Origin of the sequence: Arthrobacter sp. UYEF3 (assembly GCF_040546245.1) — a bacterium.
In the GTDB taxonomy this organism is placed as follows: domain Bacteria; phylum Actinomycetota; class Actinomycetes; order Actinomycetales; family Micrococcaceae; genus Arthrobacter.
Genome location: NZ_JBEPNK010000013.1, coordinates 56,803 through 105,097, shown reverse-complemented (window position 1 = coordinate 105,097; position 48,295 = coordinate 56,803). Strand labels below are relative to the sequence as shown.

General features: G+C 68.6%; 37 protein-coding genes and 1 pseudogene (1 of these 38 cut by a window edge). 21 read left to right on the top strand and 17 right to left on the bottom strand.

What is annotated here, in order from left to right; all coding sequences use genetic code 11:
- Nucleotides 1–254, bottom strand: a pseudogene (locus ABIB14_RS11220) (lipoyl synthase); the annotation flags it as partial.
- A complete protein-coding gene (lipB, locus tag ABIB14_RS11215) occupies nt 251–919 on the bottom strand; it encodes a lipoyl(octanoyl) transferase LipB (RefSeq protein ID WP_354235951.1) in 669 nt (222 codons plus the stop codon). The pseudogene ABIB14_RS11220 and the gene lipB, both read right to left, overlap by 4 nt.
- Before the next feature lie 107 nt (nt 920–1,026).
- On the opposite strand from lipB, the gene ABIB14_RS11210 reads away from it, so the two are divergent.
- Nucleotides 1,027–2,772 (top strand): serine/threonine-protein kinase, encoded by a 1,746-nt coding sequence (locus ABIB14_RS11210; protein ID WP_354235950.1) that lies wholly within the window; start codon nt 1,027–1,029, stop codon nt 2,770–2,772.
- Here the strand turns inward: ABIB14_RS11210 and ABIB14_RS11205 are convergent.
- Nucleotides 2,769–3,662 (bottom strand): TIGR01777 family oxidoreductase, encoded by an 894-nt coding sequence (locus ABIB14_RS11205; protein WP_354235949.1) that lies wholly within the window; start codon nt 3,660–3,662, stop codon nt 2,769–2,771. The two genes, ABIB14_RS11210 and ABIB14_RS11205, sit on opposite strands and share 4 nt — an antisense overlap.
- Before the next feature lie 74 nt (nt 3,663–3,736).
- Between ABIB14_RS11205 and ABIB14_RS11200 the strand changes: the two genes are divergently transcribed.
- Nucleotides 3,737–7,366 (top strand): S41 family peptidase, encoded by a 3,630-nt coding sequence (locus tag ABIB14_RS11200; RefSeq protein ID WP_354235948.1) that lies wholly within the window; start codon nt 3,737–3,739, stop codon nt 7,364–7,366.
- A gap of 73 nt (nt 7,367–7,439) precedes the next feature.
- On the opposite strand, the gene ABIB14_RS11195 is transcribed toward ABIB14_RS11200, so the two are convergent.
- The 5 genes from ABIB14_RS11195 to ABIB14_RS11175 all read right to left on the bottom strand — a co-directional run bounded on the left by ABIB14_RS11195 (nt 7,440) and on the right by ABIB14_RS11175 (nt 13,509).
- Nucleotides 7,440–7,868 (bottom strand): OsmC family protein, encoded by a 429-nt coding sequence (locus ABIB14_RS11195; RefSeq protein WP_354235947.1) that lies wholly within the window; start codon nt 7,866–7,868, stop codon nt 7,440–7,442.
- Nucleotides 7,869–7,998: 130 nt separating this feature from the next.
- Complete coding sequence (locus ABIB14_RS11190) at nt 7,999–8,352, bottom strand: hypothetical protein (RefSeq protein WP_354235946.1); 354 nt, start codon at nt 8,350–8,352, stop codon at nt 7,999–8,001.
- 89 nt (nt 8,353–8,441) lie between these two features.
- On the bottom strand, nt 8,442–10,199 hold the full coding sequence (gene sucB / locus ABIB14_RS11185; protein ID WP_354235945.1) for a 2-oxoglutarate dehydrogenase, E2 component, dihydrolipoamide succinyltransferase: 1,758 nt from the start codon (nt 10,197–10,199) through the stop codon (nt 8,442–8,444).
- Between the two features lie 126 nt (nt 10,200–10,325).
- On the bottom strand, nt 10,326–11,711 hold the full coding sequence (gene lpdA, locus ABIB14_RS11180; RefSeq protein WP_354235944.1) for a dihydrolipoyl dehydrogenase: 1,386 nt from the start codon (nt 11,709–11,711) through the stop codon (nt 10,326–10,328).
- A gap of 271 nt (nt 11,712–11,982) precedes the next feature.
- A complete protein-coding gene (locus ABIB14_RS11175; protein ID WP_354235943.1) occupies nt 11,983–13,509 on the bottom strand; it encodes a leucyl aminopeptidase in 1,527 nt (508 codons plus the stop codon).
- A gap of 331 nt (nt 13,510–13,840) precedes the next feature.
- Between ABIB14_RS11175 and ABIB14_RS11170 the strand changes: the two genes are divergently transcribed.
- From ABIB14_RS11170 to ABIB14_RS11155, 4 genes are all read left to right on the top strand, one after another.
- Nucleotides 13,841–14,779 carry a proteasome assembly chaperone family protein gene (locus ABIB14_RS11170; protein WP_354235942.1) on the top strand — a complete coding sequence of 313 codons (939 nt, stop codon included), beginning with the start codon at nt 13,841–13,843 and terminating at the stop codon, nt 14,777–14,779.
- 34 nt (nt 14,780–14,813) lie between these two features.
- A complete protein-coding gene (locus ABIB14_RS11165; protein WP_354235941.1) occupies nt 14,814–16,145 on the top strand; it encodes an MFS transporter in 1,332 nt (443 codons plus the stop codon).
- A 118-nt stretch (nt 16,146–16,263) separates the two neighbouring features.
- The gene (locus ABIB14_RS11160; RefSeq protein ID WP_354235940.1) at nt 16,264–17,643 is read left to right on the top strand and encodes a DUF4192 family protein; all 1,380 of its coding nucleotides are present in this window, start codon (nt 16,264–16,266) and stop codon (nt 17,641–17,643) included.
- Nucleotides 17,644–17,897: 254 nt separating this feature from the next.
- Nucleotides 17,898–19,226, top strand: a complete 1,329-nt coding sequence (locus tag ABIB14_RS11155; RefSeq protein WP_354235939.1) for an RNA polymerase sigma factor — start codon at nt 17,898–17,900, stop codon at nt 19,224–19,226.
- Between the two features lie 165 nt (nt 19,227–19,391).
- Here ABIB14_RS11155 and ABIB14_RS11150 read toward each other — a convergent pair whose 3' ends face one another.
- Nucleotides 19,392–19,613 (bottom strand): DUF7455 domain-containing protein, encoded by a 222-nt coding sequence (locus ABIB14_RS11150; protein WP_354235938.1) that lies wholly within the window; start codon nt 19,611–19,613, stop codon nt 19,392–19,394.
- Between the two features lie 227 nt (nt 19,614–19,840).
- Here ABIB14_RS11150 and ABIB14_RS11145 point away from each other — a divergent pair, with 227 nt between their 5' ends.
- Nucleotides 19,841–21,949, top strand: a complete 2,109-nt coding sequence (locus tag ABIB14_RS11145; protein ID WP_354235937.1) for a DNA gyrase/topoisomerase IV subunit B — start codon at nt 19,841–19,843, stop codon at nt 21,947–21,949.
- 61 nt (nt 21,950–22,010) lie between these two features.
- Here ABIB14_RS11145 and ABIB14_RS11140 read toward each other — a convergent pair whose 3' ends face one another.
- Both ABIB14_RS11140 and ABIB14_RS11135 read right to left on the bottom strand, forming a co-directional pair.
- Nucleotides 22,011–23,000 (bottom strand): M56 family metallopeptidase, encoded by a 990-nt coding sequence (locus ABIB14_RS11140; protein ID WP_354235936.1) that lies wholly within the window; start codon nt 22,998–23,000, stop codon nt 22,011–22,013.
- Between the two features lie 6 nt (nt 23,001–23,006).
- Nucleotides 23,007–23,393, bottom strand: coding sequence for a BlaI/MecI/CopY family transcriptional regulator (locus tag ABIB14_RS11135; protein WP_354235935.1), 387 nt, complete (start codon nt 23,391–23,393; stop codon nt 23,007–23,009).
- Between the two features lie 265 nt (nt 23,394–23,658).
- Between ABIB14_RS11135 and ABIB14_RS11130 the strand changes: the two genes are divergently transcribed.
- The 4 genes from ABIB14_RS11130 to ABIB14_RS11115 are packed head-to-tail and all read left to right on the top strand — an operon-like array spanning nt 23,659 to nt 30,841.
- A complete protein-coding gene (locus ABIB14_RS11130) occupies nt 23,659–25,257 on the top strand; it encodes a cytochrome ubiquinol oxidase subunit I (RefSeq protein WP_354235934.1) in 1,599 nt (532 codons plus the stop codon).
- 31 nt (nt 25,258–25,288) lie between these two features.
- Nucleotides 25,289–26,338 carry a cytochrome d ubiquinol oxidase subunit II gene (gene cydB / locus ABIB14_RS11125; protein ID WP_354235933.1) on the top strand — a complete coding sequence of 350 codons (1,050 nt, stop codon included), beginning with the start codon at nt 25,289–25,291 and terminating at the stop codon, nt 26,336–26,338.
- A 6-nt stretch (nt 26,339–26,344) separates the two neighbouring features.
- Nucleotides 26,345–29,821: a thiol reductant ABC exporter subunit CydD gene (gene cydD / locus ABIB14_RS11120; protein ID WP_354235932.1), complete on the top strand. Its 3,477-nt coding sequence runs from the start codon at nt 26,345–26,347 to the stop codon at nt 29,819–29,821.
- 21 nt (nt 29,822–29,842) lie between these two features.
- Nucleotides 29,843–30,841: a GNAT family N-acetyltransferase gene (locus tag ABIB14_RS11115; protein WP_354235931.1), complete on the top strand. Its 999-nt coding sequence runs from the start codon at nt 29,843–29,845 to the stop codon at nt 30,839–30,841.
- A gap of 47 nt (nt 30,842–30,888) precedes the next feature.
- Here the strand turns inward: ABIB14_RS11115 and ABIB14_RS11110 are convergent, their stop codons facing one another.
- On the bottom strand, nt 30,889–31,407 hold the full coding sequence (locus tag ABIB14_RS11110) for a DinB family protein (protein WP_354235930.1): 519 nt from the start codon (nt 31,405–31,407) through the stop codon (nt 30,889–30,891).
- A gap of 64 nt (nt 31,408–31,471) precedes the next feature.
- Between ABIB14_RS11110 and ABIB14_RS11105 the strand changes: the two genes are divergently transcribed.
- The gene (locus ABIB14_RS11105; protein WP_354235929.1) at nt 31,472–31,855 is read left to right on the top strand and encodes a VOC family protein; all 384 of its coding nucleotides are present in this window, start codon (nt 31,472–31,474) and stop codon (nt 31,853–31,855) included.
- A gap of 191 nt (nt 31,856–32,046) precedes the next feature.
- On the opposite strand, the gene ABIB14_RS11100 is transcribed toward ABIB14_RS11105, so the two are convergent.
- Nucleotides 32,047–34,581: a DNA gyrase/topoisomerase IV subunit A gene (locus ABIB14_RS11100; RefSeq protein WP_354235928.1), complete on the bottom strand. Its 2,535-nt coding sequence runs from the start codon at nt 34,579–34,581 to the stop codon at nt 32,047–32,049.
- Between the two features lie 67 nt (nt 34,582–34,648).
- Here ABIB14_RS11100 and ABIB14_RS11095 point away from each other — a divergent pair, with 67 nt between their 5' ends.
- The 3 genes from ABIB14_RS11095 (at nt 34,649) to ABIB14_RS11085 (ending at nt 39,472) form a co-directional block, all read left to right on the top strand.
- A complete protein-coding gene (locus ABIB14_RS11095) occupies nt 34,649–37,357 on the top strand; it encodes a bifunctional acetate--CoA ligase family protein/GNAT family N-acetyltransferase (RefSeq protein ID WP_354235927.1) in 2,709 nt (902 codons plus the stop codon).
- Between the two features lie 92 nt (nt 37,358–37,449).
- Nucleotides 37,450–38,190, top strand: coding sequence for a DUF5998 family protein (locus ABIB14_RS11090; RefSeq protein WP_354235926.1), 741 nt, complete (start codon nt 37,450–37,452; stop codon nt 38,188–38,190).
- A 1-nt stretch (nt 38,191) separates the two neighbouring features.
- Nucleotides 38,192–39,472: an alkaline phosphatase family protein gene (locus ABIB14_RS11085; protein WP_354235925.1), complete on the top strand. Its 1,281-nt coding sequence runs from the start codon at nt 38,192–38,194 to the stop codon at nt 39,470–39,472.
- Nucleotides 39,473–39,586: 114 nt separating this feature from the next.
- Here ABIB14_RS11085 and sepH read toward each other — a convergent pair whose 3' ends face one another.
- Nucleotides 39,587–41,053 carry a septation protein SepH gene (gene sepH, locus ABIB14_RS11080; protein WP_354235924.1) on the bottom strand — a complete coding sequence of 489 codons (1,467 nt, stop codon included), beginning with the start codon at nt 41,051–41,053 and terminating at the stop codon, nt 39,587–39,589.
- Nucleotides 41,054–41,379: 326 nt separating this feature from the next.
- On the opposite strand from sepH, the gene ABIB14_RS11075 reads away from it, so the two are divergent.
- A complete protein-coding gene (locus ABIB14_RS11075; RefSeq protein ID WP_354235923.1) occupies nt 41,380–41,679 on the top strand; it encodes a DUF4193 domain-containing protein in 300 nt (99 codons plus the stop codon).
- A gap of 12 nt (nt 41,680–41,691) precedes the next feature.
- Here the strand turns inward: ABIB14_RS11075 and ABIB14_RS11070 are convergent, their stop codons facing one another.
- A complete protein-coding gene (locus ABIB14_RS11070; protein WP_354235922.1) occupies nt 41,692–42,177 on the bottom strand; it encodes a DUF3093 domain-containing protein in 486 nt (161 codons plus the stop codon).
- 119 nt (nt 42,178–42,296) lie between these two features.
- Here ABIB14_RS11070 and dut point away from each other — a divergent pair, with 119 nt between their 5' ends.
- From dut to ABIB14_RS11050, 4 genes are all read left to right on the top strand, one after another.
- Nucleotides 42,297–42,827: a dUTP diphosphatase gene (gene dut / locus ABIB14_RS11065; RefSeq protein ID WP_354235921.1), complete on the top strand. Its 531-nt coding sequence runs from the start codon at nt 42,297–42,299 to the stop codon at nt 42,825–42,827.
- A gap of 75 nt (nt 42,828–42,902) precedes the next feature.
- Nucleotides 42,903–43,652, top strand: a complete 750-nt coding sequence (locus tag ABIB14_RS11060; RefSeq protein WP_354235920.1) for a DUF3710 domain-containing protein — start codon at nt 42,903–42,905, stop codon at nt 43,650–43,652.
- An 88-nt stretch (nt 43,653–43,740) separates the two neighbouring features.
- The gene (locus ABIB14_RS11055; RefSeq protein WP_354235919.1) at nt 43,741–44,040 is read left to right on the top strand and encodes a single stranded DNA-binding domain-containing protein; all 300 of its coding nucleotides are present in this window, start codon (nt 43,741–43,743) and stop codon (nt 44,038–44,040) included.
- Nucleotides 44,037–44,822 carry a DUF3159 domain-containing protein gene (locus tag ABIB14_RS11050; protein WP_354235918.1) on the top strand — a complete coding sequence of 262 codons (786 nt, stop codon included), beginning with the start codon at nt 44,037–44,039 and terminating at the stop codon, nt 44,820–44,822. The genes ABIB14_RS11055 and ABIB14_RS11050 overlap by 4 nt, the downstream gene beginning before the upstream one ends.
- A gap of 75 nt (nt 44,823–44,897) precedes the next feature.
- Here the strand turns inward: ABIB14_RS11050 and ABIB14_RS11045 are convergent, their stop codons facing one another.
- A complete protein-coding gene (locus ABIB14_RS11045; RefSeq protein WP_354235917.1) occupies nt 44,898–45,611 on the bottom strand; it encodes a potassium channel family protein in 714 nt (237 codons plus the stop codon).
- Nucleotides 45,611–46,282 (bottom strand): potassium channel family protein, encoded by a 672-nt coding sequence (locus tag ABIB14_RS11040; RefSeq protein ID WP_354235916.1) that lies wholly within the window; start codon nt 46,280–46,282, stop codon nt 45,611–45,613. Before ABIB14_RS11040 ends, ABIB14_RS11045 begins: the two co-directional genes overlap by 1 nt.
- Nucleotides 46,283–46,453: 171 nt before the next feature.
- Here ABIB14_RS11040 and ABIB14_RS11035 point away from each other — a divergent pair, with 171 nt between their 5' ends.
- Nucleotides 46,454–48,295: the 5' portion of an APC family permease gene (locus ABIB14_RS11035; protein WP_354235915.1), read on the top strand. The gene runs 135 nt beyond the window's last position; the window shows 1,842 of its 1,977 coding nt (coding positions 1–1,842); its start codon is at nt 46,454–46,456; its stop codon lies beyond the right edge, outside the window.

Genomic DNA, 48,295 nt, shown 5'->3' with positions numbered 1-48,295 from the left:
CAGCGCCGGGTGCATTCGGAGCCGCCGATCAGGAAGGTCGCTTCCTTGTCTTCCCAGCATTCGAAGATGTTGGGGCAGCCGGCCTCTTCACAGACAGTGTGGAGGCCTTCCTTTTTGACCAGGTTCTTGAGCTGGACGAACTCCGGGCCCATCTGGACCTTGGCCTTGATCCACTCGGGCTTCCGTTCCACCGGGGTGGCCGCATTGCGCTGCTCAATCCGCAGCATCTTCCGGCCTTCTGGTGCCAGTGTCACAGTGGGGCTCCTTCATGGGTTGCAACTAGGGCTTCTTCATTGTTGCGCAGTTCCTCGATGATCCGCGAAACGAGGTCGGCCGGGGTGACGTCGCGGCCGATCTCCTGCGCGATCGTGGTGACGCCGGCGTCGCTGATGCCGCACGCGATGATCTGGCCGTAAGGGGCGAGGTCGTTGTTGCAGTTGATGGCGAAGCCGTGCATGGTCACGCCGTCGTGGACCCGGATGCCGATGGCCGCAATCTTGCGTGCGGGGCCCTTCTCGTCCTGTTCGAGCCAAACGCCGGCGCGGCCCTTCATCCGGACGGCTGCGATGCCGTACTCGGCGAGGACGGCGATGATGACGGCCTCGAGGCTTTCGACGTAGTCCCGGATGCCCGCCGGGTTCTTTAGCTTGATGATGGGATAGCCCACCAGCTGGCCCGGGCCGTGCCAAGTGAGCTTGCCGCCGCGGTCCACCGCCACCACGGGTGTTCCGTCGAAGGGGCGTTCGTGGTCCTCGGTGCGTTTACCGGCGGTGTACACCGAGGAATGTTCGAGCAGCAGAACGGTGCTGGGTGCGGTCCCGGCGACGACTTTCTCATGAAGTTCGCGCTGGATGTCCCAGCCGCGGGTGTAGTCGACGAATTCGGGAGCAAGACCCAGCTGGGAGAACTGAAGAGTCATGGCATTCAGCTTAGCCCCCGGTTGTCTTCCCTACTGATTCTGTGGTGAACCTCTCATGCCTGTGGATAACTTCTGCGGGGATCGCACGGATCGGCTATTCCTGAGCTATGGATGAATACGAGGTGTCCTCTCCACCGGATTCCGGGCCGGCCCCGGAGGTCCCCGGTTACGACGTCGGGCGGTTGCTGGGTTGCGGCGGCACGGCCGCAGTCTGGCTGGCGACAGACCAGTCGACGCGCCGTGACGTGGCGCTCAAATGCTTTTCGGCCACCGTCGCCCGAGGGGACTTCACCGGAGACCCTCCGCGGCCCGGGGACGCCGAGGATGCCGTGCGCCGGGAGGTGCGCATCCTGTCCGCCCTCGACCACGAGCATCTGGTGAAGGCGCATGCCGTGGTGCGGGTACGCCACGCTACCGGCGCGGACGGCCTGGGGCTGGTGTTGGACTACGCCCCTGGTGGATCGCTGGCGGAGCTCCTCGCGGCCCGCGGCAGCCTGGGCCCGGGCGAGGCCGTCACCGTCCTGACGCCGATCGCGCAGACGCTCGCGTATCTGCACGGACACGGCTTTACGCACGGTGACGTCTCGCCAGGCAACGTGCTGTTCACCGCCGAGGGCAAACCACTGCTCGCAGACCTGGGGGTGGCACGCATGCTGGCGGACCCGCAGGAGCCGTCCCGTGCCGGCACCGACGGGTTCCGCGATCCTGCCCCGGTGGATGCCGTCCGGGCCGGGCTGCAGCCCGAGGGGGACGTCTACTCCGCGGCGGCACTGGGCTGGTACATGCTTACCGGCAGGGCGCCTGAGCCGGAGCAGCAGCGTCCGCCGCTGCCGCTGCTGATTCCGGGGGTTCCGCCAGGGCTGGCGGAGGCGCTGGAGGCGGGACTGCGCAATGACCGGCGCCTCCGGCCGTCCGCCGCGGAGCTGGCCGCCATCATTTTCCGCAGCGCCCCGGCGGCTCCCGTGGATCTGTCCGTGTCCGTGCATCCGACCGTGCTGCCGCAACTGCTGACCAGGCGCGCACTTCCGGCGAGTGCGCGGGAACGCCGGGCGGCCCGGCTGCGGGCGTTGGGGAGCCGGGTGCGCCGCCGCAGACGCGGTGCCGCCGCCTCCTCGCGGCTTCGCTCCGGGCTCGCCGTATCCACCCGGCGAGCTTGGGCTGAACCTGCGAGCGGAGGGCCGATGCGCGCACGGCACGCATTCCACCCGGACCGACCCCGCGCGGTCTTCCAGGGCCCGGGCTTCCCGTGGGCCGGCTTGAGGAGGGCCGCTACAGCGCTCGTTCTGGCCGTGCTCCTGGCCGTTGCAGGCCTCTTCGCGGCGTCGCTGCTGCCCGGCTCCGGGACCGCGCCGCCCTCCGCGCCGCCCTCCGCGGTGCCCTCCGCGGTGCCCTCCGCCCCGGCCGAAGCGGCCGCCGGAGCCGTCCCGGCAGAACTGCAGGAGCTGCTCGCCGCGCCCCGGCCGGAAGATGCCGTACGCGGCCTGGCCGGCCTCCGCTCCTATGCCCTCAGCACGGGGCGTCTGGGGCTGCTGGAACAAGTCACCGTCCCGGCTTCACCTGCGGCCGCCGCCGACGCCGAGGTCAGATCCCGTCTGGCCGAGACCGGCCATGTGCTCGACGGCTTCGAAGCCCGTCTGTCCCTGGTGGAGAGCCTGCCGGAGAGCACGGCCGCCCGCGCCGTGGTGCAGCTCAGCGTGGCCTCGCCGCCCTACCGGGAACGCGACGGCGCGGGCACCGTGGTCGCCGAGGCCGAGGCCGCCGCGGAACGGCGGCTCCGGCTGGTGCTGGTGCCGGTGGACGGCAGGTGGCGGATCCGGGAGATCCTTCCCGGCCAGGGCGGCGTAGCGGGCTAGCTGCCGGCCGCCACCCAGGCAGCAGCCTCGGGCAACGAGGGGTGCCGCCACTGGAACCCGGCGCCAGCCAGGGCCGCGGGTTCCATCAGCTGGCTCGAGAGCAGCAGTTCGTTGGCCAGTTGGCCCATGACAAGGCGCAGGACCGGCGCCGGGACCCGCAACAGGGCGGGCCGGTGGAGTGCTTCGGCGAGTCGGGCGATCAGCGTATTCACGTCTGCGGGCTCCGGCGCGCAGAGGTTGACCGGCCCGGACAGCGGGGCGGTGAGCAGGAAGTCGAAGGCGCCCGCCACGTCCGGAAGAGTGATCCAGGGCCAGTACTGACGGCCGTTGCCGAACGGACCCCCCACGCCCAGGCGCAGCAGCGGCAGCAGCCGGCCGAGGGCACCGCCGCTGCGGCTCAGCACCACGCCGGTGCGGGGCGTCACCACACGGACCCCGGCCGGTGCCTCGTGCGCTGCGGCCTCCCAGCCGGCGCAGATCCCGGCCAGGATGCCGCTGCCCGCCGGGGCGTCCTCCCGCAGCACGGCTTGGCCCGCGTTGCCGTAGTAGTTGGAACCGGACTGGCTCAGGAAGACTTGGGGCGGGGCGTCCATCCGGCCCATCGCTGCCGTCAGGGTCCGGGTCGGGCCCAGCCGCGAGGCGCTAAGCTCGTTGATCCGGCGCCGCGTCCAGGGCCGGTCGCCGATCCCTGCGCCGGAGAGGTTGATGACGGCGTCGGCGCCCTTGAGGGCCGCGTCGTCAATGCGCCCCACGGCGGGATCCCAGAGGAACTCGGCGGGCGAGGCGGGCGGCCGCCGGACCAGGCTCACGACGTCGTGCCCGCTGCCGCGCAGCGTGCTGGACAGGGCGGTTCCGATCAGCCCGGAGGCGCCGGCAACTAGGATTCGCATGATCCATCTCACCATGCCCGGCGCGGCAGGGAAACCTCCCCGGGGGCAGGGGCGCTTTTGACTATGATCGAACGATGACCTCTTCGAGTTACCTCCGTTTCCCGCATCTGCACGGCGATCTGGTCACCTTCGTGGCCGAGGACGACGTCTGGATCGCGCCCCTCGGCGGCGGCCGGGCCTGGCGGGTCTCCTCGCTGCAGCTGCCCGCCCGCAACCCGCGGTTCAGCCCTGACGGACAGCGCCTGGTGTGGACGGTCATCCAGGGAACGGCGCCGGAGGTTGTGACGGCAGACGTCGACGGCGGCGGGTACCGGCAACTCAGCTACTTCGGCCACGGCTCCACCCGGGTGAAGGGTTTCACCCCCGGCGGCGACGTGGTGGTCACGAGTGCCTTCCGTCAGGCGGACAGCCGCCTCACGCACGCCTACAGCCTCCCGGTTGACGGCGGCTGGGCCAAGGAACTGCCGTTCGGACCGGTCGAATCCGTGGCTTTCGGCACCGTGGTCGGGGACGAGCGCCCTGTGGTCCTCGGCAGTGTGATGTCTCGCGAACCGGCCTGGTGGAAGCGCTACCGCGGCGGCACCGCCGGCAAACTGTGGATCGACGCGGACGGCAACGGCGAATTCGAACGGCTCGCGCCGGAACTCGACGGCAACCTCACCGACCCCATGTGGGTTCAGGGCCGGATCGCCTTCCTCTCCGACCATGAGGGCTACGGCAACATCTACTCCGTGCTGCCCGACGGCACGGACCTGCGCCGCCACACGGATCACGAGGACTTCTACGTCCGGCACGCGGCCACCGACGGTCAGCGGGTGGTCTTTGAATCCGCCGGCGAGCTATGGCTTCTGTCCGGCCTTGACGTCGACGCCGTCAAACTCGACATCACGCTGGGCTCCGCCTCGCAGGCCCGGCGTCCGGCCGCGCTGATGCCCGCCCGCCACCTCGGCGATGTCATCCCGGACCACGCCGGCGACTCAAGCGCGGTGGAAGCCCACGGCACCCTGCACTGGCTGCGGCACAAGGACGGCCCCTCACGCATCATCGAGGCGACCCCGGGCGTGCGCGCGCGGCTGCCGCGTCCCTTCGGCGCCGGCCGGATCGCCTACATCGCGGACCACGACGGAGCCGAAGCGCTCTACCTGAAGCCCATCGCCGCACCGGTGAACAGCCAGGGCCAACGCGTCCAGGCGCCCGTCCCGGCGCCCGAAGCCGGCGTGGCGGCGCAGGACACTGAGGATTCGGCGGCGTTGCCCCGGCCGGTGTCCGCCGCCGCCTTGACCGGGCAGGAGTCGCCCGCGTCGGCAGCCGTCGTCAGCGGGGATGCCGCCCCCGCCCAGGAGCGCCCCGCGCACGACAGCGCTAGCCACGACAGTGCTGCTGCCGGTGCGGAGGCCGGTGCCGCCCGCGCCGCGGAGCGCGCCGCGACCTCACAGCAGACCCGGATCGATTTCCCCACGCCGAGCCGGGCCAGCGCCATGGAGGCCAGCCCGGACGGCAACTGGATCGCCGTCGGCACCTCCTTCGGTGACATCTATCTCGCGGACACCCGCACCGGCAGCCTCACGCTGCTGACCAGCATCGGTGAGGGCAGCATCGACGGGTTCAGCTGGTCGCCGGACTCAGCTTGGCTGGGCTGGGCAGAGCCGGTCACCTCCTTCGGCTCCCGCACCCGGCTGCGGCTCGCCCGGATCTCGGCAGCCGGCACCGGAACGGGCACGGGAACGCCGGCGGGGGACAGGGCAGCACAGCACACGATTGTCGAAGTCACCGACGGCCGCTTCCGGGACGAGTCGCCGGCATTCACCCCGGACGGCAAGTTCCTGGCTTTCCTGTCCAACCGCAGCTTCGACCCGGTCTACGACGGACACTCCTTCGATCTGTCCTTCCCAAGCCCGATCAAGCCCTACCTTGTGGCCCTGGCCGCCGACACGCCGTCGCCGTTCGGACCGAGCGTCGCTTTCCCCGACGGCTCGGCAGCCGCCGGCGGCTCGGCAGCCCCCGACGGCTCGGCAGCCGCCGGCGGTGCCGCCGCCGGGCAGCAGCCCGGCACGGCCGCCGGCGCTGACGCCGGCACGGTGGTGGTCAGGGTCGACGTCGAGGGACTCGCCCACCGCGTGATCAACGTCCCTGTCCCGCAGGGCAACTACTCCGATCTCACCGCTGCAGACGGCGCCCTGCTTTGGCTCGACCACGAACTGGCCGGCGTGACGGGGGAGGGGCGGGCCAGCCTCGAAGAGAAGAACGCGGCACCCAGCCTCGTCCGGTTCGATCTCGCCAAACGCCGGAGCACTACGATCGTGGACGCACTGGACAGCTACCGGCTCAGCGGCGACGGCGAAAAGGTCGTCCTGCTCCAGGACAGGAAGATCCGCGTCTCGCCGGCCGCGGCCAAGGCAGACGAGGAGTCCGGGCAACTGGTGAACGTGGATCTGAAGCGCGTCCGGGTCCGGCTGGATCCGGTCAGCGTCTGGGGCCAGGCCTTCGACGAAGCCTGGCGGCTGCAGCGCGATTTCTTCTGGACCGAGGATATGGCCGGCCAGGACTGGGATTCCGTACACGCCCGCTACCGGCCGATCGTGGACCGGCTCGGCTCGCACGATGACCTGGTGGACCTGCTCTGGGAACTCCACGGCGAACTCGGCACCTCGCACGCCTACGTCCGCCCCGCGCTGGTCACGGAGAACGGCAGCAACGGCCAGGGCCGCCTCGGCGCCGACCTCGCCTTCACCGGTGACGGCTGGGAAATCATCCGCATCCTGGCCGGGGAATCCTCGGACCCGCTCGCCACCTCGCCGCTGACCCGGCCGGGCGCGGACGCCAGGGCCGGCGACGTGCTGCTGGCCATCGACGGCGTCGAGCTCTCCGAGACGCTTACCCCGGCGATGCAGCTCGTGGGCGCCGCCGGACGCCCGGTCGAACTCACCCTCCGCAACGGTGCCGGGCACGGGGCGCATGCCGGCGAACAGCGCCGCGTCGCCGTCGTGCCGGTCAAGGACGAGGAACGGCTGCGCTACCAGGAATGGGTTGCGGCGAACCGGCGCACGGTGCGGGAAGCCTCGCAGGGCACCTTCGGGTACCTGCACATCCCGGACATGATGGCCAACGGCTGGGCCCAGCTGCACCGGGACCTGGACACCGAGACTTCCCTCGACGGCCTGATCGTCGACGTCCGGCGCAACCGCGGCGGCCACACCTCGCAGCTCGTGGCGGAGTTGATCGGCCGCAAGGTGACCGGCTGGAGCATGCCGCGGGGGGAACGTCCGAGCACCTACCCGCACCATGCCCCGCGCGGTCCGGTTATCATCCTGACCGACGAATTCGCCGGCTCCGATGGCGACATCATCACCCAGGTCTCCAAGCTGCGGGGCATCGGGCCGGTCATCGGCACCCGGACCTGGGGCGGCGTCGTCGGCATCGACAACCGCTTCGCCCTCGCGGACGGCACGGGGGTCACCCAGCCCCGCTACGCCACCTGGTTCACCGGCGGTGTGGGCTGGGGGGTCGAGAATCGCGGCGTTGCCCCCGACATCGAGGTCGTCTTTCCGCCGCACGCCTACGCTGCCGGCACGGATCCGCAGTTGGAGTACGGCATCGGAGCGCTCAAGGAAATGATCCAGGAGCTACCCACCGACCGGCCGCCGCTCCGCGAGGGTTACCGCAGGGTGCGGCCGGCCCCGCTGCCGGCCCGGCAGGGAAACTAATACGCATACCAGAAGGCCCCCGCCCCGGAAAATCCGGAGCGGGGGCCTTCTGGTATGTCTGCGGGACGGGCTCCTAGGCGGCCAGCGTGGCGTCCAGGCTGATCTCGATGCCGGTGAGAGCAGCAGAGACCGGGCATCCGGTCTTGGCTTCCTCGGCGATGCGCTGGAAGTCCTCCTCGGAGATTCCGGGTACCCGGGCGTTCAGGGTCAGATGGCTTCCGGTGATGCCGGTTCCGGGCTCGAACGTGACGTCGGCCTTGGTGTTGACTTCTTCCGGCGTGTGCCCGGCCTGCGCCAGGGCGTGGCTGAAGGCCATCGAGAAACACGCCGAGTGTGCGGCGGCGATTAGTTCCTCGGGGCTCGTCTTGCCCTCGGCCGCTTCGGCGCGGGCCTTCCACGTGACATCGAAGTTGCCCAGCCCGGAGCTGTCCAGGCTGGTGTTGCCTGCCCCCGACATCAGGTCGCCGTTCCATACAGTGTGTGCGGTGCGTGTCGTTGCCATGTCCACTCCTAAGCGTCGTTGATCAGCGATCCAGCCAGGCGGCGGATCCTGCCGCTTCCCATCCTAGGGTTAACGACGACGGCGGCGCACCCCGCGAGGGGTGCGCCGCCGTCACAGTTGTGGCGGGAGCTTACTGCCAGAGGGTCGCCACTGCGATATTGACCAGCGCCATTCCACCGACGGCGTGGGCCAGACCGGTAGGGACGGGCCGGCCGGCCTTGGCCTTGCGGTAGCCGATGATGGCCGGGACCAGAACAGCGATGGCGATGACCAGCTTGACCGCGATCTTGGTGTAATTCATGTCCGTGTGGCTGGCACCCGCGATGCCTACGAACGCCAGGCCCGTCACCAGCTGGGCGATGGCTCCCCACAGCTGAATGGGGAGGACGGTGGGCTTCTTAAAGGTGGCAAACCAGGCGCCAACGATGGCCGCGGCACCGAGAATGTGCAGGAACAGCAGTACATAAACAAAGAAGTTATCCATAGCGCCCAGTTTAGCGACTCTGTGTCTGTAAACCGTAAAGAGCCGCCTTCCCCGAGGGGAAGGCGGCTCTTTGTCTGCTGCGGCGGAGCCTAGAGGCCCAGGTCCGCTTCGAATGCGCCTTCTTCAAGGCGTGACTTCAGCGTCTGCAGGAAGCGTCCCGCGTCGGCCCCGTCCACCAGGCGGTGGTCGTACGTCAGCGAGAGGTACATCATCGAGCGGATCGCGATCGAGTCGTCGCCGTTCTCATCGGAGACCACCACGGCGCGCTTGACGATCGCGCCGGTGCCGAGGATGGCCACCTGCGGCTGGTTGATGATCGGGGTGTCGAAGAGCGCGCCCACGGAACCGATGTTGGTGATGCTGAAGGTTCCACCGGAGAGCTCGTCCGGGCCGATCTTGCCCTTGCGGGTGCGGTCGGCGACGTCGGCGATCTTGCCCGCCAGGCCGGCCAGGTTCAGGTCGCCTGCGTCGGCAATGACCGGAACCAGCAGGCCCTTGTCGGTATCCACCGCAATCGCCAGGTGCTCGGCGTTGTGGTAGGTGATCTCCTGCTTGTCCTCGTCGTAGGAGGCGTTGACCTTCGGGTGCTGCTTCAGGGCTTCGGCGACAGCCTTGGCGATGAACGGCAGGTAGGTCAGCTTGGAGCCGTTCTGCGCCTGGAACGAGTTCTTGGCCCGGGTGCGCAGCTTGGCGACCTTGGTCATGTCCACCTCGTGCACCTGGGTCAGCTGGGTGGAGATGTCCAGCGACTCGCGCATGCGGCGTGCAATGACCTGTCGGATCCGCGGGGCCTTCTGCACGGTGCCACGCAGCGAGGACGCCTGCGCCGTAGCAGCAGCCGGGGCTGCGGAGGAAGCAGCCGGTGCCGGAGCCTGGGCCGGGGCGGCCTTGGCCTCAGCCGCGGCCAGGACATCCTGCTTGCGGATGCGGCCGCCGACGCCGGTGCCGGTCAGCGAGGCGATGTCCACACCCTGCTGGTTGGCAAGCTTGCGGACCAGCGGGGTGACGTAGCCGGAGTCGGCTGCCGCTGCGGGCGAAGCCTGTGCTGCGGGCGCGGCGGGAGCCGCCTGCTTCGGAGCCTCGACGGGAGCCGCGGCCGGAGCCGGTGCGTCCTGCTTAGGTGCTTCCTGCTTCGGGGCCTCCTGCTGAGGGGCCACGGCGGGTGCCGGTGCGGCGGCGGGGGCCGACTGCTTGGGGGCCTCGGCGGGTGCCGGTGCGGCGCCGGAACCGATGACGGCGAGGACGGAGCCGACCTCGGCGGTCTCGTCCTCGGCGACGCGGATTTCCTGCAGCGTGCCGGCGACCGGGGACGGGATCTCGGTGTCGACCTTGTCGGTGGAGACTTCCAGGAGCGGTTCGTCTACCTCGACGCTGTCGCCGATGCTCTTCAGCCAGCGCGTAACGGTGCCCTCGGTGACGCTCTCGCCCAGGGCAGGAAGGGTAACTTCGTGGCCCTCGCCGGCCGGTGCGGCCTCGGCGGCGGGTGCCGGAGCAGCAGCCTCGGCAACCGGGGTTTGGGCCTCGGAGGCCGGTGCCCCGGCAGCTGCCGGCGGCTCGGCCGGGGATTCCTCGGCAGCCGGAGCGGCAGCCTCACCGGAGCCAGCTCCGGCGCCGTCGCCGATGCGGACCAGCGGCGCCCCGACCTCGGCGGTCTCGTCTTCGGCGACGAGGATTTCCTCGATCACGCCGGCGATCGGAGAAGGGATCTCGGTGTCTACTTTGTCGGTGGAGACTTCGAGCAGGGGCTCGTCCACCTCTACCCGGTCACCTACCTGCTTTAGCCAGCGGGTGACGGTTCCTTCGGTGACGCTCTCACCGAGGGCGGGCAAGTTAACGGATTCAGACATGTCGTCCCCGTTCTCCTTATTGATCTTTAGTGCGGATGATTGCTGCCTTGGTCGAGCTTAGTGCACCCGACTTTTCGGGCCGGGTGCACTAAGCCCTGAGTTCTTGCGGTGGTGCGGGCGGAACTGCTAGCCGTGCAGGGGCTTGCCCGCGAGGGCGAGGTGGGCCTCGCCCAGGGACTCGTTCTGCGTCGGGTGGGCGTGGACCAGCTGGGCCACGTCCTCCGGGTAGGCTTCCCAGTTCACGATCAACTGGGCCTCGCCGATCTGCTCTCCCATGCGGGCGCCGATCATGTGGACGCCGACGACGGGGCCGTCCTTCTGGCGGACCAGCTTCACCAGGCCGCTGGTGCCCAGGATGGAACTCTTGCCGTTCCCGGCGAGGTTGTATTCCTGGGTCTCCACCTGGTCGTCGCCGAACTTGGCTTTGGCTGCCTTCTCGGAGTAACCGACGGTGGCGATCTCCGGTTCGGAGTAGGTGACCTTGGGGATGTTGATGTCTTCGACCACTACCGGCGTCAGGCCGGCGATTTCCTCAGCCACGAAGATGCCCTGCTGGTAGCCGCGGTGTGCGAGCTGGACTCCAGGGACGATGTCGCCGAGGGCGTAGATGTTGCCGACGCCGGTGTGAAGACGCTCGTTAGTGATGACGAAGCCGCGGTCAATCGTCAGTCCGGCTTCCTCATAGCCCAGGTTGGCCGTGACCGGGCCGCGGCCGACGGCGACCAGCAGGAGGTCCGCCTCGAAGGTCTTGCCGTCGACAAGAGTGACCTTGACGCCGTCGTCGTTCTGTTCAACGCCCTGGAAGAAGATGCCGGTGGAAAACTTGATGCCGCGCTTCTTGAACGCGCGCTCAAACGCCTTGACGATCGTCGCGTCCTCGTTCGGCACCAGCGACGGCAGGCCTTCAACGATCGTGACGTCCACGCCGAAGGACTTCCACACCGAGGCGAACTCGACGCCGATCACGCCGCCGCCAAGGATGATGGCGCTCTTGGGGATGAAGTCCATGGTGAGGGCCTCATCGGAGGTAATCACCTTGCCGCCGATTTCGAGGCCGGGCAGCGTGCGGGAGTACGAACCGGTCGCGAGGACGATGTTCTTGCCCTTGTACGCAGTGCCGTTCACGACGACGGTGTCGTTGCCCTGGAGCTTGCCTTCACCCTCAATGACGGTGATGCCCTTCTTGGACTTGATGAGTCCCTGCAGGCCTTTGAACTTGCCGGCAATGATGCCGTCCTTGTAAGCATTGACGGCGTTGATGTCGATGCTGTCCAGGGTGACGTTGACGCCGTACTTGGCGGAGTCGCGGGCGTGGTCGGCCAGTTCTGCGGAGTGCAGGAGGGCCTTGGTCGGGATGCAGCCGTTATGCAGGCAGGTGCCGCCGAGCTTTCCCTTTTCGATGAGGCCCACAGTGAGGCCAAGCTGGACGGCGCGGAGCGCAGTTGCATAGCCGCCGCTGCCGCCGCCGAGTACCAGGATGTCGAATTCTTGCGCAGTTGCCTGATCGGCCACTAAAACGCTCCCTCGCGTGAACGATGACACGAGAGTACGCATCATCTGGTCTTGGAACTTCCTGCGGTGATTATGCCAGCAGGCCCGTTCCCTTTCATTTTGTGACTACCGCAGTTCACCTTAGCGAACCACTAATACATGCTCCACCTTGCCGTGGCGTTTGTGGAGCGCTTGTGTCCAGTGTCACGCGCCCTTGTGGCCAGGGGATCAGCCCGGGCCACAAGGCCGCGTGGACGCAGGACTCTGCAGTGCCGGCGGCCGGGGTGCGGGCTCAGACGGCTTTCGCGAGGATGTCTTCAACGTAGGCCACCAAGGTGCGCACCGTGCAGCCGGTGCCCTGCTTGTGGTTATAGCCGTACGGGCTGCCGTTATTGAAAGACGGCCCGGCGATATCGATGTGGGCCCACGGGATCTGCCCGCCGTCCTTTGCCTTGCCGACAAACTCGCGCAGGAAGACGGCCGCCGTCATCATGCCTCCGTGGCGTTCGCCGATGTTGGCAATGTCCGCGACCTGCGAGTCCAGGCTGGGGCGCAGTTCCTCGGGCAGCGGCATCGGCCAGACGAGCTCGCCGGCGCGGTCCGCCGCGGCCTTGATCGCGCCGGTGACGGCCTCGGAGCCCATCACCCCCGCGGTCCGGTTGCCCAGGGCGATCAGCTGCGCTCCGGTCAGGGTGGCGACGTCGATGATCGCGTCCGGGTACTCCTGGCTGGCGGCGACGATCCCGTCGGCCATGACCAGCCGGCCCTCGGCGTCGGTGTTCAGAACCTCAACGGTCTTGCCGCCGAAAATGGTCAGCACGTCCGCGGGACGTTGCGCGGCGCCGGAAGGCATGTTCTCCGCAATGCACAGCCAGGCGGTCGCCTTCACCGGCAGGCCCAGTTCGGCCAGTGCCAGGACGGTGTTGAGGACAACGGCGGCGCCCGCCATATCGCTCTTCATCTCGCCCATGCCCAGGTGCGGCTTGAGCGAGATTCCGCCGGTGTCGAAGGTGATGCCCTTGCCCACCAGCGCGATTTTGGCGGCTGCCTTGGCCGGTGCGTATTCGACCTTGACAAGGCGCGGCTGCCGGGTGGAGCCCTTACCGACACCGAGGATGCCGCCGAAGCCGTCCTTCTCCAGGCGCTTCTCGTCCCAGACTGTGACCTTGACCGGCAGGCCCTTGGCCAGATCTTTGGCGGCCTCGGCGAAAGTCTCGGGGTAAAGGTGGCTCGGCGGCTGGTTCACCAGCGAGCGGGTGGCGTTGACGGCCTTGCCGATCAGGGCGGCGCGCTCCAGCACCGCCGGCAGCGCCTTGTCCGCGGCGAGGGCGGTAAGGATGCGGACGCTCTTGACCGGGTCTTTGAGGCCGTCCTTGGCGGTGCGGTAATCGGTGAAGGAGTACGCGCCCATCGCGGCGCCTTCGGCGACGGCGGCGACGGCGGCGAGGTCCGGCGTCGGCAGCGCGAGAGTGACGGTGGCGACGCCGGCGAGCTGGCGGACTGCCGAGCCGGCCGCGCGGCGAAGTGCTTCCTCGGAGAGCGGGGTGCCCGCGGCGACCTTGCCGACGCCGGCGAGGACAAGGACGGACGCGCCGGCCTCGGGAAGTCCGGGGAGGCGGTGCGCCTGGTCCGCGGCACCGGTGAGGCCAAGAACGACCAGTGACTCGGCCAGCGCCTCCGCTGCCTTGGCGCTCAGCGGGTTGTCCAGCAGGACAGGGCCGTCGGTGCCCTGTCCCACGCCCACGACGAGGGCATCGGGCGGGGACTTCTTCAAGTCCCCGGCGATCGCACTCAGTTTGACTTCGGTATTCTTATCCACGAGGACAGTCCTCAATTCTCTGTGATATTTCGGCAGGAACTGCATGTTCGGCGCCCTGCCTTGGGTATCTGCGCCACCGCCGGAATTGCACGCAAGCCGGTGTCTGCACGGCCATCTCTAAGGCCAGTTCCGATCGTAGTCTCTACCCTGCGCCGGAGTTCAATTGAATGAGAGCTGGCCCACATCCGGCGCAGGAATTCCCCCGCCGGGCAGCGCGTTGTAGGAGGTATAGGCGCGCACGCCGGGCCTGCACCCGGCCGCGCGAGGTCCCGCGCGGCGGGACCCGCCGCACCACCGCCCCCTTTACCAGCCACCGCGAAAGGAACATGCCGTGATGGAACGGACTTCCGGCTCCCTGCTGGACCCAGAAACGCTGTACGTCCGTGATGACGCGCTGTTCCGCAATCCCGCACTGCACGGGCTGAACCTGCTGATGGGCTTCACCGGCTTCGCCGATGCCGGCCACGTCGTCAAACAGATCACCGCCGAACTGCTCGACACCCTCGACGCCGAACTCGTCGCCGAGTTCGACGCCGACCAGCTGATCGACTACCGCTCACGGCGGCCGCAGGTGAGCTTCGTTGAGGACCACCTGCAGGACTACCAGCCCCCGCGCCTGGCTTTGTACCGGCTGATCGACGGGCTGGGGATGCCGTTCCTGCTACTGGCCGGGTTTGAGCCGGACCTGCAGTGGGAACGCTTCGCCCGGGCGGTGGTCGGCATCGTGGAGGAACTGGACGTCAACCTCGCGGCCTGGATCCACTCCATCCCGATGCCGGTACCGCACACCCGCCCGGTCGGCGTCACCGTGCACGGCAACCGGCCCGAGCTGATCGAAGGCATCTCGGTCTGGAAGCCCACTGTCGAGGTCCCCGCCGCCGTCGGTCATATCCTTGAGCTTCGACTGATCGATGCGGGCCGGAACATTGCCGGGTACGTGATCCATGTCCCGCATTACCTGGCCGAGGCCGAGTACCCGACGGCCGCCGTCGCGGGGCTCGAATACCTCGGCGCGGCAACCTCGCTGATGCTTCCCACGGACCGTCTCCGCGAGGCCGGCCGGGAAGTCGGCAGGCAGATAGCCGAGCAGATTGACGCCTCCGAGGACGTCCGGCAGGTCGTGGCCCGGCTGGAGACCAAGTACGACGAAAAAGCCGAGGGAACGGTGCGCCGGTCCCTGCTCGCGGACGAAAACGACCAGCTCCCGAATGCCGATGCGCTCGGCGCCGCAGTAGAGGCGTACCTGGCCCGCGAAGATCCGAGCGGATAAATACTATTTATGACCAACGGGGCATAATGAGGGAGTGACCTACCCCCGCGCCTGGCTGATCTGGATCATCGGGGTCTTCGCGTATCTGGTGGCGGTCAGCCAGCGCACCTCTTTCGGCGTCGTGGGGCTGGAAGCTACTGAACGTTTCCACGCCAGCGCCGCCCAGATCTCCTTCTTTACCGTCCTGCAGCTGTTGGTCTACGCAGCCCTGCAGATCCCGGTCGGGGTGCTCGTGGACCGTTTCGGATCGCGCGCCATGCTTGCCGGCGGTGCCGTCCTGATGGGTCTCGGCCAGCTCGAGCTGGCGTTCGCCGACAGCATCCCCGGCGGCGTCCTGGGCCGTGTGCTGGTGGGCGCCGGGGATGCGATGACTTTCGTCTCCGTGATCAGGCTCATCCCGCTCTGGTTCGCCCCGTCCAAGGTGCCGCTGCTCACCCAGCTCACGGGCATGTCCGGTCAGCTCGGCCAGCTCTTTTCCGTGGTGCCGTTCGCGATCATCCTGCACGCCGCCGGCTGGACCCCCGCCTTCCTGACCCTGGCCGGCATGTCCGGGCTCGCCGTCGTGCTGGTGCTGGTGCTGTTACAGGACCTGCCACCCGGACATCCCGCCCCGAAACCGTCCCAGGGGCTCCGGGCCACCGGTGTTTCACTCTCCGCCGCCTGGCGGCAGCCGGGCACCAGGCTGGGGATGTGGAGCCACTTCACGGTGCAATTCAGCGGCACCGTGTTCGCGATGACCTGGGGCTATCCCTTCCTGCTCTCGGCCCAGGGGCTTGACGCTGTCACCGCGTCGGCCCTGATGGCCCTTTACGTGGCCGCCGCGATTGCCGCCGGGCCGCTGATGGGCAGCTTCGTGGCCCGCCACCCTCTGCGCCGCTCCACCATGGTGCTGCTGATCTCCGGTGCCACTGCTGCCGCCTGGGCCGCGGTGTTGCTGCAGCCGGCCCGTTCTCCGCTATGGCTGCTTGCCAGCCTCGTGGTGGTCCTGGCCGTCGGCGGTCCCGGCTCGATGATCGGGTTCGACTTCGCCCGGACCTTCAACCCAGCCCACCGGATCGGGACTGCCACCGGAATCGTGAACGTGGGCGGTTTCATGGCCGCACTGCTGGCCATCTTCCTGATCGGGGTGACTCTGGACGCCCTGCACCTGGCCGGGTTCTCGCCGGCCGGGCTCTACAGCCTCGACGCGTTCCGGCTGGCGTTCTGTGTTCAGTTCGTGCTGCTGGCGGGCGGCGCCGGGGCCATCCTGGTGATCAGACGGAAGGTGCGCCGGCAGATGGCAGCGCAGGGCGTCGTGGTGCCGCCGCTGCTCAAGACGTTGGCGGGGCGGCGCCGTCCCGCCGCGGAGCGCCGCCGCGACCCCTGACAGGACCCGTCCGCGCCGCTCGTCCACAGAACCCGTCAACGGTGTTCGTCCGCAGCGCTGTCCACATAGGGAGGCTGCGGGGCTGACGCCGCTGGCCGGCGCGGGCGACGCTGGGCCTATGACAGCTCCCGATCATCTGAAAGTCACCGGCCCTGAAGACATCCTCGGGTTCATCCCGCATTCGCTCGGCTACTGGCCGGCCAACAGCCTCGTCGCCATGACCATGCAGGGTAAACGGCTCGGCGCCACGCTGCGCGTCGATCTCCCCGGACCATCGCGGTGCCGCGGGCCCGGGCTGACCGCGTTTGCCCGGAACGTCCGTGACTATCTTGAGGCCGACGACGACGCCGACGGCACCCTGCTCGCCATCTTCTCCGGGCCGTGCGGCAACGACCGGGCGGACGGCGCGGCGGGGGACGGCGGCGGCGGCCCGGGCTCACCAGCGCTGGCCAGACTCCTGCGCGAGCTGGAGCGGGTCCTTGGGGCGGCGGCCCTGCCGGTCCGCGACGCCTGGCTGATCGGGGAACGGTTCTGGCGCAATGCCTACTGCACCGATGCCTCCTGCTGCCCGCCGGCCGGGCGGCCGATAGAAGAAATCAGGAACAGCCGCCTCAACGCCGAACTCGTCTTCCGGGGCAGTAGCGTAGGCGCGGCCCCGGGAGCTTCCGCGGCCGCCGCGGATCGGAGCGAGCCGGCCGTGCTGGAGGCCGAGGAGCGTTGGGTGCGGGAATTTTCGGGTCGTTGGCGGGACCGGGCGCAGTTCGGTGCGGTGCTGGACGTATGGGCGCGGGTGCTCCTTGCCGCCGGGTGCCCGGCAGACGGCGGACCGGCACGGCGGTCAGCCCCGCGGAAGTCCGCCCTGCCGGGCCCGGGGACCACCGCCGTGCACGGCCCGGGGCCCACCACGCTGCCGCCCGGCCTGGCCGGCTATCTGAGGGCCACATTGCGCGTGGCAGCGTGGCGCGATGCGGTTCTCGTGATGGCCGCTGCCGGGCGGGGCGCCGCCGAAGCCGGCGCGGAGGAGTTCTGCATCTTCGAGGGCGGCCCGGGCAGGCCTGCGCCTCTGCCCGGGCTCGACGGGTTCCCGGCGGCACAACCGGTCACCGGGCCGGCGGCGGCGGACTCCACGGCCGCCGGTGGTATGGCCGGAGGGGCAGGCACGGCCGCGCGGACCCCGGGCTACGGGGACGTTCTCCTGGGCGTCGAACCGGCGGTGCCCGACTGGGCGTGGCTGGGCGCACTCGACCGGGTCCTCGTGCGCCTCGGCGACTGCGGGGGCGGCGAAGCCCGGGCCGCGTCGCTCACCGCCCGGGGTTGGATTGAATGGTGCCGCGGCCGGGGATCTTTCGCCGACGCGCTGTTCACTTCGGCCGCCGTCGAACAGCCCGGTTACCGGCTTGCGGAGTTGCTGGCAGAGCTGGTTCGCCGCGGAACCCTCTGCGGCTGGGCCCGCAGGAGGGACGCTGCCTGGCAGAAGTTCGATCCGGACGCGGCCTGAGCCCCGGCGGGTCCGGCAGCGTCGAGGGCCAGATCCGGAAAATCGTGAGACAATGGTTGCCGAGACCCGGTTGGGTCCGTGTATCGAGTGCGGGTAGTGAACCTTGGAAACAGGGAACATTACGGTCGCCCCGGCAGTTGTAGTAAGTGACTCTGCTGGTCGTGATTGCGCCTGATGTAAAACACGGACTTGACAGGGTCATAGTGGTGTTGCCCGTATGGTGATTCCACAGACCGCCGCTAGAAAGGTTTTCTGTGACCCCGTCTTCCGCGAAGAAGGAACCCGCCGACCAGGCAGTATTGTCTCCCGAGGAGAAGAAGGCGGCGGCAAACGCCAAACGTGCCGCCACACGTTCAGCCAACAAGGCTGCAAAAGACGCTGCCTCTCCCGCCGGCGATGACGCCGCGCCGGCAGCAGCCAAGCCTGCGCCCAAGAAACGCGGACCCAAGCCCGGCGCCAAAGCCGCGGCCGAAGCCGCGAGCAAGTCCCGGGACGAGGACTCCGATGAGTCCGACGAGGACCTCGATGAGGCTAACCCCAATGCCACCGAGCTCGGCGAAGACGGCGAAGAGACAGCCGGCAAAGCTGCTGCAGCCACCACCGGCTCCGGCTTTGTCTACTCCGATGCCGACGACGATGACGCCCCGGTCCAGCAGGTAATGTCCGCCGGCGCCACGGCCGACCCGGTCAAGGACTATCTTAAGCAGATCGGCAAGGTGGCCCTGCTGAACGCCGAGCAGGAAGTCGACCTGGCCCTCCGGATTGAGGCCGGGCTCTTCGCCGAGGAAAAAATCAACGCCGACGACGGTTCCATGGACCCGAAGCTCAAGCGCGAGTTTGAGTTCGTCATCCATGACGGCAAGCGCGCCAAAAACCACCTGTTGGAGGCCAACCTCCGCCTCGTGGTTTCGCTGGCCAAGCGCTACACCGGCCGCGGCATGCTGTTCCTGGACCTGATCCAGGAAGGTAACCTGGGCCTGATCCGCGCGGTCGAGAAGTTCGACTACACCAAGGGCTTCAAGTTCTCCACCTACGCCACCTGGTGGATCCGCCAGGCCATCACCCGTGCCATGGCCGACCAGGCCCGGACCATCCGTATCCCGGTGCACATGGTGGAAGTCATCAACAAGCTGGCCCGCGTCCAGCGCCAGATGCTGCAGGACCTCGGCCGCGAACCGACCCCGGAAGAGCTGGCCCTTGAGCTGGACATGACCCCGGAAAAGGTCGTCGAGGTCCAGAAATACGGCCGCGAACCCATCTCGCTGCACACCCCGCTGGGCGAGGATGGCGACTCCGAATTCGGCGACCTGATCGAGGACTCGGAGGCAGTGGTTCCGGCCGACGCCGTGAGCTTCACGCTGCTGCAGGAGCAGCTGCACTCGGTCCTGGACACGCTCTCCGAACGCGAGGCCGGCGTCGTGGCGATGCGTTTCGGGCTGACCGACGGACAGCCGAAGACTTTAGACGAAATCGGAAAGGTCTACGGCGTAACGCGCGAGCGCATCCGCCAGATCGAGTCGAAGACCATGTCGAAGCTGCGCCACCCGTCCCGCTCACAGGTTCTCCGCGACTACCTCGACTAAGCACCGGCACGAAGCACCAACCCAGCCAACGCGGGGTTTACTGCCGCCCCATAATCCTCGGATTCAGGGCCGGAAGTGACCCCGCGTTGCGTCGTGTCAGGCAGGTTAACAAAGGAAGGGCCCCTCCTTGCGGAGGGGCCCTTCCTTCGTGTCCTTGGTGGACGCCTAGTCGACCGGAACGGCTGCCTTCTCGTGGAGGCGGCCCGATTCGTCGTGCCAGTCCGAACTGAGCGGCCTGAGGTTCGGTTCTACGGCGCGTGCGTGGTGGGCGCAGAAAAGCAGTTCACCGCCGGAGGCTCCGAGAACAACCCGGACGTATGCCTGGGCTCCGCAACGGTCGCACCGGTCAACGGTGGTGAGTGTGCGATCCGCAACTGCTGCTGTCATGTTCGGCCTCCTTGGTAGATCGATACACCTATATAACCAGCATTCGCAGCGATTCCATGGCAAGGATGGGTCAAGTTCGCTGTCCGCGTATCACGTCTCAGTAACGGCTGTCGCTGCGTTGTCCACTGTGTCGTCCCCCCGGGGAGTGGCAACCCGGAGTCCGGCGGCAAGCCGACTAACCTAGGAAGAGCGTCGTTCACGTTTCATTCCGAAGGAGTTTCCAACCCGTGGCACCAAGTTCTGATTACACCGCCCGGCATCTCTCCGTGCTGGAAGGCTTGGAGGCCGTCCGCAAACGCCCGGGCATGTACATCGGCTCGACGGACTCCCGCGGTCTTATGCACTGCCTCTGGGAAATCATCGACAACTCAGTCGACGAAGCCCTCGCCGGTTTCGGCCACGACATCAAGATCATCCTGCACGCCGACAACTCGGTCGAAATCCACGACGACGGCCGCGGCATCCCGATCGACGTCGAACCGAAGACCGGGCTCACCGGCGTCGAAGTCGTCTTCACCAAACTGCACGCCGGCGGGAAGTTCGGCGGCGGTTCGTACACCGCCTCAGGCGGCCTGCACGGCGTCGGCGCCTCGGTTGTGAACGCCTTGTCCTCCCGGCTGGACGTCGAAGTGGACCGCGGCGGCAAGACTTACAAAATGTCGTTCCGACGGGGTGAACCGGGCCGCTTCAAGGACCCGGGCACCAAACCCGATCCGGCGGCCGTGTTCGAGCCTTTCGTCGACGGCTCCGTGCTCGACGTCATCGGCAAAGCCAAGCGCGGTGTCACCGGCACCCGGATCCGCTACTGGGCGGACCGGCAGATCTTTACGCCGGATGCGAAGTTCTCCTACAACGAGCTCGCGGACCGCGCCCGCCAGACCTCCTTCCTGGTCCCCGGACTGAAGCTCACCGTGCAGGATGAGCGCAAGGCCGCCGGCACCCCGGGGGAGCTCGGCCGGCACGAGGAAATCTTCCACCACGACGGCGGCCTCTCCGAATTCGTCGACTTCCTCGCCGCAGACCCAGCCGTCACGGACATCTGGCGGCTGCACGGCGCCGGCAAGTTCAAGGAGACCGTTCCCGTCCTGGACGAGCGCGGCCACAGCCAACTGGCCGAAGTGGAACGCGACTGCGAGGTGGACGTCGCCCTGCGCTGGGGTATCGGCTACGACAACACGGTGCGCAGCTTCGTCAACATCATCTCCACCCCCAAAGGCGGAACACACCAGTCCGGCTTCGAACAGGCCCTCCTCAAGACCTTCCGTAAGGCTGTGGAGACGAATGCGCGCAAGCTAAAGGCCGGCAACGACAAGATCGAAAAGGACGACATCTTCGCCGGCTTGACGGCCGTGCTGACGGTTCGGCTCGCCGAGCCGCAGTTCGAGGGTCAGACCAAGGAAATCCTGGGCACCTCCGCCGTCCGGGCCATCGTGGCCAAGGTGGTGGAGCAGGAGATCAACGCCAAGCTCACCTCATCCAACCGCGGCGACAAGGCCCAGTCGGCGCTGCTGCTGGAAAAGGTCGTCAGCGAGATGAAGTCCCGCATCTCGGCCCGCGTCCACAAGGAGACGCAGCGGCGGAAAAATGCACTGGAGACTTCCTCGATGCCCACCAAGCTCGCGGACTGCCGGACCGACGACGTCGCCCGCTCGGAACTGTTCATTGTGGAGGGTGACTCCGCGCTGGGCACCGCCAAGCTGGCGCGCTCCTCCGATTTCCAGGCGCTGCTGCCGATCCGCGGCAAGATCCTGAACGTCCAGAAAGCCTCGGTGGGGGACATGCTCTCCAACGCCGAGTGCGCGGCCCTGATACAGGTGGTCGGTGCCGGCTCCGGCCGCAGTTTCGATATCACCGCCGCCCGCTACGGCAAGGTCATCCTGATGACCGACGCCGACGTCGACGGCGCCCACATCCGGACCCTGCTGCTTACCTTATTCTTCCGCTACATGCGCCCGATGATCGAGCAGGGCCGCGTCTTCGCCGCCGTTCCGCCGCTGCACCGGGTAGAGGTCATCAACGCCGGCCAGAAGGCCAACGAGATGATCTACACCTACTCGGAGGCGGAGCTGCACGAGTTGTTGGCCCGCCTCGCCAAGGAAGGCAAGCGCTATAAGGAGCCGATCCAGCGCTACAAGGGTCTGGGCGAAATGGATGCGGAACAGCTTGCGGAGACCACGATGGACCCGCGGCACCGCACCCTGCGCAAGGTCGGGATCGATAACGCGAAGCAGGCCGAGGAGACCTTCGACCTGCTGATGGGCTCCGACGTGGCGCCCCGCAAGGATTTCATAATTGCCGGGGCTGCGGGCCTGGACCGGGAACGCATCGACGCCTGACCCGCCCGGACCGCGACCCGCCCGGGCCGCTGCCCTGGCCCCCGGCCCGCAATCAGGGGGCTCAGCCGAGCAGGCCGGGGACGACCAGCAGGGCGGTAGGCAGGGCCAACAACAGCAGGCAGGCGGCAAGCACCGCGTAACGCTGCGGCGCGGGCAGCGGCGGCAGGGGAGTGAGCAGCCGGCTGACCCGCGAGGCGGTAATCACCGCAGAGCCGCCGGTGGCACCGGGCTGATAGGCGTCGGACGCCGCCGAGGCGTCGCCAAAAGCCATCCGTGCCTCCGAGGCGCCGCTGGTACTGGCGGCGCCGCTCGCCACAATCGCGATCGCCTTGATCAGGCTGGCTTTGCTTTCTGTCCGCAGCGCGACGTCGTCAGCCAGCATCTCGATCAGGGAGCTGACCGCTTCCTGCGCGAGCCGGGTGGTCGGTAACCAAGGCAGGGCTTGCCGCCAGGCCGCGAACGCCCACAGCAGCAGATGGTGGCGCTGGCTCAGGTGGGCGTTTTCGTGGATGATGACCGCGCGCAGCTCGTCCGGTTCCAGGGCTGCCATCAGCCCGTCCGAGAGCACCGTGACGGACCGGGCGCCGCCCGGCAGGCAGTAGGCCACAGGGGAATCGTGGCTGATAACCATAGTCCGGGGGCGGTCGGCCGAGGGGGAGGCCAGCAGGGCGAGGAGTTCGCGGTGCCTCCGCCGCTGGCGCTGGATCTTGTAGTAGGTGAGCAACAGTGTGAAGACCAGGTGGGCGCTCAACAGGGCGGCAGCGGAGAGAGCGAAGATGTGCCAGAATCCCAGCACCGTGGTGGGTTCATTATTGAAAACCATGCCCGCCAGCGACCGGAGGCCGGCCAGGAGGGTGTGCCCGGCCGGTTCCAGTCCGTAGACAAGCATGGCGCCGATCATGGACAGGCCGCCGGCCAGGGCGATCGCCTGCCAGAGCAGCATCGCGGTCGAGGGCGAGCGCGCCGGCCACTGGGCACGGGAAAGAAGGATAGGGACCGGCCAGGCCAGTACTATCGCCAGGACCGCCAGAAAATATGAGGCCCAGAACATGCCGTGTTAGCTGTGCTCCAGCAGTTTGCGCAGGGTTTCCGCCTCCGTGGCGGACACTGAACCAATGAAGCGCGCCAATACGGCCTCGCGGTCGGGTGCGGATCCGAGCACCTCGTGCATGAGCTCCGCGGTGTGGTCCGCACGGCTGGAGACGGCCTGGTAGCGGTGCGGCCGGGTGCCGCGCTCTCGCTCTACAAGCCCCTTCCGCTCGAGCCGGGAAAGGACAGTCAACACGGTGGTGACGGCGAGGTCCTTGCCCACGTGGCCCTCCGTGCCGCCCGGAACCCGGGTGCTTTGCGAGAGCTGGTCCCGCAGCGTGTTCGCGGTCGCAGCCTCGTGGCCTGCCCAGAGCAGATCCATCACTGCCCGTTCCAGTTCGCCGAGCGTTGCCATTCCGTACGTCCTTCGTGAGTGCCGCCCGGGCCTTGTTGCTGCCCGGGGAGGTTGCTGGATGCTTCAACTTTAAATTTACCGCGTTTTGCTTCCACTTTCTACATGAGGTAGAACGGCGCCCCGGGCGTGTCGCTGGTTCCATTGCGGGCGGCCCCCGCCGTGCGGCGCTGAAATGCGGGACGGAGTGGTCTTGTTCTACACTCTGTAGAAGTATTTATTTCTACGCAACGTAGAACATCTCGGGAACCTAGCCAAAGGGACTGCCTTGGACGCCTTGGAAATAGCACGCTGGCAATTCGGCATCACCACCGTCTACCACTTCATGATGGTGCCGCTGACAATCGGCCTCGGCCTGGTCGTGGCGGTGATCCAGACCCTTTGGTACCGCACCGGCAAGCCCGAGTATCTGCGGATGACGAAGTTCTGGGGCAAGCTGTTCCTGATTAACTTCATTATGGGCGTGGCCACCGGCATCGTGCAGGAGTTCCAGTTCGGCATGGCCTGGAGCGAGTACAGCCGCTTCGTCGGGGATGTCTTCGGTGCGCCGCTGGCCCTGGAGGCGCTGCTGGCGTTCTTCGTGGAATCCACCTTCCTGGGCCTCTGGATCTTCGGCTGGAAGCAACTCAAGCGCGGCATCCACCTGGCCTGCCTCTGGATCGCCGTGATCGGCTCGGTCTTCTCCGCCTACTTCATCATCGTGGCCAACAGCTGGATGCAGCATCCGGTGGGCGTCGAGATGATTAATGGGCGGCCCGTGATGACCGATGCCTGGGCCGTCTTTACCAACAACACCGCCCTCGTGGCGGTTCCCCACACCCTTTTCGGTTCGCTCGCCGTCGCCGGGGCGTTTCTGCTGGGCATCGCCTGGTACCACCTGTGGCGCCGGCGCCACGAGGGGATCGACACTGTAGGTCCCGACGGCAAGGTAATCCCCGGCGAGGCGGATATCCCCGGCCGGGACCGCGCGGACCACGCCGTCTGGATCCGCTCCCTGCGGATCGGCGCCGTTGTCGCGATGATCTCCTTCGCCGGCACCGCGATCACGGGCGATCTGCAGGGCAAGCTCATGTTCGAGCAGCAGCCCATGAAAATGGCCGCGGCCGAGGCCGCCTGCCACGACGGCACCGGCTTCTCCGTACTCAGCATCGGCAATGTGGGCTCCAAGAACTGCGACGATGTCGTCGCCGTGATCGAAGTTCCCGGCGTCCTGTCCTTCCTGGCCAAGGGTAACTTCAGCACCGAAGTCAAGGGCGTGAACAGCCTTTTGGGCCAGTACAAGGCCGACTACGGCACCCACCTGCCGGATAACCCGATCTACGGTGACCGCGCCGGCCAGGAAATCCAGTACGTCCCGGTCATGGAAGTCACCTACTGGGGCTTCCGGATGATGATCGGCTTCGGCGGCGTCGCCGCCCTGGCCGCGCTCGTTGCCCTCTGGGCCACCCGCAACGGAACCGTCCCGGCCTCCCGCGGACTGATGCGGCTCGCCGTCTTCGGCATCCTGGCTCCGTTCGGCGCTAACGCCGCCGGCTGGATCTTCACCGAAATGGGCCGGCAGCCGTTCGTGGTGGCGCCCAACCCGGATCTGAACGGCATCGACCAGGTGTTCATGTTTACCGCCGCGGCCGTTTCTCCTGGGGTCTCCGCCGGCGAACTGCTGACCTCCCTGGTGGTGCTGACCGCCGTGTACGCCGTGCTGCTGGTGGTCGAGGTGAAGCTGCTGGTCAAGTACATCCGCGGCGGCGTGGTCTCCGCCATGCCCGAGCTCGTCCACTCCCCGGCGGACGAAAACGAGGACCAGACCCCGCCGGGCGGGACCTCCGGGAAGCCCGAAGCCGACGACGTCCTGGCCTTCGCCTACTAACGTCCCGAACAAGTCGCAGAGGATACTCAGCATGGAACTGCTACCCACTATCTGGTTCATTGTCATTGCGGTGTTGTGGACGGGCTATCTCTTTCTGGAGGGCTTCGACCTGGGCGTCGGAATGCTCATGAAAACCTTCGCCCGGAACAACACGGAACGCCGGGTGCTGCTGAACACCATCGGTCCGGTCTGGGACGGCAACGAGGTGTGGCTGATCACCGCCGGCGCCGCCACGTTCGCGGCCTTCCCGCTTTGGTACGCCTCCCTGTTCTCGGCGCTCTACCTCCCGCTGCTGTTGGTGCTCGTGGCGCTGATCTTTAGGGCTGTGGCGTTCGAGTACCGGGGCAAGGTGGACACACCGCAATGGCGGGCACGCTGGGACTGGGCTATTGCCCTTGGTTCCCTGCTGGCAGTCTTCGGGGTCGGCGCCGCCCTGGCGCTGACCACCACGGGGTTGCCGCTGAACGCCAACGGGGACCGTGTGGGCGGCCCGTTCGCCTGGTTCACCGGTTACGCCGTGCTGGGCGGCCTCGCCGTCGTCGGTTTTTCCCTGCTGCACGGGCTCGCCTTCCTCGCGTTGAAGACCGACGGCGAGGTCCGGCACCGGGCCCGGCAATGGTTCGTGCGGTTGCTGCCCGTGCTGCTCCTGCCAATCGCCGGCTGGGCCATCGTGATGCAGGTCCAGGCCGGCAAACCCTGGACCGTGGCCGCCGTCGTCGTCGCCGTGGTGGCGGCCGCTCTGGCCTGGAACTTCGCCCGCCGCGGTGCGGAAGGCAGGGCGTTCGTGGCACTGGGTGCCTTCCTGCTGCTCGGCAGCGCCTCGATCTTCGGTGCCGCCTTTCCGGTGGTGCTGCCGTCCACCCTGAACTCCGACTTCAATTTGACTGTCGCGAACGCGTCCTCCTCGGACTACACTCTGGGCCTGATGACAATCGTCGCTTGCGTCGGGCTGCCGCTGGTCCTGGCGTACCAGGCGTGGACCTACTGGGTGTTCCGCCGCCGGGTCAGTGCCGCCCACATTCCCGAGGCGCACAGTTTCCTGCCAGCGGTCGCCGTCAAGGCCCTGGCGACGAAGGACTAGCCGCCGATGAAACCGCAGTTCCCCGACGGCCCCGCCACCCGTTCCGCGCTGTACCTGCTGGGGCTCCTGGCAGCCCTCAAGGCGCTGTCCCTCGTGCTGATGGGACAGGCGGTCGCTTCCATGCTGGCCGGGCTGATGGTCCACAACCCCGCCTGGGCCGAGCAGCTGGGCTGGGGCCTCGCCGGGGTGGTGCTGCGCTCGCTCACCGTGTGGGCGCAGGCCGTCGCCTCCCGCCGCGCGGCGCTGGGAGTCAAGGAGGAGCTGCGCTCACGGCTGCTGGAACGGGCCCTGAACACCGGGACCCGCGCCGCCGGGCCGGCCGACGGCGGGCTTGCCGTGCTGGCCACCAGGGGACTGGACGCCCTGGACAACTACTACACCCAGTTCCTGCCCGCGCTGGTGAACTGCGCCGCCATCCCGCTGCTGCTAGGGGTCCGGATCCTGTTCGCGGACTGGATCAGCGCCGTGGTGGTCGTACTGACCGTCCCGCTCGTCCCTTTGTTCATGATCCTGATCGGCAGCTACACCGAGGACCGGGTCCGGGAAGCCCAGTCGGCGCTGTCCCGGCTCTCCGCCCACATGCTGGAACTCGCCAAGGGCCTGCCCGTGCTGGTGGGCCTGGGCCGGGCCGCCGCCCAACGCAAGGCCCTCGAGGATATCTCGGAGGAATACCGCTCCAAGACCATGGGGACCCTGCGCACCGCCTTCCTCTCGGCCCTGGCCCTGGAACTCATCGCCACGATCTCAGTCGCCGTGGTCGCCGTCTTCATCGGCGTCCGCCTCGTGCAGGGGGACATGGCCCTCGAAGCGGGACTGCTGGCCCTTATCCTGGCCCCCGACTGCTACCTTCCGCTGCGTGAACTCGGCACCGCCCACCATGCCAGCGATGACGGCCGTGCGGCGCTCGCCGGCAGCACCGAAGTCCTCGACGCTGCGCAGCCGGCGCCGCTCGTCCCGGCCGCCGGTCAGGCCGGCCGGGTCAATCAGGGTCCGCCGGCCGTCACCGTCCGCGGGCTGAGCGTGCGCTACGCCGGCCGCGCTGACGCCGCCGTCGGGCCGCTGAGCTTCACCGCCGCGCCCGGCACCATCACCGCCCTGGACGGCCGCAGCGGGGCCGGGAAAAGCACAGTACTGGGCGTTCTGGCCGGCACCGTCGGCGCGGGAGCAGGCGCGGAGCTCACCGGCCGGATTGAGGGATTCACGCCTGCGGACCTAGCCTGGGTGCCGCAGCACCCCGCAATGGTCGAACCCACAGTCCTCGAGGAAGTCCTGCTCTACCTGGGCACCCCCCCGGACCGGTCCGCGGCGCAGGACATCATCGAAGACCTTGCCGAGGCCCGGCGATGCCTCGCTGCCTGCGCCGCGGGGCACCTCGCCGCGAAACACCCCGCCGAGCTCAGCCCGGGGGAGCTGCGCCGGGTGGCCGTGTCCCGCGGGCTGGCCCGGATCGCAGCCGGCGCCACGGTGTTGCTGCTGGACGAGCCCACCGCGCACCTGGACCGTGCGTCCGCCGACGCGGTCAGCCGCACCATCGGAGCACTGCGCGGGAAGGTCACCGTCCTGCTGGTCGCCCACGACCGGCAGACCCGGGAACTGGCCGACCAAGTGGTGAGCGTCGGGAGAGGCGCCGGCGCCGAAGGGGCCGGGGCTGACTCCCCGGCCGGGGGAGCGGCCGCCGGGCTCCCTGCGCGGCAAATCCTGCCGGCCCCGGCCCCGGAACAGTCCAATGCCGGCGCCCTCAGCCCGACCGGAGGTGACACTGCCGGTGCCGGACCTGCGCGGCGAGGGATTGTCCCCTTCAGAACTGCGGCCGCCCAACTGTGCCGGCTGCTGGCGCCGGTCGCCGGGAAATTTGCCGCCGCCGGCACCGTCGGCGTCCTCGCCGCGCTGTTCGCCGTCGCCCTGTCCGGGCTGTCCGGCTGGCTCATCATCCGGGCCAGCGAACAGCCCCCTATCCTGTACCTGCTCACCGCGATCGTGGGGGTGCGCTTCTTCGGCGTGGGCCGCGCCGCCCTGCGGTTCGCCGAACGGCTGCTTCTGCATGACGCGGTCTTCACCGCACTGACCCGGCTTCGCGGCCGGCTCTGGGAGTCGCTGAGCAGGCGGGCGCTCTCGCTGCGGCGGCTCCTTCAGGGCGGCAACGTGCTCGGCGCCGTGGTGGACGACGTCGACACGGTCCGGGAGTTGCTGCCGCGAGTGGTCCTGCCGCCGCTGACGGCCGTGGCCGTCGGCGCGGCCGCCATCGCGGGCATCGGCGCGCTGCTGCCGGTAGCGCTGCCGGCAGTTGTCGCGGCCGCCGTCGTCAGCCTCGTAGCCGCGCCGGCACTGGCGCTGCTCACGGACCGGATGTCCGCCCGCGCTGAACAGCAACTGCGTTCCGGCGTGCTGCGCCGGGTCGCGGCAGCTCTGGACGCCCGCACCGAACTCCACGCCAACGGTGTCGGTTCCCGGGTCCTGGCCGCCATCTCGCGGGACGACCGGGCCGCGACGGCCGCGTCGCAGCGTTCCGCCCTCGCCGAGGGGCTCGGCCAGGGCGTCACCGTGCTGGCCTGCGGGGCCGCGGCCCTGGCCAGCGCGGTCCTCGCTGCACCGCCGGCCCTCAGCGGATCAGTGGCACCGTCGACCGTCGCCGTCGTCGTGCTGCTCCAGTTGGCGCTCGTGGAGCCTTTTTCGGCCATCACGACGGCGGTCCGCCAGTACCCGGCGCTGCGCTCCGTGCTGCGCCGCATCGGCGACTCCGGCGTCCTGGCGCCGGCGTCCTCGGAAGCATCCGACGGTCCGGTGCCGGTGGCTGAGCGTCCCGGCGGCCAGCCCGGCGTCGAACTCGAAGACCTGGCGGCGGCCTGGCCGGGCGGCGCTGAAGTGTTCGGCGGCCTCTCTGCCAGTGCCGAACCCGGCCGCTGGCTGGCCTTGACCGGAGCCTCCGGTTCCGGTAAGTCCACGCTGTTGGCGGTCATGCTCGGTTTCCTGCCGGCCGCGGGCGGCCGGCTCTTCCTGACAGGCCGCGCAGCCTGGTGCCCGCAGGAAGCGCACCTATTCGACTCCACCATCCGGGGCAACCTGATGCTGGGCCTGCCCGACCGGGACCGCCCTGTAGACGCTGCCGGGACCGCGGCGCTCGAGCGGAAACTGGGCGACGCGTTAACCGCCGTCGGACTTGAACCCCTGCTGGGACGGCTCGCCCGGGGCCTGGACACCCCCATCGGCCCGGGCGGCGCCTTCCTCAGCGGCGGGGAGCGCCAGCGCCTGGCGGTGGCCCGGACACTGCTCACCGGCGCCGACGTCATCCTGCTCGATGAGCCCACGGCCCACCTCGACGCGGAAGCGGGCCGGAACATGCTGGTCGAACTGCGGCGCGGGCTGGCCGGCCGGACGGTGGTCCTGGTGACGCACAATCCGGAGGACATCAGGCCGGATGACAGCCGGCTCGACCTCGACCTGGCCCGATCACCGCAGGCCGAGGCGGTGCTGGCGCGGGGCTAGGGCGGCCGCTAGCGTGTTCGCATGAAAGCATCACGCGACGACGACCCGCGCGTCGGCCTGGATGGCCGCTTGTCGTGGCGGCCCGCCGGCGCCGCGGATCTGGACGCCTGGGCCGCGCTGATTGCCCGGACCGCAGCCGTCGAACGGCCCGTCTGGTTTGAGCGCCGCGAGGACCTGGCCCAGATCCTTGAGTCCCGGAAGAACCCGACCGCCGGGAACAGCGTCCTCGGCTTCGACGTGCAGGGCGTGGCCCGTGCCTACGGGCGGATCACCAAGAACCCCGACGGCGAGAAAGCGCTCGGCTTTGGCTGCGTCGATCCGGCCTGGCAAGGCACCGGCGTCGGGTCCGGGCTGCTGGGCTGGACGGAAGCCCGGACCCGGCAGCGTTTCGCCGCGGATGCCGCGACCCGCGCGGCTGCCAGGCTGCGGCTATTCACGGAGCAGCAGCACACCCACCATTCGGCGCTGTTCGAGGGCCGCGGCTACCGGATCGTGCGCTACTACAGCGAGATGCACCGACCCCTGGACGGCACGCTGCCCGAGCCCATACTGGACGACGGGTTCGAACTGGTGCCCTTCGGTCCCGAGCTGTACGAGGCGGTCCGGCAGGCGCACAACGACGCGTTCCGCGACCACTGGGGGAGCGAACCGCGCGACCAGGAGGCCTGGGCATTCGTGGTGAACGACCCGCTGGCGCGGCCGGACCTCAGCGCAGTCGTGGTGGAGAGGGCCGGCGGCAAGGTCGCCGGGTACCAGCTGGCCAGCCACGACGCCCAAAGCGCCGAGTCCCGCGGCTTCACAGAGGGCTACACCGAACTGCTCGGGGTGCGCCCGGAGTTCCGGGGCCGCGGGATTGCCCGGGCACTGCTGGCCAATGCGATGCGCCGCTTTGCCGCAGCCGGAATGGACAAGGCCGCCCTTGACGTGGACTCGGAGAATCCTACCGGAGCCCTGGCGCTCTACCTGAAAATGGGTTACGTAGCGGTCAACAGCAGCATGGCGTGGGACAGGGAGTTCTGACCCAATCCATCCGCGCGCTATCCGTCCACGCGCTATCCGTCCACGCGCTATCCGTCCACATCGTGGAGGTGATGGACGACGTCGTGCAGGAAGTACTGCGCGAACGTGAGCACTGTGAATTCCGAGCCGTTGCTGCGGGTGCCGGTCCGGCCCCAGTCCTGCTCCGGGACGCGGCTGAAAGACGCGGCGATCTGCTCGCCTTCGGCCGTCAGGGCGGCGCTTACCGCTGCCGGGTCGGCGCCGGCGTAATCCTGCTCGACCGCGGTCCGGTCCTGGTCCCAGTCTTCGAAGCGGGCGTTGTCCTCGGTGACCATCAAATCGAGCCGGTAGTCGAAGAGGGTGAACACATCCCGGACATGGCAGGCGTACTCCACGGCCGACCAGGTGTTCTGGTCCGGCCGTTCCGAGGCATCCGGTCGCCGCAGGACCGCACGCCAGCGCGGCAGCATGCTGGCCAGTGTTCCCGGCGTCGTCGCAGGGGTGATGGCAGAGGCGTCGAATCCGCACTCCGGGCAAGGCCGGGACAGCACCCAGGTCCAGTCTTTTTGATCGGGGACGATAGGCATGGAGGCAGTCTAGGCGAAGGAGTAAGGTTTGCACCGGGGGAAGGGCCTGGAAAGGGACATAGCCATGCTCAAGGATCAACCTGTCGGCGCCGTGCTGCCGGCCTCGGACATCGCCCGCGCACGCGATTTCTACCGCGACAAGCTCGGACTCGAACCCGACAACCCGGACGCCGGGGACAACCTGCAGTACACGTGCGGCGCCGGCAGCAGGTTCATGCTGTACCAGACGCCCCACGCCGGAACGGCAAAGAACACCCAGCTCGGATGGATGGTCACTGACCTGCCGGCCACGGTCGCGGAGCTCCGCGCGGCCGGGGTCGTCTTCGAGGACTACGATTTCCCGGGCCTGAAAACCGAGGACGGCATCGCCACCCTGCCGGACGGCAACTCCGCGGCGTGGTTCCTCGACAGCGAGGGCAACATCCTGAACGTGAATTCGGGGATGTAGCGCCGCAGGCTGATCCCGGGTGGCTGCGTTTGGCGGCTGTCCGGGACCGGACTGTGCCGGTCCAGGCCGTGCCGCCCGGCGGATTATCGGTGGCCGTTTGCCACAAGTGGCCGGAAAGCTGACGCTTTAGCGGCCGTCTGTGGCGAACGGGTGGACTTGGCCCCTCGCGAACGGGCGCAGATGGTGCTTGCCTAGGCCTCCGCCGCGGGTTCCTCGGTCCAGGCCATGCTCGGGCCGATCGCGTCGATCGCCTGCGAGAGCGGGATGCCGGAACCGTCGCGCCTGCCATGCTCGACCGGCAGCGACCGTGCAACCCCTGCCAGGGAGGATGCCTTCGCCGGGCCGTGGCCCGCCCAGGCGAGCAGCAGCGTGTCTTCGCCCTTGAGGAAGCGGTGCGCCCGGACGCCGGCCGTGCCGCGTCCCTTTGCCGGGTATTCCGTCAGCGGCGTGACCTTGGCGGCACCCGGCGCGGTACCGGGCAGGGCGCCTTCGGTGCCGGCGATCGTGACCACCACGGCGGCGTCGTCAGAGGAGCCGGCAGTGCCGAAGTGCAGCACCTGGTCTCCGGCAGCCAGCTTGATTCCGGCCATACCACCCGCCGTGCGGCCCTGCGGCCGGACCGCGGCGGCGCTGAAGTGCAGCAGCTGGCCCTGGCCCGTCACGAAGACCAGCTCGACGTCGTCGCCGGCGGCCGGTTCGACGCCCACCAAGGTGTCCTTGTCCTTGAGCGCGATCACTTCCCAGTCTTCGCGGTTGAGCGGGTAGTCCGGCTGGACGCGCTTGACCACGCCCTGCGCCGTTCCGATCGCCAGCACCTCATCCAGTGGCGCGAACGCGACGAGTGATTCGCCCTTGACCAGGGTGATGAAGTCCTTGGCGGGGACGCCGCCGGCCATGTTGGGGGTGCCCGAGGTGGGGGGCAGCACCGGCATGTCCATCACCTGGAGCCGCAGCATACGTCCCTGCGACGTGACCGCGGCGATCTCGCCGCGCGCGGAAGTCTTGATGACGGAGCGGAACACATCGTGCCGGGTCCGCGGCCCGGTTTCGGCGAGGCCGTCCTGGTTGGCCGTGCGGGCGATCTGGCCGGACACCGTCAGGATGGCCCAGCAGGGGTCGTCGGCGATTTCCAGGACCAGCGGGGCGGACTTGCCCTTGGCACCGGGTGCTGCCGTCAGGGCGGCAGCGACGGTGGGGGAGACTGCCTCGGATTCGAGCAGGACGGTCCGTCGCGGGGTGCCGTACTTGTCCGCGAGTTCGCCGAGTTCGTCGGAGACAAGCGTCCGCAGCATCTCGGGTGAGTCGAGGATGGCCTGAAGCTCGGCGATCTCCCGGCGAAGCTCCTCCTGTTCCTTCTCCAGCTCGATCCGGGAGTACTTGGTCAGCTGCCGGAGCCGGAGCTCCAGGATGTAGTTGGCCTGGATTTCGGAGAGGTCGTAAATGGACATCAGCCGGGTGCGGGCCTCCGCGGACTCGTCCGAGGAACGGATGATCTGGATGACCTCGTCGATGTCCACGATCGCTATGAGCATGCCCTCGACCAGGTGCAGTCGGTCCTTCTTCTTGCCCAGCCGGAAGGAGGTGCGGCGGCGCACCACGTCGATCCGGTGGTTGACGTAGACGGACAAGAGCTCCAGCAGGCCCAGGGTCTGCGGCTGGCCGTTGACCAGGGTGACGTTGTTGATGCCGAAGGAGTCCTCCATCGGCGTGAAGCGGTAGAGCTGCTGAAGCACGGCGTTCGGGTTGAAGCCGTTCTTCAGCTCGATCACGAGCCGCAGGCCGTGCTGGCGGTCGGTGAGGTCCACGACGTCGCTGATGCCGGTCAGCTTCTTGCCGTTGACCGCATCCTTGATCTTCTCGATCACCTTTTCCGGCCCCACCATGTACGGCAGTTCCGTGACCACCAGGCCGGTGCGGCGCGCCGAAAGCTGCTCGATCTCAACCTTGGCCCGGGTCTTGAAGGAGCCGCGTCCGGTGGCGTACGCGTCGCGGATGCCGTCCAGGCCCACGATCCGGCCGCCGGTGGGGAGGTCCGGGCCTGGGACGAACTTCATGATGTCTTCGAGCGCGGCGTCCGGTTGGTCGATTAGATGCCGGGCAGCCGCCACCACTTCGCCCAGGTTGTGCGGGGCCATGTTGGTGGCCATGCCCACGGCAATGCCGGTGGCGCCGTTGACCAGAAGGTTCGGGAACGCCGCCGGCAGCACCTCCGGTTGGGTGAGCTGGTTGTCGTAGTTGGGGACGAAATCGACCACGTCTTCATCGAGGTGGTCGGTCAGGGTCAACGCCGCCGCAGCCAGCCGCGCCTCGGTGTACCGCGGGGCGGCCGGGCCGTCGTCGAGCGAGCCGAAGTTGCCGTGGCCGTCGATCAGGGGCAGCCGCAGCGAGAAGTCCTGCGCCATCCGGACCATGGCGTCGTAGATGGCGGAGTCACCGTGCGGGTGCAGCTTGCCCATCACCTCGCCCACCACCCGGGCGCTCTTGACGTGGCCGCGGTCCGGGCGCAGACCCATCTCGCTCATCATGTACAGGATGCGCCGCTGCACCGGTTTGAGGCCGTCCCGGGCGTCAGGCAACGCCCGGGAATAGATGACTGAATAGGCGTACTCCAGGAACGAGCCTTCCATTTCGGAAGTGACGTCGATGTCGACGATGTTCTCGACAAAGTTCGCTGCGGAATCCTGGTTGGCTTTCCCTGCCGGGGGCGTGGTTTGGCGGCGTGCCATGAGGCTGGTCGGTCCTTCTAAGGGGTACTGAGCGTGTGCTGCGTAAGTTAATGACTAGGCTAAGCCTATGGTGGATCAGCCCGCGGACGGCGTATATCCGGAACATTGGGAAGCCGATGTCGTGCTGCGCGACGGCGGAACGGCGCATCTTCGCCCCATCCACCCCGCCGACGCCGACGCCGTGCAGGCCTTCCATGCGGGCCAGTCGCAGACCTCCATCTACATGCGCTTCTTCGCGTTCAAGTCCCGGCTTTCGGCCAAGGAACTTCAGCGATTCACCGAGGTCGATTACAACGACCGGGTGGCCCTCGTGATCACCATCGGCGGCGAAATCCTGGGCATCGGCCGCTACGACCGGCTCGACGACCCGGAAGAGGCGGAGGTGGCCTTCAACATCGCCGACGCCCATCAGGGCCGCGGCATCGGCTCCATCCTGCTCGAACACCTCGCCGCCGCGGCCCGGGAGCATGGTATCCGCAAGTTCAGCGCCGAGGTGCTCCCGGAGAACCGCAAGATGCTGATGGTCTTCTCGGACGCCGGTTACGACGTCAAACGGCACTTCGACGACGGCGTCGTGAGCCTAGAGTTCAACATCGACCCGACGGACAAGTCCCGGGCGGTGATGGAGTCCCGCGAGCACCGCGCCGAGGCGCGCAGCATTCAGGAACTCCTGGCCCCGGACTCGGTGGCTGTGATCGGGGCCAGCCGGCGATGGGGCACCGTGGGCTACCAGTTGCTGGAACACATCGTCGAGGGCTGCTTCACCGGCCCGGTGTACGCGATCAACCCCGAAGCCCTTGAACTGGCAGGCATGCTGTCCTTCGCCCGGCTCGCCGATGTCCCGGGCCCGGTCAAGCTCGCCATCATCGCTGTCCCGTACGACGAGGTTCCCAAGGTGGTTCAGGAGTGCGGGGAGGCCGGCGTCAAGGGCATCGTGCTTGCCACGGCAGGTTACGCGGACGACGGCGAACGCGGCCTCGCCCGGCAGCGTGAGCTGGTCCGCCAGGCCCGCGCCAACGGCATGCGTGTGATCGGCCCGGCGTCCCTCGGGATTGTCAACACCAACCCCGCCGTGTCCCTCAACGCCTCGATGGCGCCGTCATTGGCGCGCCGCGGCGCCCTGGGCCTGTTCAGCCAGTCCGCGGCGATCGGCGTTTCGCTGTACGCCGCCTCCAGCCGACGCCGCGTGGGCCTCTCCACGTTCCTCTCGGCCGGCAACCGCGCCGACGTGTCCGGCAACGACATGATGCAGTTCTGGGAGGACGACGCCGACACCACCGCCGTCGGGCTCTACCTCGAATCCATCGGCAACCCGCGCAAGTTTTCCCGGCTGGCCCGGAGGCTGGCGCGGACCAAACCGGTGATCGTGGCCAAGTCGGAGGCTATGGGCCTGAACCTGCCGCCGGGCCATTCGGTGCGCACCACGCAGGCGCCGCCCGAGGCCCTGGACGCCATGATGCGCCAGTCCGGGGTGACCCGGGTGGAGACGATCGAAGAGCTTATGGACGTGGCACAGATTGTTTCCAGCCAGCCGCTGCCCCAGGGGCCGGGCGTCGCCGTGTTCAGCAACTCCGGTGCGCTCGGCAAGGTGGTGGCGGACAGTGCGGCCGCGGCCGGGCTGGGAGTGGAACGCATCGTCACCGACGTCGACCTGGACACCGGCGTGTCGCGGGCGCTGCCGGCGCTGCGGCGCAGCCTGCAGGAGACGCTGGCCAACGAGTCGGTGCACGCCGTGGTGGTGGCCCTGCTGCCGGCCCGCGGGCTCACAGTCGAGAAGATCGGCGCGGTGCTGGCCGAGTGTTCGGCGGCCGCCGGGAAGCCGGTGGTGGCGGCCTTCACCGGCATCCTCGACCGCTCCATCTACGTCGAAGGCATGGTCGGCACCGCCGCGGAGGACGCCCCGCCTGAACCGGCTGCCGCGGTGCCCTGCTACTCCAACCCGGGGGCCGCCGTCGCCGCCCTCGCCGCGGTGGTCCGCTACGCCCAGTGGGTGGTCGGCGACCACGGCCTCTTCGTGGAACCCGACGGCTGCGATCCCGAAGCCGCCCACGAGGACCTGGAGGAGTTGCTCCGGCCCGTCGGAGGCGACCAACTGGTCCGGCTCGACCCGGCAGCCGCGGCGAAGCTGCTGGGCCGCTACGGCATCCGAGTGCTTGCCTCCGAGGGCTTCGAGAGCGACGACGACGCCGTTGCCGCGGCCGACCGGCTCGGCTGGCCCGTGGCGATCAAGACCACCGACCCGGCCCTGCGGCACCGCCTCGACCTCGGCGGGGTGCGCCTCGACATCCAGGACGCCGACTCGCTGCGCCGCAACATCGCCCAGATGCGCACGTCGCTGCAGCGCTACGGCTCGCCGTCCCTGGAAGTGCAATCCATGGCCCCGGTAGGTCAGGCGTGCACTTTCCGCGCTATCGAGGACCCGCTGCTGGGCCCGGTGGTGTCCTTCGGGCTGGCAGGCGACGCCGTCAACCTGCTCGACGACTGGGCCCACCGCGTTCCCCCGCTCTCCGGCGCCGACCTGCACGACTTCATCCGCGCGCCCCGCGCCTCCCGCAAACTCTTCGGCTACCAAGGCCTGCCTGCCGTCGACGTCGCGGCGCTCGAGGACCTGGCGGCCCGGCTCGCCCGGCTCAAGGACACCCACCCGGAGATCGCCCTGGTGGAGTTCAACCCGGTCCTGGCCGGACCCGAGGGCGCCGTGATCCTGGCCGCCGACGTCCGGATTGCGAACGCCGCCCAGCGCACCGACACGGCGCGGCGCGCCATGCGCAGCTAGCAGCGCCGGCCGCCGCGCAGGGGCAGGGCCCTGCGCCGCACGCCCGGCGGCGCAGTTAGCAAGTCCCCGGCCGATCTGTGAAAATGGAAGCCATGAGCTCCCAGCCGCCAGCACCCCAGCCCCAGGCGTCCGTCCCCGGCCGCCTCGGGCAGCACCAAGGCCCGCACGACCACAGCGCGCAGGGCCAGAGCCTTGAAGGGGCCCTTCAGCAGGCCGGCTTTTACCCCCGCCTGGTGGCCGACGTCGTCGCCGACGCCCTGGACTGCCGCGACTGCGTGGCCCACCTGGTCCACCTAGAGACCCACTTCGACCGGGCCGAGGTGCGCCGGCACATCACCGTGCTGGTGCTGACCGAGGACATGCTGGTCATCACCCACGTGGACGACCAGCAGCTCGACGAGGCCGGCGAGCAGATCGTCGCCCAGGTCTCCACCGAATCCGTTCCGGTGACGCAGATCCGCTCCGTCGTACTCAGCTACGTCTACGCCCAGCCGCAGGACTACAAGCCTTCCGACCCGGTCCGGGAGCTGACCCTGTCGATCGCCTGGTCCGGCGGCCAACGCCTCGACATGGGCCCGGCCAGCTGCGGCGACCCGCAGTGCGAAGCCGACCACGGCTACAGCGGCACGATCGCGCAGGAGGACATTGTGCTGCGGATCAGCGCCGAAGCTGACGGCCTGCAGGCCGTCCAGGACGCCAAGCTCTTCGCCCGGGCGCTCCGGGCCGTGAACACCGGATCCACCGCCCCCGCCGCGCACGGCGTGTCCGCGCTGCCGCCGCGATCCCGCGCCGGCGTCTTCGGTAACCGCCTCAGCCGCGGCCACCAGCGCTGAGATGTTGCCGGACCGCGCCTCCGGGTTCCCGGAACCAGGACCGCAGACACCCCTCCGGGCCGCCGGGGGTCCTGCCACCCTGCCGGCACCCCCCGCCTACGGGGAGCGTTCCATCGCCGAGGTCTTCAGCAGCGCCGCGGCCAGCCTGGGCGTTCCCGGCTTCGAGAACCGGTTGAACCTTCCCGCCGCCAAGCATGTTTGCGTTGTGCTGGCCGACGGCCTGGGCCGGCAACTGCTCAAGCAGAAGTCCGCGCACACGCCGTTCCTGCGCTCGGTGCTGCAGGCCGGCCAGGGCGACGTGCCGGTCTGGCTTGATTCCGCGTTCCCGTCCACCACGGCCGCGTCGCTGGCCAGCTTTGGCACCGGCCTGCCCGCCGGCCAGCACGGGATGGTGGGCTATGACGTCCTCGACCCGGACCAGGACCGGGTGGTCAACCTGCTTAACGGCTGGGATCCCGGCGTCGACCCGCAGCAATGGCAGCCGATGCCGACCGTATTCGAACGGGCCGCCGGGCACGTGGACGTCAGCACCGTCGGCCTGCCGCGGTTCAGCGATTCCGCGATGACCCGGGCCGCGCTCCGCGGCGGACGCTTCGTGGCCGGGACGACGGCGCACGCCCGGACGGCGGCCGCGGCGGAGGCCATGGCGGGGGCGGAGAGCTCGCTGATGTACTTCTATGTCCACGAACTGGACAAAGCCGGTCACCGCTACGGTTCGCAGGCCCCGCAGTGGGAACACCAGCTCGAGGAGCTCGACGCCACGGTGCGGCGGCTCGGTGCCTCCCTCCCCGCAGGCACCACGGTGCTGGTCACCGGGGACCACGGCATGGTGGACGTGCCGGAATCGCAGCGGATCGACTATTCCGCGGAGGCTGACCTGATCGCCGGGGTGCGGCACACAGCGGGGGAGCCGCGGATGGTCCACCTCTACCTTGAGGACGGAGCCGACGACGCCGGGCGGCTGCGCCTGCTGGCGGCCTGGCGGGCTCGCTTCGGCGACCGGATCTGGGCGTTCACCCGGGAGGAAGCGGTGGCCGCAGGGCTGTTCGGGGAGCTGCGGGGCCCGGTCGGGCCGCGGATTGGCGATGTGATGATCGCCGCCCGCGACGCGGTGGCCTTGTACGACACCCGACGCGTCCCGGCCCGGGCGCTTGAGGTGGTGGGCCAGCACGGCTCACTGACCAAAGCCGAACGTGAGGTCCCGTTACTGTGCTTCAAGGCCGAGGGGAAGGCCGGCGGAGCCAGGACCCGAAAAGCCGCCGGGCCGGCAAGCCGCCGCTGAGCCACCGCCCGTTGAGCCACCGCTGAGCCACCGCCCGTTGAGGGCAGGATTCCGGCCGCTTGGTTGAGGCTAGTTCCTGGGGAGCTAGTCCAAGCGAGGTTAGTCCGTGCGGGGTTAGTCCGTGCGGGTGCCGAACACAATCTCATCCCAGCTGGGCACACTGGAGCGCTTCGGCTTTGCGGGCTGTCGTTCGGGCGTTTCCAGCTCCCGCTCGCCGCGTGGGGTTTCGCCGCGGGCGGCATCTGCGCTGGGCGGATCGGTGCGTGACGGGCCAGCAAGTGACTGGTCAGTCCGGGAGTCGGACTGCCGCCGCGACGGTCCGCCGCCCAGCAGCTCGTCCAGGCCCGGGCTTGACGTCGGACCGGAGCGGACCGGGCGCAACTGCGACGCTGCGATGGTGATCTCGCGGGTTTCGGTGCTGACTCCGTCGTGCAGCTTCAACGCGTCGTCGTCGTCCTGGTGCCGCGGCGCCAGGCTCAGGCGCGCCAGCATGGAGGGCCGTGCATCCCGGCGTCGCGTCAATGAATCCGGCACCGCGTCCGGGCCGGGGACGGAGTGCGGTTCGGCCTTGGCAGCCGGTGCGTTTTCTTCCGCCGCCGCGGGTTCCGCGGAAGCCTCGTCGACGGCGTCGTCGTCGGTTGTCTCCGGCGGGGGCACCTCGGACGGCCGGGGGTGGGCGGCCGGCACGCCGTTGGTCAACAGCAGCGCGAGGGCATCGTCAGCGTCCTCGTCCACGCCGAGGCGCTGCCCGCGGCGGGAACGGAGCATGTCCAGCAGCCCGTCGGCGTCCTTTTCCTGCGGGCCGCCGAGGGACTGCACTCCGTACGGTTGGCCGCCGTTTAGCTGAACGATGCTGAGCTGCGCGGTGGCGGTTCGTGCCGCGGCCTCCGCGTCGGTTTCAAAATCAAAGGGGCGGTCGGAAACCGCGGAGAGCCGGCGGGGCGGGACGGGACCATCCATCGGCTCCAGTTCGCTGAGCTGTTGAGCCCAGCGGTTTGCGTTCTGCAACGATTTGCGTGCCGGGCTGAACGTCCACATGGCGGGCGGTTCTTCACCGATTGCTCCATGGGCGCCGGACTGCGCTTGGAACCGGGCCACCACGTTCCAGCTGCCGTCCGGGCGGCGCCACGAGTCCCACTCCACGGAGGACGGTTCGATCCCGTGGGCCTGGAGCCGGTGCGTGACCATGTCGTCCAGCGTCGCGGGATGGTCGCCGAAGAATGAGCGGTAGCTGTCGTGTCCAGCGGACGGTGACGCCACTTCGATTTTCCGGGCCTGCTGGGCGACGTATTCGCGTTCGGCCAGCACGGGCCCCTCGTAGCGCTGCACCTTGGCCAGCGGGATGCCGGACAGGCCGGCCACCTCCTCGGCGGTGGCACCGCTGCGGATCCTCGCCTGGATGTCGCGCGGGGACATGGAAATGGGCTCGGCGCCCACGCCGGGACCGGCCTTGGCCGGCGTCCGGCTGGCCGCCGCCCGAAGTGCCTCATCGATCGGCAGCTGGAACATCTCGCCGCCGGTGCCACTCAACAGGACATGCTCCCCGTCGTCGTGGACGCCTACAAGCCGTAGATCCTGCATACAAATCCTCCACCCTGGCATTACTAACAGTCGAAACTCTGCCACCGATGGGCTGCAATTCCGGTTAAGAGGGAGGGCGCGCCGTGATTTTCCGCGACTTTTCGCCCCCATTCGGGCCGGCCCGGGCCGGTATCCCCGGCGCCGGACCGCTGGCCTCTGGCGTTTCGGCGGGGAGTTAGGCAAAATTACCCGACGTCGGGCACAAAAAGCGCAGGTCCGGCGTTGACGTCGGTGAACCGGACCCGGACCGGGCCGCGGGGGTATCAGCCCCGCCGGTTCGGAGGCGGCGAACCAACCTAACGAGTGCGGAGTGTGAGCAACAACCAATGGCGACAGACTACGATGCGCCGCGCAAAACGGAAGAAGACCTCAACGAGGACTCCATCGAGGAACTGAAGTCGAGGCGTGCGGAGAAGCCCTCTGCAGTGGTTGATGTAGACGAAACCGACCTCGCTGAGGGCTACGAACTCCCGGGCGCGGACCTGTCCGGCGAGGAGCTGCTGGTCCGGGTTTTGCCCGCCCAGGCAGACGAATTTACCTGTGCCTCCTGTTTCCTCGTCCGCCACCGCTCGCAGATCGCCCGCGACACGGACGGCCTCAAGTACTGCACGGACTGCGAGGGCTGAACCGGAGTACGGCTAGCGCGACAGGGCCGCGACGAGCTCGTCCGGGTGACGGGTGGAGGCAAGCCAGTACGGTGTGCGGTCCGCGGGATCGGTGATCTCGATCCGGACCACCGGGTCGATCCAGCCGCGGATGCACATAAAGGCCAGGCCGTTGAGGCGGGGGCCGCGCTCCGCCGTCGCCTCGGCGCCGCGGAAGGCGCCGGCGACGCCTACGAAGCGGCGTTCAATCGTTGCCCGCCCGACCTGCACAGTTCCGGCCGTGACCGAGATGGAAGGGGTGGAGAGGATCAGGAGCGCTACCAGGATCACGAAGAGCACCACGGCTGCGGTGATGCCGGCGGCAATGCTGATCGGTGCGAACACCAGGATGCCGGCCCCGGCCAGCCCGGCAGCCACCAGCCAGATCCAGAAACTCGGCCAGAGCTTCTCGGCGAAGAGGACGGCGGCGTCGTCGGGGGTGCTGTTGGAGGCAGGCGTGGTTGCGCTGGATTCGGGCATGAGCCCAGCTTTCCACTTTTCCCGGGGTATTTCACCTTGGCCACCGGCTGGGGCAGCCGCGCATCCGCGGCGGCGGCCCGGTAGGCCGTTCTTCAGCGCGGGCGTTACAGTGGGGAACTGTGACTGAAGAATCTACTGCCCTGAACACCCTGCCGGCAGGGCCCGCAGCCAGCGGCGTCCCGGCTTACGGAGCCCCCACCCTGTCGGTGCAGCTGAAGATGCTCGACGACGGCCTGGAGCCGCCGTCGTATGCCCACCCTGGCGACGCCGGCGCGGACCTGCGCGCGCGCGAGGACGTCGTGCTCCGGCCGGGGGAGCGGCGGCTGGTGCCCACGGGCGTATCCATCGCTCTTCCGGACGGCTTTGTCGCCTTGATCCACCCGCGCTCCGGCCTGGCCACCAAGCACGGACTGACGGTGGTGAACGCTCCGGGCACCGTGGACGCCGGCTACCGCGGGGAGATTGCCGTGACACTGCTGAATACTGACCGTGACGAGGCGATTGAACTGCGGCGCGGCGATAGAATTGCACAAATGGTCATCCAGCGTGTGGAGTACGCGGAGTTCGTGCCCGTCCAGGAGCTTAGCGATTCGGTCCGCGGCGGCGGCGGTTTCGGCTCCACCGGCGGTTTTGGGACCGCCGGGGCCTGAATCCGGCTCGACAGGCTGAACTCCCGTGCGCCGGCCGAGGGCTTCGTACGGGATCACAACTAAGGAGAAAACCCGATGGTTTTTGGGCGTGGCAAAAAAGCCAAGCAGGAGCTGCTGACGGACACCGGCGCAGCCGGCGAGGCGGAAGCTGTTGAAACCGGCGAAGCCGGCGAGGCTGAAGCTGTTGAAACCGGCGCAGCCGGCGAGGCGTCGGACCATGCTGTCCGCGGCGCCGGTCCCTACGACGTCTCGGAGATCGATGACCAGGACGGCTACGTGGACCTCGGCGCCCTGCTGATCTCACCGCGGGAAGGGTTACAGCTCCGGCTCGAGGTCGAGGAGGCTACCCAGCGGGTCGTGGGGGTCACCCTGGACCTGGACGGGTCCAGCCTGCAGCTTCAGGCCTTCGCCGCGCCCCGCTCCGAGGGCCTCTGGGAAGAAATCCGCGAGCAGATCGGCCAGTCCGTGGGCAGCCAGGGCGGACAGGTGAATGAGATCGAGGGCCACTTCGGCATCGAACTGGTGGCCAAGCTGCCCGCCGGTGACGGTAGCGAGGGGTATCGGGTGGCCCGGTTCATCGGCGTCGACGGCCCCCGTTGGTTCCTCCGCGGTGTTCTGGGCGGGGAGGCTGCGCTGGACCGGACGGCCGCCGCCGGTCTTGAGGAGCTGTTCCGGCAGATCGTCGTGGTGCGGGGCGAGAACCCGATGCCGCCGCGCGACCTGTTGCAGCTCCGCCTTCCCCGGGACTCGGGCGCCGCGGTGCCGCAGGATGCCCCGGAGTTCGAGCAGCCCGAGCGCGGACCGGAGATCACCCAGATTGGTTGATGCCCCGGGTACGGAGCCCGCCGCCGCCGTGCCGGTGCGAGGCTTACCGGAGCGCGGACGGGTATTCTGCCGCGGCTTCATTGAGTCCGTGACCTATGCCCCGGCCGCCGAGGTTGCCGCCTTTACGGCGATCGTCACCGACCATGACTCCCCGTCGCCCAAGGACCGTCCGGCACCGGCCAGCCATGCGGCCCAGCCGCCCGCCCGGCGTCAGCGTGGTCCCGTGGCCGCCGACCGGCTCCGTGTGATCTGGCTGGGGAGGCGCCGCATCCCCGGGGTCAGGGCGGGCCTGGAGCTCCGGCTTGAGGGCATGGTCACGGTCCGCGACGGGTTGCCCACGATGTTCAATCCGCGCTACGAAATACTGTCCCGCCAGGAGGAGCAATGAGCACACCCGAACGCCCCCAGTCGGGAAGTGATCTGCCTGGCACTCCCCAGCCGGCAACCGGGCCGGACCACACCGGATCTGGCAGAGCCGGGTCCGAGGGACCCGCGCAGCCCACCGTCGCGCAATTCGCCGAGAGCTACGCGGCCAAGGCCGGCCTGCACCGCTCCGACAACGGCAACATCGATGTACTCAAGAGCGCCGGCGGCGTTCAAGGCATCGCTGAAAGCATCCTTCCAGGGCTGGTCTTCCTGATCGCCTTCACCGTGACCCGCGAACTGCCGGCGGCCCTTGTCTCCGCGCTGGTCGTGGCCGCGGGATTCACTCTCGCGCGGCTGGTCCAGCGCAAGCCGCTGACGCAGGCGCTGGCCGGCATTGTCGGCGTCGGGCTCTCAGCGTGGCTGGCGAACTCAACCGGCAAGGCGGAGGACTTCTACGTGCTGGGGTTCTTTACCAACATCGGTTACATCCTCGCGATGACCATCTCGATCGCGGTGCGCTGGCCCGTCGCCGGGCTCCTCTTCGGTTTCATCCGGAACGAGGGCCTGGACTGGCGCAAGCACCCGGCGCGGGTCAAGGCGTACCGGATCGGCACCTGGGTGATCGTCTCGGTCTTGGCACTGCGCCTGCTTGTCCAGGTCCCGCTGTACCTGATGGGGGAGCCGGGCCTTGCTGGCCTGGCAACCACCCGGCTGATCATGGGAGCGCCGCTGTACATCCTGGGGATGTGGGTGGCCTGGCTGCTTACCCGTCCCGCGCCGGCCCCGGTCGGCGGTCCGGCCTAACCCGCCTGACTCGCAGCAGGGGCCGTTTTCAGCCCTCAAAACGGCCCCTGCTGCGAGTCAGTCGAATCGGTCCGCCTAACCGTCGAAGCCGTCGTCGCCGGAGGGCTGGGCCTCGCGGCTGTGCTGGTCCTCGGGCGCCGAGAGCACGGCGCGCAGACCGTCCTCGGCGACGATCGTGGTGACGAAGAACAACTCGTCGCCGCCGTCGATCACGTCATCCCGGCTCGGCGTGATCGGTGCCTGGTCGCGCAGGATCGCCACCAGGCTCGCGTCCTCCGGCCAGTCGATGTCGCCCACGGTCAGGCCGATCACATGCGAATCGTGCGGCACCGTGAATTCCACCAGCGAGGACACCCCGGTCTGCAGGGTCAGCAGCCGGACAAGGTCGCCGATCTCCACCGCTTCCTCCACCAGGGCCGTCATCAGCTGAGGGGTGTTGACCGCGACGTCGACGCCCCAGGAATCGTCAAACATCCAGTCGTTCTTCGGGTTGTTGACCCGGCCGACGGTCCGGCCGACGCCGAATTCGGTCTTGGCCAGCAGCGATACCACCAGGTTCACCTTGTCATCGCCGGTCGCGGAGACCACGACGTCGGCGTCCTCCAGCCGGGCGTCCTTGAGGGTGCTCAGTTCGCAGGCATCGCCGACCAGCCAGTGCGCCCCGCGCAGCCCGCTGCGGCCGATCACCTCGGGCTTGAGGTCGATCAGCAGGATCTCGTGTTTGTGGGACAGCAATTCGCGGGCGATCGAGGAACCGACGCTGCCCGCCCCGACGATGACGACTTTCACTAGGACTCCTTGGCGGGGGATTTGGCGAGAATGTGGGCAACCTCGGACGTGCGGTCCACGCCCAGCATGGCGTGGACCGTGTCGCCGTCCTGGTACAGGGTTCCGGGCCCGGGGAGGATGCCCTCGCCGAAGCGGGTGAGGTAGGCGACGCGGATGCCGGCGGCCTTTTCGATCGCGGTCAGCGGGTGGCCGATCCAGCCGGTGTCGACCTCCACCTCGGCCAGCAGCAGTCGGCCGGAGGGGTCGCGGAAATCGCCGGAGAGGTGCTGCTCCGGCAGAATTCTGCGCAGCACCTGGTCCGCGCTCCAGCGCACCGCCGCGACCGTGGGGATACCCAGCCGCTGGTAGATCTCCGCGCGGCCCGGATCGTAAATCCGTGCCACGACATGCGGGACGTGGAACGTCTCGCGGGCCACCCGGGTGGCCAGGATGTTCGAGTTGTCACCGCTGGAGACGGCGGCGAAGGCGTAGGCCTCCTCAACCCCGGCCTGCTTCAGCGTTTCCCGGTCGAAGCCGACGCCGGTGACCTTGCGGCCGGAGAATCCGGTCCGGAGCCGCCGGAAAGCACGGTCGTCCTGGTCGATGATCGCGACCGAATGGCCGGCGTCCTCGAGTGTGTGCGCCAGGGTTGCCCCGACACGGCCACAACCCATGATCACGAAGTGCGCCACCCGTGCCTCCTCTAGCTTCTGTGTGTCTGTTGCTGGGTCAACAATACCGGCCGGCGGCGTCCCGGAGCCGGTCCGACGGCGGTGCGGCCCGCCGCCTGTTCGGGCCGCCGTCCGGCGGGAGTCGGATTTCGCCGTCATGACATCGCGTCCGAATCAGACTAGCTTTGTCTGGTGCTGACAATTTTCAATGCCGTGAAGCGGGTGCTGGTAGGCAGGCCCTTCCGGAACGACCGTCTGGCCCACACCCTGCTGCCCAAGCGCATCGCGCTGCCGATCTTCGCCTCCGATGCGCTCTCCTCGGTGGCCTACGCACCGGATGAAATCCTGCTCACCCTGGCCCTGGCCGGCGTCAGCGCCGTGGCCTTCTCGCCGTGGGTGGGGCTCGCCGTCATGGTGGTGCTGCTGACCGTCGTGGCGTCCTACCGCCAGAACGTCCACGCCTACCCCTCCGGCGGCGGGGATTACGAGATCGCCAACGTAAACCTGGGCAAGTACGCGGGCCTGACCGTCGCGGCGGCGCTCCTCGTGGACTATGTGCTCACCGTCGCGGTGTCGATGTCCTCGGCCGCCGCCTACCTCACCACCGCCGTCCCTTCGCTGCACGGCCAGCAAGCCGCGATCGCCACGATAGGCGTCGTCCTCCTGGCCCTGGTGAACCTGCGCGGCATCCGCGAAGCCGGCAGCGTCTTCGCCGTGCCGACCTACATCTTCATGTTCTCGATCCTCGGCATGACCGCCGTCGGCATCTTCCAGGCCGCCACCGGCCAGCTCGGCCAGGCGGCGTCGTCCGAGTTCCAGATCATCCCGGCGCCGGGCTTCGACGAGGGACTGGTGGGGCTGACCGGCGCGTTCCTGCTGCTGCGGGCGTTCTCCTCCGGCGCCGCCGCGCTGACCGGCGTGGAGGCCATCAGCAACGGCGTCCCGAACTTCCAGAAGCCCAAGAGCAAGAACGCCGCGACCACGCTGCTGCTGCTCGGCGTGATCGCAGCCTCCATGCTGGCCGGCATCATTTACCTCGCCAACGCCACCAAGGTACACATCGTGCTGGACCCGGCGAAGGAGTTCCTGCTCAACGGCCAGCCGGTGGACGAGGGCTACATCCAGAACCCGGCCATCAGCCAGATCGCGGAGACCGTCTTCGGTGCCGGTTCCATCCCGTTCTACGTCGTGGTGGCCGCCACCGGGGTCATCCTGGTGTTCGCCTCGAACACAGCCTTCAACGGCTTCCCCGTGCTCGGCTCGATCCTCGCCCAGGACGGCTACCTGCCGCGCCAGCTCCGCACCCGCGGCGACCGGCTCGCCTTCAGCAACGGTGTCCTGGCTCTGGCCGCCGGCGCACTGGTGCTGATCATCGCATTCAACGCCGACGTCACCAAGCTCATCCAGCTCTACATTGTGGGTGTCTTCATCTCCTTCACCCTGAGCCAGCTCGGCATGATCCGGCACTGGGGCCGCGAGCTTAAACTCGCCAAGGACCCGGCCACCAAGCTGCGGATGATCAAGTCGCGCACCATCAACTCGATCGGCTTCGGCATGACCGGCCTGGTCCTGGTGATCGTGCTCATCACCAAGTTCGAGCAGGGCGCCTGGATCGCGCTGCTGGCAATGTTCGTGCTCTTCCTGATCATGTGGAGCATCCGGGCGCACTACGACAACGTGGCCAAGGAACTCGCGGTGGACGAGGACTCTTCGCCACGGGCGCTGCCCACCCGCGTCCACGCCGTGCTGCTCGTCTCGCATGTCCGCAAACCGGTGCTCCGGGCGCTGGCCTACGCCCGGGCCTCGCGGCCCTCCCGGCTGGACGCCATCACGGTGGACATCAGCGCCGAGGAGACCGAACAGACGTTGGCGGACTGGGAGAAACTGGATATCCCGGTGCCGTTGACGGTGCTGGCCAGCCCGTTCCGTGAGACGGTCACACCGATCATGGAGTACATCAAAAACATGCGTCGCGATTCGCCCCGCGACCTGATCGTGGTCTATATCCCGGAATATGTCGTCGGGAAATGGTGG

Bases quoted from the DNA above. Each gene is read 5' to 3' on its own strand.
- ABIB14_RS11075 (WP_354235923.1), top strand. From the start codon at position 41,380: ATGGCGACAGACTACGATGCGCCGCGCAAAACGGAAGAAGACCTCAAC.
- lipB (WP_354235951.1), bottom strand. From the start codon at position 919: ATGACTCTTCAGTTCTCCCAGCTGGGTCTTGCTCCCGAATTCGTCGAC.
- ABIB14_RS11160 (WP_354235940.1), top strand. From the start codon at position 16,264: ATGACAGCTCCCGATCATCTGAAAGTCACCGGCCCTGAAGACATCCTC.
- ABIB14_RS11090 (WP_354235926.1), top strand. From the start codon at position 37,450: ATGAGCTCCCAGCCGCCAGCACCCCAGCCCCAGGCGTCCGTCCCCGGC.
- ABIB14_RS11205 (WP_354235949.1), bottom strand. From the start codon at position 3,662: ATGCGAATCCTAGTTGCCGGCGCCTCCGGGCTGATCGGAACCGCCCTG.
- ABIB14_RS11150 (WP_354235938.1), bottom strand. From the start codon at position 19,613: ATGACAGCAGCAGTTGCGGATCGCACACTCACCACCGTTGACCGGTGC.
- ABIB14_RS11200 (WP_354235948.1), top strand. From the start codon at position 3,737: ATGACCTCTTCGAGTTACCTCCGTTTCCCGCATCTGCACGGCGATCTG.
- ABIB14_RS11210 (WP_354235950.1), top strand. From the start codon at position 1,027: ATGGATGAATACGAGGTGTCCTCTCCACCGGATTCCGGGCCGGCCCCG.
- ABIB14_RS11115 (WP_354235931.1), top strand. From the start codon at position 29,843: ATGAAAGCATCACGCGACGACGACCCGCGCGTCGGCCTGGATGGCCGC.
- ABIB14_RS11100 (WP_354235928.1), bottom strand. From the start codon at position 34,581: ATGGCACGCCGCCAAACCACGCCCCCGGCAGGGAAAGCCAACCAGGAT.
- cydB (WP_354235933.1), top strand. From the start codon at position 25,289: ATGGAACTGCTACCCACTATCTGGTTCATTGTCATTGCGGTGTTGTGG.
- sucB (WP_354235945.1), bottom strand. From the start codon at position 10,199: ATGTCTGAATCCGTTAACTTGCCCGCCCTCGGTGAGAGCGTCACCGAA.
- ABIB14_RS11110 (WP_354235930.1), bottom strand. From the start codon at position 31,407: ATGCCTATCGTCCCCGATCAAAAAGACTGGACCTGGGTGCTGTCCCGG.
- ABIB14_RS11050 (WP_354235918.1), top strand. From the start codon at position 44,037: ATGAGCACACCCGAACGCCCCCAGTCGGGAAGTGATCTGCCTGGCACT.
- ABIB14_RS11095 (WP_354235927.1), top strand. From the start codon at position 34,649: ATGGTGGATCAGCCCGCGGACGGCGTATATCCGGAACATTGGGAAGCC.
- cydD (WP_354235932.1), top strand. From the start codon at position 26,345: ATGAAACCGCAGTTCCCCGACGGCCCCGCCACCCGTTCCGCGCTGTAC.
- ABIB14_RS11135 (WP_354235935.1), bottom strand. From the start codon at position 23,393: ATGGCAACGCTCGGCGAACTGGAACGGGCAGTGATGGATCTGCTCTGG.
- ABIB14_RS11195 (WP_354235947.1), bottom strand. From the start codon at position 7,868: ATGGCAACGACACGCACCGCACACACTGTATGGAACGGCGACCTGATG.
- ABIB14_RS11085 (WP_354235925.1), top strand. From the start codon at position 38,192: ATGTTGCCGGACCGCGCCTCCGGGTTCCCGGAACCAGGACCGCAGACA.
- ABIB14_RS11060 (WP_354235920.1), top strand. From the start codon at position 42,903: ATGGTTTTTGGGCGTGGCAAAAAAGCCAAGCAGGAGCTGCTGACGGAC.
- ABIB14_RS11140 (WP_354235936.1), bottom strand. From the start codon at position 23,000: ATGTTCTGGGCCTCATATTTTCTGGCGGTCCTGGCGATAGTACTGGCC.
- ABIB14_RS11190 (WP_354235946.1), bottom strand. From the start codon at position 8,352: ATGGATAACTTCTTTGTTTATGTACTGCTGTTCCTGCACATTCTCGGT.
- ABIB14_RS11105 (WP_354235929.1), top strand. From the start codon at position 31,472: ATGCTCAAGGATCAACCTGTCGGCGCCGTGCTGCCGGCCTCGGACATC.
- ABIB14_RS11070 (WP_354235922.1), bottom strand. From the start codon at position 42,177: ATGCCCGAATCCAGCGCAACCACGCCTGCCTCCAACAGCACCCCCGAC.
- sepH (WP_354235924.1), bottom strand. From the start codon at position 41,053: ATGCAGGATCTACGGCTTGTAGGCGTCCACGACGACGGGGAGCATGTC.